Annotated in this window: 54 protein-coding genes, 1 tRNA gene and 2 pseudogenes (1 of these 57 cut by a window edge); 17 read left to right on the plus strand and 40 right to left on the minus strand. The window is 58.9% G+C overall.

Annotation, left to right across the window (positions count from 1 at the left end; translation table 11 throughout):
• The first annotated feature begins 18 nt into the window (after positions 1-18).
• Together ACQZ5N_RS22770 and ACQZ5N_RS22775 are read left to right on the plus strand one after the other, a co-directional pair.
• Positions 19-95 (plus strand) — tRNA-Met (locus ACQZ5N_RS22770).
• Between the two features lie 73 nt (positions 96-168).
• A complete protein-coding gene (locus ACQZ5N_RS22775) occupies positions 169-312 on the plus strand; it encodes a hypothetical protein (RefSeq protein WP_448734188.1) in 144 nt (47 codons plus the stop codon).
• 780 nt (positions 313-1,092) lie between these two features.
• Here ACQZ5N_RS22775 and ACQZ5N_RS22780 read toward each other — a convergent pair.
• Both ACQZ5N_RS22780 and ACQZ5N_RS22785 read right to left on the minus strand, forming a co-directional pair.
• Positions 1,093-1,899 (minus strand): annotated as a pseudogene (locus ACQZ5N_RS22780) (recombinase family protein); the annotation flags it as partial.
• A 151-nt stretch (positions 1,900-2,050) separates the two neighbouring features.
• Positions 2,051-2,848: a hypothetical protein gene (locus ACQZ5N_RS22785; protein WP_448734189.1), complete on the minus strand. Its 798-nt coding sequence runs from the start codon at positions 2,846-2,848 to the stop codon at positions 2,051-2,053.
• On the opposite strand from ACQZ5N_RS22785, the gene ACQZ5N_RS22790 reads away from it, so the two are divergent.
• Entirely contained in the window at positions 2,847-3,224 is a 378-nt protein-coding gene (locus ACQZ5N_RS22790; protein WP_448734190.1) for a hypothetical protein, read from the plus strand. The genes ACQZ5N_RS22785 and ACQZ5N_RS22790 overlap by 2 nt on opposite strands.
• Before the next feature lie 220 nt (positions 3,225-3,444).
• Here ACQZ5N_RS22790 and ACQZ5N_RS22795 read toward each other — a convergent pair whose 3' ends face one another.
• The 15 genes from ACQZ5N_RS22795 to ACQZ5N_RS22865 all read right to left on the minus strand — a co-directional run bounded on the left by ACQZ5N_RS22795 (position 3,445) and on the right by ACQZ5N_RS22865 (position 17,366).
• Entirely contained in the window at positions 3,445-4,701 is a 1,257-nt protein-coding gene (locus ACQZ5N_RS22795; protein WP_448734191.1) for an amidohydrolase family protein, read from the minus strand.
• A 195-nt stretch (positions 4,702-4,896) separates the two neighbouring features.
• Positions 4,897-5,397, minus strand: coding sequence for a GAF domain-containing protein (locus tag ACQZ5N_RS22800; protein ID WP_448734192.1), 501 nt, complete (start codon positions 5,395-5,397; stop codon positions 4,897-4,899).
• A gap of 15 nt (positions 5,398-5,412) precedes the next feature.
• Positions 5,413-6,357 (minus strand): branched-chain amino acid ABC transporter permease, encoded by a 945-nt coding sequence (locus ACQZ5N_RS22805; protein WP_448734193.1) that lies wholly within the window; start codon positions 6,355-6,357, stop codon positions 5,413-5,415.
• Positions 6,358-6,359: 2 nt separating this feature from the next.
• The gene (locus tag ACQZ5N_RS22810; RefSeq protein WP_448734194.1) at positions 6,360-7,220 is read right to left on the minus strand and encodes a branched-chain amino acid ABC transporter permease; all 861 of its coding nucleotides are present in this window, start codon (positions 7,218-7,220) and stop codon (positions 6,360-6,362) included.
• 13 nt (positions 7,221-7,233) lie between these two features.
• On the minus strand, positions 7,234-8,424 hold the full coding sequence (locus tag ACQZ5N_RS22815) for an ABC transporter substrate-binding protein (protein WP_448734195.1): 1,191 nt from the start codon (positions 8,422-8,424) through the stop codon (positions 7,234-7,236).
• A gap of 38 nt (positions 8,425-8,462) precedes the next feature.
• Positions 8,463-9,170, minus strand: a complete 708-nt coding sequence (locus ACQZ5N_RS22820; RefSeq protein WP_448734196.1) for an ABC transporter ATP-binding protein — start codon at positions 9,168-9,170, stop codon at positions 8,463-8,465.
• On the minus strand, positions 9,167-9,922 hold the full coding sequence (locus tag ACQZ5N_RS22825) for an ABC transporter ATP-binding protein (protein WP_448734197.1): 756 nt from the start codon (positions 9,920-9,922) through the stop codon (positions 9,167-9,169). The genes ACQZ5N_RS22820 and ACQZ5N_RS22825 overlap by 4 nt, the downstream gene beginning before the upstream one ends.
• A gap of 53 nt (positions 9,923-9,975) precedes the next feature.
• Positions 9,976-10,818: an ABC transporter permease gene (locus ACQZ5N_RS22830; RefSeq protein WP_236001024.1), complete on the minus strand. Its 843-nt coding sequence runs from the start codon at positions 10,816-10,818 to the stop codon at positions 9,976-9,978.
• A gap of 82 nt (positions 10,819-10,900) precedes the next feature.
• Entirely contained in the window at positions 10,901-11,929 is a 1,029-nt protein-coding gene (locus tag ACQZ5N_RS22835) for an ABC transporter substrate-binding protein (protein ID WP_448734198.1), read from the minus strand.
• Positions 11,930-11,996: 67 nt separating this feature from the next.
• Entirely contained in the window at positions 11,997-13,052 is a 1,056-nt protein-coding gene (locus tag ACQZ5N_RS22840; protein WP_448734199.1) for an ABC transporter ATP-binding protein, read from the minus strand.
• The gene (locus tag ACQZ5N_RS22845; protein ID WP_448734200.1) at positions 13,052-13,876 is read right to left on the minus strand and encodes an ABC transporter permease; all 825 of its coding nucleotides are present in this window, start codon (positions 13,874-13,876) and stop codon (positions 13,052-13,054) included. Before ACQZ5N_RS22845 ends, ACQZ5N_RS22840 begins: the two co-directional genes overlap by 1 nt.
• Positions 13,877-13,881: 5 nt before the next feature.
• The gene (locus ACQZ5N_RS22850; RefSeq protein WP_448734201.1) at positions 13,882-15,114 is read right to left on the minus strand and encodes an amidohydrolase family protein; all 1,233 of its coding nucleotides are present in this window, start codon (positions 15,112-15,114) and stop codon (positions 13,882-13,884) included.
• Between the two features lie 373 nt (positions 15,115-15,487).
• A complete protein-coding gene (locus ACQZ5N_RS22855) occupies positions 15,488-16,111 on the minus strand; it encodes a TetR/AcrR family transcriptional regulator (protein ID WP_196379799.1) in 624 nt (207 codons plus the stop codon).
• A 430-nt stretch (positions 16,112-16,541) separates the two neighbouring features.
• Positions 16,542-16,811: a hypothetical protein gene (locus ACQZ5N_RS22860; RefSeq protein ID WP_448734202.1), complete on the minus strand. Its 270-nt coding sequence runs from the start codon at positions 16,809-16,811 to the stop codon at positions 16,542-16,544.
• 219 nt (positions 16,812-17,030) lie between these two features.
• Complete coding sequence (locus ACQZ5N_RS22865) at positions 17,031-17,366, minus strand: hypothetical protein (RefSeq protein WP_448734203.1); 336 nt, start codon at positions 17,364-17,366, stop codon at positions 17,031-17,033.
• Between the two features lie 67 nt (positions 17,367-17,433).
• Here ACQZ5N_RS22865 and ACQZ5N_RS22870 point away from each other — a divergent pair, with 67 nt between their 5' ends.
• Both ACQZ5N_RS22870 and ACQZ5N_RS22875 read left to right on the plus strand, forming a co-directional pair.
• Positions 17,434-17,733 (plus strand): hypothetical protein, encoded by a 300-nt coding sequence (locus ACQZ5N_RS22870; RefSeq protein ID WP_448734204.1) that lies wholly within the window; start codon positions 17,434-17,436, stop codon positions 17,731-17,733.
• Positions 17,734-18,216: 483 nt separating this feature from the next.
• A complete protein-coding gene (locus ACQZ5N_RS22875; protein ID WP_448734205.1) occupies positions 18,217-18,900 on the plus strand; it encodes a hypothetical protein in 684 nt (227 codons plus the stop codon).
• Here the strand turns inward: ACQZ5N_RS22875 and ACQZ5N_RS22880 are convergent.
• The 10 genes from ACQZ5N_RS22880 to ACQZ5N_RS22925 all read right to left on the minus strand — a co-directional run bounded on the left by ACQZ5N_RS22880 (position 18,862) and on the right by ACQZ5N_RS22925 (position 29,855).
• The gene (locus ACQZ5N_RS22880) at positions 18,862-20,016 is read right to left on the minus strand and encodes an iron-containing alcohol dehydrogenase (RefSeq protein ID WP_448734206.1); all 1,155 of its coding nucleotides are present in this window, start codon (positions 20,014-20,016) and stop codon (positions 18,862-18,864) included. The genes ACQZ5N_RS22875 and ACQZ5N_RS22880 overlap by 39 nt on opposite strands.
• Before the next feature lie 12 nt (positions 20,017-20,028).
• Entirely contained in the window at positions 20,029-21,780 is a 1,752-nt protein-coding gene (locus ACQZ5N_RS22885) for a nitrilase-related carbon-nitrogen hydrolase (RefSeq protein ID WP_448734207.1), read from the minus strand.
• A gap of 27 nt (positions 21,781-21,807) precedes the next feature.
• Positions 21,808-22,503, minus strand: coding sequence for an urea ABC transporter ATP-binding subunit UrtE (gene urtE, locus ACQZ5N_RS22890; protein ID WP_020812776.1), 696 nt, complete (start codon positions 22,501-22,503; stop codon positions 21,808-21,810).
• Positions 22,503-23,252 (minus strand): urea ABC transporter ATP-binding protein UrtD, encoded by a 750-nt coding sequence (urtD, locus tag ACQZ5N_RS22895; RefSeq protein WP_448734208.1) that lies wholly within the window; start codon positions 23,250-23,252, stop codon positions 22,503-22,505. The genes urtE and urtD overlap by 1 nt, the downstream gene beginning before the upstream one ends.
• A gap of 1 nt (position 23,253) precedes the next feature.
• On the minus strand, positions 23,254-24,393 hold the full coding sequence (gene urtC, locus ACQZ5N_RS22900; protein ID WP_269832335.1) for an urea ABC transporter permease subunit UrtC: 1,140 nt from the start codon (positions 24,391-24,393) through the stop codon (positions 23,254-23,256).
• Position 24,394: 1 nt separating this feature from the next.
• The gene (gene urtB / locus ACQZ5N_RS22905; RefSeq protein WP_448734209.1) at positions 24,395-25,288 is read right to left on the minus strand and encodes an urea ABC transporter permease subunit UrtB; all 894 of its coding nucleotides are present in this window, start codon (positions 25,286-25,288) and stop codon (positions 24,395-24,397) included.
• 150 nt (positions 25,289-25,438) lie between these two features.
• The gene (locus ACQZ5N_RS22910; protein WP_448734210.1) at positions 25,439-26,689 is read right to left on the minus strand and encodes a transporter substrate-binding domain-containing protein; all 1,251 of its coding nucleotides are present in this window, start codon (positions 26,687-26,689) and stop codon (positions 25,439-25,441) included.
• A gap of 248 nt (positions 26,690-26,937) precedes the next feature.
• Positions 26,938-27,546 (minus strand): ANTAR domain-containing response regulator, encoded by a 609-nt coding sequence (locus ACQZ5N_RS22915; protein ID WP_059755232.1) that lies wholly within the window; start codon positions 27,544-27,546, stop codon positions 26,938-26,940.
• Between the two features lie 12 nt (positions 27,547-27,558).
• Entirely contained in the window at positions 27,559-28,710 is a 1,152-nt protein-coding gene (locus tag ACQZ5N_RS22920) for a transporter substrate-binding domain-containing protein (protein WP_020812770.1), read from the minus strand.
• Between the two features lie 182 nt (positions 28,711-28,892).
• The gene (locus ACQZ5N_RS22925) at positions 28,893-29,855 is read right to left on the minus strand and encodes a LysR family transcriptional regulator (RefSeq protein ID WP_004433115.1); all 963 of its coding nucleotides are present in this window, start codon (positions 29,853-29,855) and stop codon (positions 28,893-28,895) included.
• Between the two features lie 232 nt (positions 29,856-30,087).
• Between ACQZ5N_RS22925 and ACQZ5N_RS22930 the strand changes: the two genes are divergently transcribed.
• The 8 genes from ACQZ5N_RS22930 (at position 30,088) to ACQZ5N_RS22965 (ending at position 39,272) form a co-directional block, all read left to right on the plus strand.
• Positions 30,088-31,179, plus strand: a complete 1,092-nt coding sequence (locus ACQZ5N_RS22930; RefSeq protein ID WP_448734211.1) for an ABC transporter ATP-binding protein — start codon at positions 30,088-30,090, stop codon at positions 31,177-31,179.
• Between the two features lie 37 nt (positions 31,180-31,216).
• The gene (locus ACQZ5N_RS22935) at positions 31,217-31,948 is read left to right on the plus strand and encodes an HAD-IA family hydrolase (protein WP_059755226.1); all 732 of its coding nucleotides are present in this window, start codon (positions 31,217-31,219) and stop codon (positions 31,946-31,948) included.
• A gap of 19 nt (positions 31,949-31,967) precedes the next feature.
• Entirely contained in the window at positions 31,968-33,272 is a 1,305-nt protein-coding gene (locus tag ACQZ5N_RS22940) for an NAD(P)/FAD-dependent oxidoreductase (protein WP_448734212.1), read from the plus strand.
• A 62-nt stretch (positions 33,273-33,334) separates the two neighbouring features.
• Positions 33,335-34,375 carry an ABC transporter substrate-binding protein gene (locus ACQZ5N_RS22945; protein ID WP_448734213.1) on the plus strand — a complete coding sequence of 347 codons (1,041 nt, stop codon included), beginning with the start codon at positions 33,335-33,337 and terminating at the stop codon, positions 34,373-34,375.
• 24 nt (positions 34,376-34,399) lie between these two features.
• Entirely contained in the window at positions 34,400-35,272 is an 873-nt protein-coding gene (locus ACQZ5N_RS22950; protein WP_448734214.1) for an ABC transporter permease, read from the plus strand.
• A gap of 3 nt (positions 35,273-35,275) precedes the next feature.
• Positions 35,276-36,073 carry an ABC transporter permease gene (locus tag ACQZ5N_RS22955; RefSeq protein ID WP_448734215.1) on the plus strand — a complete coding sequence of 266 codons (798 nt, stop codon included), beginning with the start codon at positions 35,276-35,278 and terminating at the stop codon, positions 36,071-36,073.
• Complete coding sequence (locus ACQZ5N_RS22960) at positions 36,070-37,764, plus strand: GMC family oxidoreductase (protein WP_448734216.1); 1,695 nt, start codon at positions 36,070-36,072, stop codon at positions 37,762-37,764. The genes ACQZ5N_RS22955 and ACQZ5N_RS22960 overlap by 4 nt, the downstream gene beginning before the upstream one ends.
• Positions 37,765-37,781: 17 nt before the next feature.
• Complete coding sequence (locus ACQZ5N_RS22965) at positions 37,782-39,272, plus strand: aldehyde dehydrogenase family protein (RefSeq protein ID WP_448734217.1); 1,491 nt, start codon at positions 37,782-37,784, stop codon at positions 39,270-39,272.
• Between the two features lie 3 nt (positions 39,273-39,275).
• On the opposite strand, the gene ACQZ5N_RS22970 is transcribed toward ACQZ5N_RS22965, so the two are convergent.
• The 7 genes from ACQZ5N_RS22970 to ACQZ5N_RS23000 all read right to left on the minus strand — a co-directional run bounded on the left by ACQZ5N_RS22970 (position 39,276) and on the right by ACQZ5N_RS23000 (position 44,972).
• Positions 39,276-39,986 carry an anti-sigma factor gene (locus ACQZ5N_RS22970; RefSeq protein ID WP_448734218.1) on the minus strand — a complete coding sequence of 237 codons (711 nt, stop codon included), beginning with the start codon at positions 39,984-39,986 and terminating at the stop codon, positions 39,276-39,278.
• A complete protein-coding gene (locus tag ACQZ5N_RS22975; RefSeq protein ID WP_448734219.1) occupies positions 39,983-40,525 on the minus strand; it encodes a sigma-70 family RNA polymerase sigma factor in 543 nt (180 codons plus the stop codon). The genes ACQZ5N_RS22970 and ACQZ5N_RS22975 overlap by 4 nt, the downstream gene beginning before the upstream one ends.
• 140 nt (positions 40,526-40,665) lie before the next feature.
• On the minus strand, positions 40,666-41,094 hold the full coding sequence (locus ACQZ5N_RS22980; RefSeq protein WP_004433128.1) for a DUF2177 family protein: 429 nt from the start codon (positions 41,092-41,094) through the stop codon (positions 40,666-40,668).
• A 68-nt stretch (positions 41,095-41,162) separates the two neighbouring features.
• Positions 41,163-41,540: a DUF2147 domain-containing protein gene (locus tag ACQZ5N_RS22985; protein WP_269832346.1), complete on the minus strand. Its 378-nt coding sequence runs from the start codon at positions 41,538-41,540 to the stop codon at positions 41,163-41,165.
• 27 nt (positions 41,541-41,567) lie between these two features.
• Positions 41,568-42,800: a class I SAM-dependent methyltransferase gene (locus tag ACQZ5N_RS22990; RefSeq protein ID WP_448734220.1), complete on the minus strand. Its 1,233-nt coding sequence runs from the start codon at positions 42,798-42,800 to the stop codon at positions 41,568-41,570.
• Positions 42,787-43,605: a DUF1365 domain-containing protein gene (locus tag ACQZ5N_RS22995; RefSeq protein ID WP_448734221.1), complete on the minus strand. Its 819-nt coding sequence runs from the start codon at positions 43,603-43,605 to the stop codon at positions 42,787-42,789. The genes ACQZ5N_RS22990 and ACQZ5N_RS22995 overlap by 14 nt, the downstream gene beginning before the upstream one ends.
• A complete protein-coding gene (locus ACQZ5N_RS23000) occupies positions 43,602-44,972 on the minus strand; it encodes an NAD(P)/FAD-dependent oxidoreductase (RefSeq protein ID WP_448734222.1) in 1,371 nt (456 codons plus the stop codon). Before ACQZ5N_RS23000 ends, ACQZ5N_RS22995 begins: the two co-directional genes overlap by 4 nt.
• 192 nt (positions 44,973-45,164) lie before the next feature.
• Between ACQZ5N_RS23000 and ACQZ5N_RS23005 the strand changes: the two genes are divergently transcribed.
• From ACQZ5N_RS23005 to ACQZ5N_RS23020, 4 genes and pseudogenes are all read left to right on the plus strand, one after another.
• Entirely contained in the window at positions 45,165-45,953 is a 789-nt protein-coding gene (locus ACQZ5N_RS23005) for a DUF1295 domain-containing protein (RefSeq protein WP_448734223.1), read from the plus strand.
• Positions 45,950-46,975, plus strand: a complete 1,026-nt coding sequence (locus tag ACQZ5N_RS23010; RefSeq protein WP_448734224.1) for an SAM-dependent methyltransferase — start codon at positions 45,950-45,952, stop codon at positions 46,973-46,975. The genes ACQZ5N_RS23005 and ACQZ5N_RS23010 overlap by 4 nt, the downstream gene beginning before the upstream one ends.
• A 79-nt stretch (positions 46,976-47,054) precedes the next feature.
• Positions 47,055-47,459, plus strand: a pseudogene (locus ACQZ5N_RS23015) (DUF1612 domain-containing protein); the annotation flags it as partial.
• A 287-nt stretch (positions 47,460-47,746) separates the two neighbouring features.
• Complete coding sequence (locus ACQZ5N_RS23020) at positions 47,747-48,916, plus strand: ROK family transcriptional regulator (RefSeq protein ID WP_031234427.1); 1,170 nt, start codon at positions 47,747-47,749, stop codon at positions 48,914-48,916.
• Positions 48,917-49,015: 99 nt separating this feature from the next.
• Here ACQZ5N_RS23020 and ACQZ5N_RS23025 read toward each other — a convergent pair whose 3' ends face one another.
• The 6 genes from ACQZ5N_RS23025 to ACQZ5N_RS23050 all read right to left on the minus strand — a co-directional run.
• Positions 49,016-51,154: a beta-galactosidase gene (locus ACQZ5N_RS23025; protein ID WP_448734225.1), complete on the minus strand. Its 2,139-nt coding sequence runs from the start codon at positions 51,152-51,154 to the stop codon at positions 49,016-49,018.
• A 23-nt stretch (positions 51,155-51,177) separates the two neighbouring features.
• Positions 51,178-52,320 (minus strand): ABC transporter ATP-binding protein, encoded by a 1,143-nt coding sequence (locus tag ACQZ5N_RS23030; RefSeq protein ID WP_448734251.1) that lies wholly within the window; start codon positions 52,318-52,320, stop codon positions 51,178-51,180.
• 59 nt (positions 52,321-52,379) lie between these two features.
• The gene (locus ACQZ5N_RS23035) at positions 52,380-53,231 is read right to left on the minus strand and encodes a carbohydrate ABC transporter permease (protein WP_020812750.1); all 852 of its coding nucleotides are present in this window, start codon (positions 53,229-53,231) and stop codon (positions 52,380-52,382) included.
• A 3-nt stretch (positions 53,232-53,234) separates the two neighbouring features.
• Positions 53,235-54,116, minus strand: coding sequence for a carbohydrate ABC transporter permease (locus ACQZ5N_RS23040; RefSeq protein ID WP_031234425.1), 882 nt, complete (start codon positions 54,114-54,116; stop codon positions 53,235-53,237).
• A gap of 65 nt (positions 54,117-54,181) precedes the next feature.
• On the minus strand, positions 54,182-55,444 hold the full coding sequence (locus ACQZ5N_RS23045; RefSeq protein ID WP_448734226.1) for an ABC transporter substrate-binding protein: 1,263 nt from the start codon (positions 55,442-55,444) through the stop codon (positions 54,182-54,184).
• A gap of 352 nt (positions 55,445-55,796) precedes the next feature.
• On the minus strand, positions 55,797-56,221 hold the 3' portion of the coding sequence (locus ACQZ5N_RS23050) for a phosphoenolpyruvate hydrolase family protein (RefSeq protein ID WP_448734227.1). Its footprint extends 415 nt past the window's final position; the window shows 425 of its 840 coding nt (coding positions 416-840); its start codon lies beyond the right edge, outside the window; the stop codon is at positions 55,797-55,799.

Genomic DNA, 56,221 nt, shown 5'->3' on the forward strand with positions numbered 1-56,221 from the left:
CTATAATAAAACTATCAACGCGGGGTGGAGCAGCCCGGTAGCTCGTCAGGCTCATAACCTGAAGGCCGCAGGTTCAAATCCTGCCCCCGCAACCACCGAAACTTGAATATTTGACCATTCAAGTCGTTTAACAGAAAGCTCCTCCGCGTAAGCGTCGAGGAGCTTTTTTTGTTTCTGCGCAGTGTCCAGTTCGCCGGCGCGAAGCTTCTCCAGATAATCGTGCTGCTTCAGTGCCTCGAACTGCTTCTCGAGAATCGTTGCGGCTTCCATCGCAGCCAGGATGGAGGCGATGCGGCCGTGGACTTCGAGTGATGCCGGCTGGTGGCCGGGGGGTTTGCCGATCACCACCTTCTGGATGAACTGGCGCACGATGTTGATGAACGGCTGCTTCGTCTCGGTATCGGCGTGCTCACGCATATAATAGAATGCCGAGTTGATGATCAGCTCGACAGCTTCGGGACTGACTTCCGCCTTCAGCTTCCTGATCTTCTCCACGAAATCTTCCTCCGCCGGCGCCTGCTTCAGCCGCGCCTCGAGGCCAGCACGGCGTTCCTCAAGCGTGTCGAGCATATCGTCAAGGGCAGTCAGACGCGGGCGACCCTCAGCCGCACGGTCGCTGATCTGCTGGATGATCTGGCGCTGTTCCTGTTCCGCAGCTTTCAATTCCCCGGAAATGCGCTGGCGCTCGTCCGGTTCCTTCTTCATCGAGGCTGCAAGGTTCTGGCGCGCCTGTCCGGCGACATCGTCGAACACACCCATGCCGAAGAAGGCGGCGGGGAGGCAGGACAGCACCCGGTCCTCGAGGTTCTTGCGGAGGATGGTCTTCTGGTTGGAGCAGCAGGCGCCGTCGAGCCCGTCGATTGGCAGCTTGTTCTTGTGGTTGGAGCAGCCGTAGCGTTCCTTGGCCATGATGGCGTAGGATCCGCCGCACTCTGCGCATTCCAGCATACCGCTCAGCAGGTAGCTTGGCCGGTGTGTCCTGTTCAGCCGGTTGGTGGTTGTCCGGGAAAAGTTCTCGAGTGTCGTCAGTTGCCGTTCTTTTACGCGCGCCCAGAGTTCGTCGCTGATGATGCGCATGGACGGCACTTCCGTCACGACCCATTCGCTTTTGTCGTTGAGGCGCGCGGTGCGGCGTTCGGTCTCGGGGTTCTTGCGGTAGTTCTGCTTGTTCCAGACGATCCGGCCGACATAGAGCTCGTTGTGAAGAATGCCGGTCTGGCGTTTGCCATCACCGCGGATGGTGTCATCGCGCCAGTACTCTTCTTGCGGCGCCGGAACGCGCCGCGCATTGAGGCTCTGGGCGATTGCTGCCGGGCTGACCCCATTCGCATATTGTTCGAAGATCCAGCGCACGATCTCGGCCTGGGCAGGTTCGATCTCGCGCAGGCCCTTGATCCGGTCGCCGTTGGCATCGCGCTGCTGGCCGAGGCGGTAGCCATAAGAAAGGCGGGTGGTTGCGATGCCCTTGCGCGCCGCCGTCTTCATGCCTTCCCGGGTGCGGAAGCGGATCTGCTCGACCAGTTCATGGCTGAGCGTGGAGCGCATATGCAGCTCCATATGACTGATCTCCTGCCCGGCCTGGACCGTCCAGATCGCAGTGTCGTGGTAGCTGAGTTCCTTGAGGATTTTTGAACTGTGCTCGACATCGCGGGAGAGTCGATCGACGGTGACACAGAGGACGATATCGATGCGTTCTCGCTTCACATGTGCCAGCAGTTGCTGAATGCCGGGGCGAGAAGCAAACGAGGTTCCGCTGATTGCGGAGTCGGCATAGGTCTCGACCAGCTTCCAGCCCCTGTCGGCGACAAACGTCTTGCCGAGTTCGATCTGGGTCTCGATCGACACTTCGTTCTGGCGGTCGGTGGAGTAGCGGGCGTAGAACAATACAGTCTTGGTCATCGGGTCTCTCGTATCGAAATGAAATTAGGGACATGGTAACCGGCGGCGGGGTGCTTGAGAGCCCCGACACCATGCCGGGTCATCATGGCCGTCATGTATGGGGTGCCGGCGGCAATAATTGCCGCAATAAGGAGCCGCTCCTGGGCGCTGGTCAGTAACCCATCGTGGCGCGGTAGGCCGCGGCCGCATCGGTGTTGCCGCCAATCCAGCCATGCTGCTGAAGCTTGAGAAGGCTGTCGACGACGCCATCGCGCGCGCCGCACCACGTCCAGCCGGAGTCGACGGGGCGGATAATGAAGACTTCGGTGGCTGTCACCTTGATCCGCGTCGCGCCCGTCTCCGCCTTGACGGCTTCGCGAAACAGTCGGTCCAGTTCCTTGATCCGTTGCTTCTGTTCGGCCGTCAGGTGCGCCGGCTGGACGCGGGACGGGGTCTTCGACGGGATATGCGTCGCGGGGATGCGGTGGGTGAGGACGAACACACGGTGCACCTGTTTGCGCCGCCAGGGTGCCCGGTCGATATCGACCATCAGGCCGTTATTGGTCACGTCGCAAAACAGCTCGCCACTGATCGCGACGCGGTGGTTGTTCATAAACACGACGCAAGGGTGGCTTTGCTGGATGCCCGTGCGGGCTTTGAGGTATGCCGCAAGGGTCGGACGACCTTTGATGCCGTGCCATTCGCCTGCATAGCCCAGCAATCGCAAGGTGCTCTCGATCTCGTCGTCGTGCGTCTTCGTGATCGCGGGAGCGCGACGACGGTCTACCCAGCCAGCGCCATGACGGTTGAGGCGCACGGCATCCCGGACGCGGGACATCGGCTCACCCGTGATGGAGGCCATGGCTACTGTGCCGGAATGCAGCCGGCATTTGGTGTCGTTGTCGACATCGTGGAGGTGATGGGTTTTAACCGCAACGATGGCAGACGGATGCTGGATAATATTCGACATGGAATCTCCTTATAGTCGTGGATCGTCGTCGCTTGCGACGGCGATCCACGCGGAGAACTTCCTCGCGCATGCGGCCGGTGCAGATTCCGAGACCGGAATCGTCCTTGCACTCGATGTCCCGGGACGGCTGGATCGTGGCGCCGTCGACATGGAAAACCTGAACCATGGGCGCCTCCTTTCCGTTGCGGGCTGGCCTGTTGAACACTTGTCGGCGCCAATAGCGCACAAAGCCCAGCACTTCTCAAGTGTCCTTATCTGCCTGACTGTCGATGCCAGTTTGCCGAAAATTACCGGAATTCCCGAAATGGCACGGCTGGAATCATTGATCTGCGGGGAAGCGCCATCAGCGACCCAAACGGCGGTAAGTCATTGTTAGGCATAGAGTTATGAAGACTGTGGCTGATGTGCAACGCACTTGATGCGGTGACTGCTGGTAATGATCTGGCTCCGAGGCTGACGCATTGGCCGTGATCGAGAGCAAGGCAGACAGGAAAGTGATCGGCCTGCTGACTGCACAACACGCTCCGCGCAGATCGATCAGCGGCAGGTGCATCTCTCAAGTGAGAGACTCGCTAGAAGACCGTCTACCACAGGTTTCAAAATTTCGCTGCTATGCCGTTTGATCGCAGCCTGTTTTTAAAGAGCGTGCCGCCTTTCATAATAACATCAATGTTTTCGCCACGCCGAGTGAAGACAGAGCAATCCACGGTTGGATCGCCATCGACAACGAGAATGTCTGCAAGCGCGCCGGGTTTGATAACACCGATCCGGCCGCCCATCATCATCATCTCGGCATTGACGCTGGTGGCGGAGATAAGTGTATCGACCGTGTCTTCCACCTTTGCTCTCAGCGTAAATTCTTCACCCTGATAATCGTGCAGCTCGATACCAAGCAGGTCGGTTCCAAAGCCAATCTTCACGCCCGCTGTGCGTGCAATCGAGACGGCCTTCAGACCTTGATCCCTGACCTGCGAAATTTTGCGCATGCTGTTGACGGAGAAGCCGTATTTTTCGGCGAACTGCGTGAGAATATCGGAGGCGACGAGGGTGGGAACGAGATAGACATCTTCGCGGCTCATGCGGTCGGCGGTCGGCTCGTCGATCAGGTTGCCGTGTTCGATCGTGCGCACACCGGCGTTGATCGAAGCCATAATGGCGCGGGGCGTATAAGCATGCGCCATGACATAGGTATTCCAAGCGCGGGCCTCCTCGACAATGGCCTTCAATTCCTCGCCGGAATATTGGAGGTTTTCGATGGGGTCGGTGACCGACGCGGCGCCGCCCGACGCCATAACCTTGATGAAATGCGCGCCTTTCCGAAGTTCATCGCGGGCGGCCTCTCGAACCTGCGATATGCCGTCTGCGATCCGCGCGATCGAACTGCCGACGTTATTGTTGGTCTTTTCGCCCGGCCCGAGCAGGACGGATCGCATGTCGCCGTGGCCGCCGGTCTGGCTCAAGGCGAGGCCGGAAATGACAAGCCTCGGTCCGGCGATGAGCCCTTGCTCGACAGCTTGGACGAGGCCTGCATCCGCGCCGCCGCCGTCGCGAACGGTCGTGAAACCACGCTGCAGCATGCCCTCCATGATGTAGCGGGCTTGCGTGAAGACGAAGGAAGGCCAAAATTTGCCTGCACTCAGGTCGACGCTGTTGGCAATGACATGGACATGCGCATCGATAAGGCCCGGCGTCAGCGTCTTGCCGCCGCAATCGATGATCAGCGCTCCTTCCGGTATGGCCGGTGAAGGCGAGACGTCACGAATGACGCCATCGACCTCGAGAACTTGCAGACCGCCGATCAGCGCGGTCTGCACGCCATCGAATATGCGGGAGTTGGTGAACAGGGTAGCCATTGCGGGTCAGTTCTCCTGGAGTGATGGGGGAATGGCAGGATCAGCAGACGACGGGTCCCTGCCGGAAAAGCGCGACAGGCCGTTCGTGACGATCCGGGACGGTCGCCGCCTGTTTGAACATCCACCGCCAATCGCTCGGTATTCATCGTCGTTCTTGCGAATGAATTGGGTCGATGTAAGCCGGCGGCGTCCCGTTCAATAGAGTGTGCCGGCGACGACGGGTGCGACGATCCCGACAAGCATGCGCAGGTGGTCGCCGTCCTTTTTCTCGAAATAACCCACGTCTTGGTGCGACAGATTAGCCGAGCCGATGACCTTGCCATCCCAGACGACGGGAATATTGATCATGCTGTTGATGCCGAGGCCGAAGATGGCATCGTAGTCGGGAAAGTTCACTCGGATATCTTCGGCATTCTTCGAAATCAGGACATTGCCCTCACCGTACACAACCCGTCCCCAGACGGTATCCTCCCGCTTCTTGCGGCCCAGCGGCGGGTAGGCGACATTGTCGCTTGAGTGAAGGCGCTCAACGGCGCTACCGCCTTCGACAACGCGCAACAGTGTAAAGAGCTTGCGGCCGTATCGTTCCTGGATGATCTCATCCAGAACCTGCGCGCTTTCCGTAATATCGTTGCGAGACGTGGTGACCGAGACCAGGCGTGCGAGGTCGTCGAGGATCGGCGTCTTGGTTTTCATGGCGATATATTCCTTTTAGGATACTGTGCTTGGAGTACCGTCAGCCTTGACTGCGGAACGTGGTATGACGGGGTGATCCTGCGCTTCCGGGATGAGGCCGGTGACCCTGAATCGCAGGACGATGAGAAGCGTCGCGCTGAGGAACAGTTCACGCATCGCTGCGCCCTGCGGTGGCGTGATATAGGGTATGAAGGGAATGACGAAGCGCGTGCCTTCGAGGATCAGGATGATGAGCGCGGCGCCCACCACCGCGCCGCGATTGTTGCCGACGCCGCCGACGAGGAGCGAGAGCTTCACGTAAAGTGTCAGCAGCGGCACGAAAAGATCCGGTGAGATGAACGAGGTGTAGTGGGCGTAAAGACCGCCGGCCAAGCCGACAATGCCACTGCCAATGGCGAATGCCTGCACCTTGAAGACCTGCGCATTCTTGCCGGCGACGCTGACGACCACGTCGTCGTCGCGGACGGCGCGCAGCACGCGGCCGAATGGTGAATAGAGAATGCGCTGGCAGCAGACATAAAGGGCGACCAGCACCAGAACAACGATCCCGAGATAGATCAGGTTGAATTGCAGGAGGCTGACATCGGAACGGAACGGACCTGCGATGCCTGAAATTCCGTCAGTGCCGTTGGTCAGCCATATCTCGTTGGAAGCGATGATGCGGATGGTTTCGGCAAAGCCGAGGGTCACGATGGCAAGATAGTGATCCTTCAGCCGGCGGGTGACCATGGAAAGGCCGGCGCCGACCAAGGCGGCTGCGATCGTGCCGCAGAGGATGCCGGCCGGAATTGGCAGGCCGAGCGTCTTGGTCAGGATGGCGCTGGTATAGGCGCCAACGGCTGCCGAGCCAACGAGGCCGAGATTTACGAGCCCCGCCATGCCCCACATGACATTCAGGCCGAGCGCCATGACGGCATAGATGCCGGCCACGACGGAGATGCTGATAATGTAGATTTCCATGACTAGTGAGCCTCGCGACCGAGAAGCCCTTGCGGGCGGAGCGTCAGGATCAGGATGATCGCGACAAAGGCGATTGCCGACTTGTAGCTGGCCGGCAGCATGAGCAGCGACAGTTCCTCGGCGACGCCGACGAAAAGGGCGCCGGCGACGGCGCCGGGAATGCTGCCCAGCCCGCCGACCACCGCTGCGGCAAAGATCGGCAGCATGGCGCGCGAACCCGTCATGGGATCGATGGAGGAATCGAGGCCGAGCAGCATGCCGCCCAGGCCTGCCAGCCCCATGCCCATGAAGGATGCGATGCGCGCCACCACACGTGAATCGATCCCCTTGATGTCGGCCAACCGGGCGTTGTCGGCAACCGCGCGCATCGCCTTTCCCATGCGAGTGAAGGACAGGAAGCCGAAGACGAGCGCCATCGTGACAACCGACACGGCCAGGTTCTTGAGCTGTTGTGGCCCGAGATGGATGCCGAGCAGGGTAATGTCGCGTGCGAGAGGCAGGTCATAGCCGCGAAGATCGCTGCCGTAGAACAGACGGACGAGGTTCTCCAGCCCGATCGTTAGCGCCAGCGAGCCGATGGCGGTGGTGATGACGCCTGCGGCCCGGAACGGCTTGAGGATGAACTCGTCCGTCAGCAGGCCCACGAGCCCGCTGACCAGAAGCGCGATCATCATCGAGGGTATGACCGACAGGCCGAACTCGACATTAGCCACCCAACCCGCGAAGGCGCCCACGGTTGCGTGGGACGCGATTGCGAAATTGGGAAAACGAAGAACGGAATACATGGCCGTTAATCCGATGGCCGGTATGGCGAGAACACTTCCCGCCATGATTCCGTTTGCGATGAGTTGGAGAACATTCATCTCTTGCCCTCGGTCAGACGATCTTGATCAGTTGGATCTTACCGTCCTTGGCTTCGCTGTAACGGAAGCGGCAATCGATGATGTCGCCCTTTCCGTTGAAGTCGCAACTGCCGCTCGCGCCGTCATAATTGACGTCCTTGCCATCGCGTAGAAGCTTCAGACCATCGACTGCCGAATAGGTCTTGGCGCCGTTGCCTTGCGAGATCGACCGGACGGAATCGCGGATGTCCGGGCCTTCGGGCTTGCCGGCCTTCTGGATGGCGAGGAGGGCGAGACTGATCCAGTCCGTCGCCTGCGCCTCGTAGGAATCCGCCGAAGGGTTTTCGAGACGCTTCTGCGCCAGCGCATAGGCTTCGCTGCCGATGTCGCTTGACGGCTGGGCGGTCACGAGACCATCGGTCACTTCGGCGGGAATGCTCTCGGCCACCTTGGTGGTGTAGGCATAGGACTGCGTGAAGCGGCCGCCTTCATAGCCGGCGCGGTAGAGATCCTTCAGCAGAACCGTCAGGTCTGGCCCATAGCTGTTGAGATAGATGAAGTCCGGCTTGGCGGCGATGGCGCTGTCGATTTCCGAGCGATAGCTTGACTTCGACGGCTCGTATACCAGTCCGCCGACGAGTTGGGCGCCGTTCGATGCCAGGACGGAGGCAATCTGGTCCCGCATCGTCGCGGCGAACGGCGTCTGCACGGCTGCGTAGAATACATTCTTCGCACCGGTCGAGAGGATGTATTCGGCATGCTTCGTGGCTTGAAGCGCCGTGTTCGGCTGGGTACGGAAGATGTAACCCTGGTGGGGAAGTTGCGTGATCGAGTCGGCGCCAGAGACGGTCATCAGGCATGTCTTGCTCTCCCAGCAGACCGGCGCCACGGCCGAGGTGACGGCCGACGCCCAGGTGCCCATAACGACGGGAACGCGATCGACGCCAACCAGTTTCTGGGCGGCGCGTACCGCCGCTTCGGGGTTGGTCTGGTCGTCCTCGACAATAAGCTCGACGGAGCGGTTCAGCACGCCGCCGGCCTTATTGACCTCGTCAACCACCGCCTGCATGGCTTTCAGCATGCGCGGACCGTCCTGGGCGCCGGCACCGGTGAGCGGTGTCAGCACACCGAGCTTGATAGCCGTTTCGGCACGTAGGATTGCGGGCGCAAACAGGCTGCCAGCAACGATGGCGGATGATGCGGAAAGGAATTCTCTTCTGTTCATGGCATTCCCCTTTTTGTTCAGTTGGCAGAAGTGTTGGATCAACCCCCGAGGAACATCCGGTTGATGTCCTCGTTCGCAAGCAGGTCTTGGGATGGCCCCTCGATGCTGTTCTTTCCATCGACGAGGATGTAGGTGCGGTCGGATATTTCCATGGCCTCGCGGGCGTTCTGTTCCACCAGCGCGATGGCCTTGCCGGAATCTCGAAGCTTGCGGATTTCCTGGAAAAGCTCGTCGGCCGCGGCCGGAGAAAGACCGGCTGTCGGCTCGTCGAGCAGGATGAGGCTCGGGTCGACCATCAGCGCCATGCCGACGGCGAGCAGTTGCCGCTGGCCGCCGGAGAGCGTTCGTGCTAGTTGGCCCTTCTTCTTTGCGAGAACCGGAAAGTGCGCCATGACCTCAGTGGCGCGGGAGCGGAAATGCTTTGGCGCGATGTAGCCTCCCATCTCCAGGTTCTCATAGACCGTCATATTGCCGAAGACATTATGCTCCTGCGGTACAAAGGCGATGCCGTGGCCGGAGACGTCGTGGGGCTTGAGGCCGCTGATCGGTGCATCGTCATAGACGATGCGGCCTTCCGAAGGGCGCAGTAAACCTGCGATGGTTTTGAGAAGGGTCGACTTTCCCGCGCCGTTCGGGCCGACGATGCAGACGATTTCTCGTGATGACACATTGAAGTTGATGCCCTTGAGAATCTGGTCGCCTGCGGAATAGCCGGCTATGACATTTTCGACGGTCAAGACACTCATCTGCGGCTTCCCATGTAGGCGTTCTGGACTTCCTTATTGCCGGCCACGAAATCGAAGGTGCCCTCAATCATCTTCCTGCCGTCGGCCATGACGACGACGTGGTCACAAAGCCGCGAAATCAGGTCCATCTGGTGTTCGATTAGCACGATGGTCACGCCTTCTTTCGCGATGCTGACGAGGCGCTCGCCAATCTCCCTGACCAGCGAGGGATTGACGCCCGCCATTGGCTCGTCGAGCAGAAGCATGCTGGGATCACGCATCAGGGCGCGGCCGATTTCGAGCAGCTTCTTCTGGCCGCCGGAAAGGTCGGATGCCTTGTTGTCGATGACGTGCGACAGCTTGAGGCGCTCGGCGATCTTCAGCGCCTTGTCGAGTAGCTCCTTCTCCCGGCGGATGCTCGTCCTGCTACGCGTCAGCGCCTGCATCAGACCTTCACCCGGTTGGTCCGTTCCGTATAACAGGAGGCTCTCGAGCACGGTCAGTCGTGGAAAACCGCGGGCGATCTGGAAGGTGCGGACGAGACCCTTGCTGGATATCTGGTCGGGCCGCATCCTGTCGATCCGCTCGCCCTTGAAGTGGATTTCGCCGCTCGATACAGGTAGGACGCCGGATATGCAGTTGAAAAGGGTCGTCTTGCCGGCGCCGTTAGGCCCGATCATTCCAATGATACCGCCTTCATTGATTGTCAGGTCGACGCCGGCAAGAGCCTGAACCCCACCAAAATGTCGTGTTACTTCGATAATTTCGAGCATTTCAACCTCTATGAAAACAACGGGAACAGCAGGACGGGAACCTCGCGCACTGGTTAGTATTTCCGTTTTACGTAATATCCCGCAACGACCGTAATCGAGATCGTGACGGAGAGGAGGATGAAGGACAGCGCTGCACCAAAGGGCCAGTTTGCCTTGTTGAGAATTTCGCCGACGATCATCGGCGCCATCATGCGAAAAGACGGGCCACCAAGCAGAACAGGTGTCGCATAGGCATTCATGGTCAGAATGAAGGACAGGACGAAAGCCGCGAGGAGGCCGGGCACGATCTGGGGAAGCTTAACCAGAAGAAAGTTTTCCAGCGGGTTGGCGCCGAGGCTGGCCGCCGCATATTCGACGTTTTCGTCCAGCCCTTCCAGAACGCTTTGCAGTGTCAGCACGACATAAGGAAGGTTGACCGCAACGATGCCGACGAAAACGGCCAATGGCGTGTACATGATCTCGAGAGGTGTCGAAATAACGCCGAGCGAAAGCAGGGCGTAATTAAGCACGCCGCTTTGGCCGAAGGCCACCATCCAGCCGGCGGCCCGAACCGCGTTCGAGATGAACAGCGGCAGGATGATCATCATCAGCAGTACGGTCTTCATGCTGCCTTGCTTGCGCGAAATCCAGTTGGCCAGCGGCAGGCCCAGAACGAGACAAACGATAGTCACGCCGAATGACATGAAAATCGTCGTGCGCATTCCATTAAGATAATAGCTGTCCGCAAAGAAGGCGGCGAAGTTCGCCAGTGTGAAATCGCTCACCATAAACTGGCCCGGCACATAGCTGTTCATGCTGTAGCGCAAAAGATACAGCAATGGCAGCGCCATGAAGAGCAGCACGATGGCTGTCGCGGGCATGAGCATTCCCGCTGCGGAGAGATTGTTCTTCTGCATCACCCGGTTCCGGATCGAGGGTACTACTGGCGACAGCCGCCCGCGCCTGGCAACGCGGGTAGCTGCACATCATCTCTAGTTCTCAGGACTTGAAGTCTCTTTCCCACCAGCTCTGAAGGCCGGCATCGATCTTGGCCATGTAGTCCAGATCGGGGAGAACGAACTGCTGGTCAGCCTTGTAGCCGATGACGGCCGCCAGCGCGGGATCGAGCTTGACCGTGGAGTTTGGCGGCGCGTAGCCCATTTTGGCGGCAAAGGCCGCCTGCGGGCGCTCGTCAAGCATGGCGTTGAGATAGGCGAAGGCCGCCTCCTTGTTCGGGGCGTTCTTGGGAACGCCGACATCGGAAATGTAGAGCGCGAGACCTTCCCTGGGAATGGCGACATCGACGTCGATGCCGGCGTTCTTCCACATGAACCCACGGGCATTCCACATGATGCACATGACGACTTCTCCCGTTTTCAGGGCCTGCGCCATGGCTTCGTTGGTGGGATAGATTTTCACGCCCTGCTTCTTCAGCTCCAGTAGCTTTTCCTTGCCGGGCTCGACATTCGAGGGCCCACCGCCGGCGATCATGGCCGCGGATTCGATGGTGTTCTGATACTGGATGTCGATGACGCCGACGCGGCCAGCATATCTCTTGTCCCAGAGATCGGCATAAGAGGTCGGTGCCGGGTTCACTTCCTTTGGATTGTAGAGAATGACGCGACCCGTATACATGTGCGGGACGGAATAATTGGTGCGCAGAAACGGATGGACCTTGGCGAGATTTGGCACCTTGCTTTCATCGAGCTCCTCGAGAGCGCCGTTGACATACATTTCATAGGTGCCTTGCCGTGTCATGCAGGCGACGTCCATCGTCCCGCGCGGCAGGCGGCGTTCGGCAAGAATTTTGGACTTGCGAACGGTCTCGGCTGCCGGGTCAAATACGACTTGCAGGCCGCTGTCCTTGAGAACGGTATCGACGATGTTTGCCTGCTGAAGGTTCTGGTAGTCCCCGCCCCAGGTCCCGACGACGACGCGACCGCGAGCTTGCGCAAAGCTCGGCAGTGCGGACGACATAAGGGCACTGGCAGACAGTATTCCAAAGGTGCGGCGAGTGATGTTCGGCATTTTTGAGTTCCCCTTTTTTTGATTGAAATCTGATGCTCGATGTGGCCAGCGACGCGCCGGCTTCAGCTCAGAGTGGAACGACGTCCTTGGCTGCGATGCTCACGAAGACCGGGCTGTTCGCCTCGCTGGAGAGGCCCTCGAAGGCAAGTTCGCGCGGCGAGGTCACGGCCTTGAGCCGCGTGCCGCCGTCGAGTTCGATATCCGCCTCGATCATGCCCCCGAGAAATACGCATCGCTCGAGACGCCCGCGAAAGCAGTTCGGGCCCTGCGCCGTCGCTTCGCGCGTCAGGCGAATGGCTTCGGGTCGAACGAGGATTTCGGCTGCTCCGGCTCGCTGGAAAGCGGTTTGCAGCAGAACGCCATCAGCGGTTCTGAAGTCGCCGCCGTCGACGGCCGTTCCCTTCAGGAAGTTGGTTCGGCCGATAAAATCCGCGACGAACCGGTTGGCAGGCGCATTATAGAGGTCGCTGGCAGAACCGATCTGTTCGACCACGCCGGCCTGCATCAGCACAAGCCTGTCGCCCACCGACATCGCCTCTTCCTGATCATGCGTCACCATGATGGTGGTGATGCCGAGGGATTTTTGCAGGCTGCGCAGCTCCTCGCGGACCTGAAGGCGAAGCTTGGCATCGAGGTTCGACAGTGGTTCGTCGAGAAGCAGGATGTCGGGGCGTATTGCGAGCGCCCGCGCAATGGCCACGCGCTGTTGCTGCCCGCCCGAAAGCTGCTTCGGGAAACGTGCGGCCAGATGCGAAAGCTTGACGAGATCGAGCGCGTCTCCCACCCGCTTGCGGATTTCATTTTCCGCCACCTTTCGGCGGCGCAAGCCGAAGGCGACGTTTTCGAAGATCGAGAGGTGGGGAAAGAGCGCGTAGTTCTGGAAGACCAGCCCGATATTTCGGCGGTGCGGCGGCTCATGCGTCACGTCTCGCGCACCGATCTCGATGCGGCCGGCGTCAGGCTCGATGAAACCGGCCATCATGCGCAGGGTCGTCGTCTTGCCGCAGCCGGAGGGACCGAGAAAGATCAGGAACTCACCCTCGTCGATCTTAAGCGAAACATCGGAGACGGCGCGGAACGTGCCGTAGTTCTTCCCCAAGCCGGTAATATTGACGTTGGCCATCACACAATCCTGGAAATATTGACGAAACGATTTGATATGATCAGTGCGACCGCGACGAACGCCACCTGCAGTACCGAGACGGCTGCAATCGTCGGGTCGATTTTCCATTCGAGATACTGCATCATCGCCACGGGAAGCGTGACCTGACCGGGACTGGTGAGGAAAATCGACACTTCGAGATTGCCGAAACTGACCACGAAGGAGAATACGGCGGCCGCGAAGATGCCGGGCCGGATCAGGGGCAGCGTCACCCGCCATATGATCCCGGCCGGTGTATCACCGAGGCTCGCGGCGGCTTCTTCGATCGACAGATTGCCGCCTTCCAGCGATGCGACCAGTAGACGGATGCACCAGGGAATGGTGAGCAGGATATGGCCCATTACGAACACAGCCACGGAACCGGACAGCGGCAGGCCGGTGGCGATCTCGATCTCGACCACGGTGATATAGAGCGACGCGCCGATCACGATGGCTGGAACGGTCAGCGGCGACATCAGCAGTTGCAGGATCGCGGCCCGGCCCCGGAACGCTCGCCGCACGATGATGATGGCGGCGGGAATGGAGACGGCGAGCCCGGCGGCGGCGGCGAAGGCCGCCACCAGCATGCTGAGGACAAAGCCGTCGAGGAACTGCGGCTGGTGAAACGCCTCCTGATACCAATGAAGCGAATAGCCCTCCACCGGAAGCGAGAGGATTTCGTTTGAAATCACTGACAGCCAACACACCAGGATCAACGGTAGCAGCATCAATCCAAGAGCAACCAGATTGATGCTGCCGATCAGCCAGCGGCCCGTTTTTTCAGGAATGGTGTTTCCCTTGATCATCCGGGTCAGCCACCGAGAGTGTTCTTGTAGAACTGGCCGCCGCGAACGATTGCCGAAAGGTTTTCGTCGGGCTGTGCCAAAAGTTCGATATCCTGAAGCGGATCGCCGTTGACGACGATGAAGTCGGCATAGGCGCCTTCTGCGATGACGCCGATCTGGTTTTCCATCATGCAGAGTTTTGCGGAAACGCGGCTTGCCGAATAGAGAATGTCACGCGCTGGAAGAACCTTGCCGCGTATTGAGAACTCCATCGACTGGTACTTGTGCAACTGGCCGAGGAGGTCGGAGCCGAAGCCCATCGGCAGGCCGGCCTCGTGCATGATGCGAAGGGACTCCAGGCCTGCGACTCGCACCGTGTCGATCTTGGCCTGCGAGTCCGCGCCGAGACCGAAAGCGGCTCCTTCGAGCGCAAGCCCTTCATAGGCGACGAGCGTCGGGCAAGCGATCGCGCCGGCTTCGGCCGCCAGTTTCGCGGTTTCGGCGGTGATCAGGTTGCAATGTTCGAGTGACTTGACGCCACATTCCACCGCGCGCCGGATCGAGGCGTCGGAATAGGTGTGGGCAGCCACATACATGCCGTAGTTTTCCGCCTCCTCCACGATCGCAAGGATTTCTTCCCGGGAATATTGCAGGACGTGGATCGGGTCGTTGGGCGAGGACACGCCGCCATTGGCCATGATCTTGATGAAGTCTGCGCCGCCCTTGATCTCTTCGCGGGTGGCGCGGCGCACCTCGTCCACGCCGTCGGCGATCCGGCCGAGAGCGCCGAGGGAGGCGGCGTGCAATTCGCGCTTGTCATGGCGGCTGCGATAGTCGCAATGGCCGACCGTCTGGCTCAGCGCCTTTCCGCAGATGATCAGTCGCGGCCCGTCGATGAGCCCCTCTTCGACGGCCATCTTGAGGCCGAGATCGGCGCCGGCCAAGTCGCGGACGGTGGTGAAGCCGCGCATCAGCATGTCATGCATGATCTCGCGTGAGCGCAGGGCTATCAGGGACGAAGGCAGTTCGGCGTTCCTGGCAAGATCGACCAGCGTGGCGATGACATGGACATGCGCATCGATAAGGCCGGGCATCAGGGTGCGACCTTGGAGGTCGATACGCTCGGCGTCGGGGGCGTCGATCACTTCCGTCGAAACACGGGCGATCCGGTCTCCCTCGACGAGTATTTCGACGCCGTCCAGCAACGTGCCTTTGTCGACATCAAGGACTTTGCCACCGAAGAAAATGTAGCTGTTCATGAAATTCCCCATTGTGTTCCGCGAATGATAAAAACGGACGCGTCTGTTTGTAAATAGGGAAAATGCTTGTGTCTGCATTTTTGCGATGCAACATTCCTTATGCCTAATTAGTGAGCATATCGGGTTGCGATCAATAAACATCGCAAGTGCTTGGCGTCTTTGTATTTTTTATGTCGACATTGCGGGCGGGTGATGACTAAAGACGCAGATGCGCCTTCGGCGGCCCGAATTTCGTCTCATGGCAGGGGCTCACTTTTTCGAGTGGCGCTTTGTGTTGAGGCCATTGAGCGGGTTTATCGAAGCTCGATTATCTGGTCTCGGAGAACGGTTATTCGCTGATCGCGGTGCTCCCTTCCAATACGGCCACTAAAGCTCACTGGCTGTTTGTCGCAATCAGCATGGACTTCCACCGATCCAGCAGCTTGCGCTGCAGGTCGTGGTTGGAGTTGGAGCTGAAACTGCTGTGAAGTGCGATGCCGCGCAGCACACATAGGCTAAGTTGGATGAACTCGTCGGTTTCAGGCCGGTCTAGCGATACGCCCAGAAGCGTTGCGATTGCCTTATCCCTGCTCGCCGCCCAGCGGACCATGATTTCACGGATCCCGATGCCCAGTTCGTCATCGTTGCGTGATGCCAGCATGATTTCCAACGAGGCAACGTAATTGTCGGCTTGGAACAGTTTTTGCCACAGGAATTCCGTGACTTCGTCGGGACTTAGTTTGCGCCTCTCTTCAACGATGGAATGCCAGTCGTCTTCCCACGACGAGATAAGATATTGAAACGCAGCGATGATCAGGGCATTGCGACTGGGAAACTGGTGGGTCAGCGCCCCGCGTGACACCTTAGCCCTCAACGCGACGTCTTCCGTTGAAAAGCGACCATAGCCGACTTCATTCATGGCATCGAGCGCTGCTTGACAGAGCTTCTTCCGGGTTTCGTCGGAACGTTCTGCCTGGCTTCGCCTAGCCTTCGGAGCGGCTCTAACGTCCGCGATCATTGAAGCTCTCATCTCGTTCTGTTGTTTCAAGGGTAGTGATTTCTCCGCAAACGTCCCTTTTTACAATTAAGCGGTGCATTGGGAATTCAGAGGCTTTCGTACCCGTGCTATTGCGTTAAAACTTTTAGGATGAACATCGTCAAGCGTGAACTTGTCTCTCCGTCAGTTTGATAACAGACTGTTTTAAATGCTCTCGAAGCGAAGGAAGTGCCAGCTCGCTGGTTTTCCTTCGAGATTTGTTTCCGAAAGGATGGCAAATTGAAAGACTACCGGAGACGCCGCATTTCATCATTCGCCGGCTGAAAGAGCGCGAACGGTGACAACAAAAGTTTGCGTCAAAATCACGCGCGGTCCGAAATATTCGCTACGGTCAGCGGAAAGAAGAGCTTCGAGCATACCAATGGATGGCCGCCGTGATCGCAAGTAATGATTAAATCCTGCCCCCACAATCATTGATTGATTGCTTTGTCAGACAGCTACTTCGATCGAATGTCGGTACAGGTGGCTGCGCGCCTCCCGCAACTATTGAGACTTGAATATTTTGCCATTCAAGTCGTTTCATAGAAAGCCCCTCCGCGTAAGCGTCGAGGAGCTTTTTTTGTTTCTGCTCCGTGTCCAGCTCGCCGGCGCGCAGCTTCTCGAGATAGTCGTTCTGCGTCAGCGCCTCGAACTGCTTCTCCAGGATCGTGGCCGCTTCCATGTGCAACGCACTTGTTGAGCAGTGACCTGTCCGTCAACCGTGGATCGTGTGTCGGCCCCCCGCGTGCCCCGCGAAGGTGCTCGAAACATTCGATTCAGGATAAACGGCGTTTAACCGAGTAATGGGGGGAGGTGTCGTAGAGATTGCAAACGCCGTTAGGCGTTCCAGTGGCAGCGCAGGGTGAGCAGGCCGGGAACGTAGGCAGGTAGACGAAACCGCTCAGGCGCCCTCGTCGGCACCGTCAGGATAAAGCAGGTGGGGCTTGCGCCGGAACGGCCAATCGCCATCCCGGTACTTCTCAACAAGCCCATCGAAGACGGCGTGGGATTCATGCTCGTCGAAGCCCTGCTTGACCAGCATCCTGACCACCCGTTTTTTAAACTTTCCCAGCGTTTCCGTTGCTCCCTCGGCTGCCATGGCGGAGATCGCCATGAACAGCGCTGTGCGGGCCACATCGTCTCGTCCGGGGCGCTTGGCCTTTCTGTCGGCATCACGCAGCTTCTGCTGTCGCTCACGCTGTTTGTGGTTGCGGATCTCCTCGGACTTTGCTGGCATACACTCTTCCCCGTCAGGTCTCTGGCTACCGATGCCAGACCGTTGTCACTGCTGCAACGCCGTTTGCATGGAATCGGAAATCCCGGTTTATGAATCGTTTTATTGGGGTTCTGAATCAAATGAACGCAATTTGAGATCAATTGCGGACACGTTGAGACAGGTCGAGATAAGTCGGCGAGGGACAAACGGCGATCGTGAATCAAATGACCAGCGTTTGGAATCAAAAATATCGGACCTTGAATCAAATGAGCGCAATTTGTCTCGACGTGCGGGCACGTTGAAACGACCTGTGGGCAAGCTGACGGAAATCGCCGACGGCTTCCTGTCGCGCTTGCGCCTGCAGACCCATCTCCATTCCGGAATATGAGGCGGCGAACCGAAATCTTCCCGTTTGGTTCATCCGCGAAGTCGCATGTCATATGTCCCAGCCGTTCGCGCGGAATGCCATCTTCGGGTGGAAATCGAGCATCGCTCTCAGACGGCGAGACGCTGGCTTCGTGTTTACTTCGTCGCGTGTTTCCGTGACGACAAGACTACTTCGTGAAGGCCTTAAATGTGGGAGGTTGGCTATCCGGTTTCGGATTCTGGGTTTTGCATTGAAATAATATCCGTCAAATGTGAAGTAAAATTTTTTAAGAATTATCGTATATATATAAATATTAATTGATTAATACGTCGTCTTTATTTAAATATAATCGCTGAAAATCGCAAGGAAATAAAGATTATAATCGAATATATGCTATAGATATATTATATTTTAATTTGCATTACATATGAATTGGCGCAATCATATAGTCATCCGATGCGTTGTTCGTCGGATACATTGTAAGCGCGTCACACGGAGACTTCCATGCGCACCAGAAATACCAAGGCCACTGCGACCGCCGCCCTCTCCTATAACTATGAAGAAGAGGGGATCGGGCACACAACGCGCGATCTGCTCGAAAGCAGCGCGGCCCATATCTTCGACCTCGGGCGCCGCACCACCGAGCAGACTTTCGAGCTCGGCGACCACTTGAGCCGTGCTGCCGACCTGCTGGCCGACGGCCGGTTCGACAAATGGGTAAAGATGCGCTGCGGCCTCTCCGCGCGCAGCGGTCGCAATTATATGGCGGTGTTCCGCAACCTCGGCCATGTTCGCGACGAACTGGTCGATCTCTCGGTCGGGGCAACAGCGCTGTTCCATCTGAGTTCGGCAACGACCGACCAGATCACGGCGGCCATTGCCTTTGCCGAGGAGAACGGGCGCCTTCAGGTGGCCGACGTCAAGACCATTCTCGCCGGTGGCGAGGAGGGCGGTGACAAGGCCGAGAAGGACGATCAGTTCTGGGCCGGCGGTGTGGGCGGACTGAAAGTGGTGATTGCGGCCAAGATCCGCGATGGATTGAAAGCGTTCATCGAGCACGTCGTGACGATCTGCAAGGCGGTCGAGGCTGCACTCAGCAGAGTTATAGAAAGGATGGCTATAACTCATGTGACGTGTGTACTGGCCTGCTTACCAGGCAACCTCGTAGATACTGGCGGCATCCGATAGCGACATGGTACGCGGGTTGTTGACCAGCAGGCGGGTCTGCTCCATCGCACTTTCGGCGAGCAGAGGAATTCCCTCCTTTGGAATTCCGACGTGCCTCAGCCTTACGGGAAGATTAAGGCGCACTGGCAGCATCGTTAGTCCGTTGATGAAACCGGAGAGCCGTCCGTTCTGATCGGCAGGCTCAAGGTGAGGAAAGAGACACGGTGCCAGTTCCGCGTAGGCATCACCACACACCGTCGCGTTGAAGCGCAAGACGTGCGGCAGTACCAGACTGTTGGAAAGACCGTGGGGAACGCCGTAGCGGCCTCCGATCGGATAGGCGAGAGCATGAACAGCGGCGACAGGCGAATTAGCAAAGGCCTGCCCCGCCAACATTGCACCCAGCAGCATCGACTGTCTGGCGGCAAGGTCGGTTCCATCCTCGACGGCGATCGCGATATTCGCTCCGAGAAGCCTCAGGGCTTCTTTGGCAAGGGCACGGGAAACGGGATTGTTGTTTGCACTGGCGGACGTGAAAGCCTCGATGGCGTGGACCATTGCGTCAATTCCCGTCGCCGCGGTCACGGCGGGAGGAAGTCCGATGGTCAGGTTCGCGTCGAGAAACGCCACGTCTGGCAGAAGTACGGGTGATACTACGCCCTTTTTCTGGTGTTCGCCCGTGGTGATGATCGAAATCGGCGTGACTTCCGATCCGGTACCGGCCGTTGTCGGCACGAGCGCCAGCGGCAGACGCTCCCCCGTCACCTTGCCAACGCCGTAGATAGTGTCGAGCACTTCGCCGCTTTTGGCAATGAGCGCCACAAGCTTTGCGACATCGAGCGACGAGCCGCCGCCGATGCCCAGCACACCGGTTGCGCCAAACGTCACCGCCTGTGCCGCAGCCGTATGGATAATGGCTTCCGGTGGGTCAGCGACAACGCCGGTGAAGATCGATGTTTCGGCGCCGGCTTCTGTAAGACTGGCAAGCGCCGGCTGAACGAGCCCCGCCTTGACGACCCCATCGTCCGAAATCACCAGAACGCGCGGACCGAGCATGCTCCTCAGCTCCGAAAGCTTTGCGATACAGCCCGGTCCCGCAATGATCTGCGGGACGGTTGCGAATGTGAATGCGGACATCCTACCGACCTTTTACTGATGCCATTTGACGAGAGGCTGATAATGATGCGGCTGACGCATGACAACAAGGTCTTTTCGCCGGACGATGTTCGTTGGATAGGGCGTATCGAGATTGGTGGTGTTGACGGTCGCACCGGCAATCCCTTCCTCGTCCAGTATCACCGATTCCTGACGCGGAAAGGCAAAGGAGTCCGGCCCGAACACGGCACTCTTGCCCAGATATCCCCGTGGCTCATCAAGTACATTGGCGAAGGCGAAATAGACGTTGTTCTCGCCGCCGCGAACCCGCAGAGCGTGCCAATGAAAGGGGTCTGCTCCCTTCGGGATGGGATAGTTGTGCGGGATTTTTGTTCCCCCATGGCTGCCGGTAAAGGTACCGGCAATTGCTGAAGGGCAGGCCACCAGATCGCACCCCATAAGCGAGAGCGAACGAATGGCTTCCGGATATAGCGCGTCGTGGCCAATCGCCAGGCCCACTCGGCCGATGGCAAGATCGTATATTTTCCATTCGTCGCCGGCCGTCGCCCAGCTATCGGCCATGCCGAGATGCGTCTTGTGATAGCTGCCCACCAGCCCCTCGGGACCGGCGAGTACTGCTGTGTTATAGACTTTGTCTCCGTCCGCCTCGGCAAATCCGGCGACGAGATAGAAGCCGAGCTTCATTGCCAGGCGCACGAAGGCGGAGACCGTCGGGCCTGAAAGCGGTTCCGCCCGGGTGTGGGGAGCCTCAATCCCGGTCAGCGACAGTTCCGGGAAAACCAGAATGTCCGGCGCTGTCGTCGCCTTTGCTTCTGTGGCCAGTGCGGTGATGCGGGCGATGTTGTCTGCGATCACGGAGGAGGGGGCGAACTGGGCAACGGCCGCGCGCGATTTGCGCCCGCGCGGGATGGGCTGATAGCCATAGAGGCGGAAGTAGTCGCCCGGATTCCAGGTGAAGCTATTGGTCATCATGTTCATGTAAAGCTCGGGCCGGCGCGATTTGAAGACCGGTTCGCTCAAGACTTCGCGGCGGCGTGCGCGGGCAAGATCGACCTCGCCATAGGCGATCCCGTCGCCTGTATCGATGGATGCGGCAACCGTTCCGTCGGGCTCGATCAGGCAGCTTCCCCCGGAAAACTGCACGGTTCTCTCCAGCCCCCACCGGTTGCTTTCGATGAGATAGCAGGCGTTTTCAAAGGCACGGTTGATCCAGTAGGGCGCCGGCGCGCGTTCCTGCAGCCAGTTGGATATGTGGCAGATGATGTCCGCACCGGCCAGAGCCTCCAGCCGTGCCGTCTCGAAGAAGTGCAAATCCATGCAGACCAGCATCGAAATCCGGCCGATCTCCGTTTCGAAGACCTCATGGACGATATCGCCATTGGCGGCCCATTTGGGCTCGGCGATATAGGGATGCGACTTGCGATGCCGACCGATAACGCCATCGGGACCGATCAGAACGGCGGTGTTGTAATAGAGATCGCTCGCCGGTTCGACTTCCGGCATGCCGATGACGATATAGCAGCGGTGTCTGCTGGCAATGGCCTGAAAAACATCGGTTGTCGGTCCAGGAATGGCTTCCACGAAAGGCTTTACTTCGGCCCTGTCAAACCAGCAATAACCTGTCGTGCCCATTTCCGGCGTGACGATCAGGCGCGCACCTGCTTTTGCCGCTTCTTCGCAAAGGGCGGCCAGCCGCGCGATATTGCGCGCCTTTTCGAACATGGTCGGCTCGAACTGGATGGCGGCAGCGGTGTAGCTCTGTGTCGATGTCATGATGGTCCCCATTTTCTTTACCAAGGATTTCAGTCCGTTTCAGACAGCCATATGCCGATGAACAAGTGCATCGGAGAGCGTGTCGATGGCGCCCGCCGCGACCACGGTTCCCTTCTCCAGCATGGCGAACTGGTGAGATGCGTGCCGCGCAAATGCGACGTTTTGCTCAACGAGAATGATCGTCATGCCGATCTCGCGATTGAGCCGTATAATGATCTTTTCGATCTCCTCGACGATGGAGGGCTGAATACCTTCGTTTGGCTCATCGAGAAGCAGCACTTTCGGATCTGCGGCCAGCGCACGTGCGATGGCGAGTTGCTGTTGCTGGCCGCCCGAAAGCACGCCACCCGGTCGATCGAGATTGGCCATCAGATACGGAAAAAGTTCGGGCACCAGCGCTGGAATTTCGCGTTTGCGATCGGCACGCGCAAAAGCGCCCATCAGGATGTTTTCGCGGATGGTAAAATCGGGAATGATCTCCCTGCCCTGGGGGACATAGGCGATCCCCGCCCGTGCTCTCATATGCGTCGGGGCGGCGGCGATATCTTTTCCCTGCAGATGCATTTCACCCGTCACCCGGTCGGTCAGCGCCATCAGGGTTTTCAAAAGGGTCGTCTTGCCGGTGCCGTTGCGGCCGAGGATGCTCGTCACCTTGCCGGCCGGTACATCGAGGGTGATGCCGTGCAAGATGTGGCTGCGGCCGTAATAGCTGTGCACGTCTTTCAATGTCAGCATCAGGATATTCCTTTCGAGCCGAGATAGGCTTCACGGACTTTCTGATTGCGCTCTATATCCCCGACGCTTCCTTCGGCCAGAACCTCTCCCAGATGAAGGACGGTGATGCGCTCGGCGATTTCACGCACGAACCCCATATCGTGTTCGACGACGAGGATCGTATGTCGGCCCTTGAGATTGTTGATGATCTGCGCCGTCTTGTGGGTTTCGGCCTGGGTCATTCCCGCTGTTGGTTCATCCAGCAAAACAACCTTGGGGTCCTGCACGATGAGCATGCCCAGTTCCAGCCATTGCGTCTGGCCATGACTGAGATAGGCGGCTGTCGTCTGCTGTTCCGTTTCAAGCGCTGTGAGAGCAAGCACGTCATCGACGCGCCTCGCTTCCGCCCGCGAAAATCCGAAACGGAGATTTGCAAGCACCGATGGATTGCGGCAGTTGGCTACCTCCAGATTCTGCCGCACGGTGAGATCGCGAAAAATGCTCGGAATCTGGAATTTTCTGCCGATTCCGGCGCGTGCGATCTTATGTTCGGGCCAATTTGTGATGTCGGTGTCGTAGACGAAGACCTTGCCCTGCGTACTGCGCGTCTTGCCGCTGACCAGATCCATCAGGGTCGTCTTGCCGGCGCCGTTCGCGCCAAGCAACACACGCAACTCACCATCGCAGACGGTGATGCTGACATTGTTTACAGCTCTGAACCCGCCGAAATCGACACCGAGACCGTCGAGGGTCAATGCGATTGCACTCATATCACGATGCCTCGCTCTGTTGTTGCAATGATGAAGACGCCGCACCCGGTTTGAGCCTGCGGATAAGCTGTCGCAGCACATCATGCGCGACGCCGCCGAGACCACGCGGCATGAACAGGACGACCAGCACAAAGATGAGACCGATGATCGCTTTCCATGCTTCGACAAGCGCTTCGGTCTCGCTGACCTGAGCTTCGATCATGTTGATCAGGATCGCGCCGATGCAGGCGCCGAGCAGGGAGGAACGACCGCCGACGGCCGCCCAGACGACCATCGTCACCGAGAAAGACAAATCCATGAAGGTCGGAGAGGCGAACTCGGCGACGACGACGTAGAGCATGCCGGCAACGCCGGCGATGCCTGCCGAAAGAGCGAAGAAGAACACCTGGTAGAGCGAGACGTCGAAACCGAGATATCGGGCGCGAACATGATCGTCACGGATCGCTTGCAGGATCATGCCCGCGCGGGTTTCCACGACAAGACGGGCGGCGATGAGTGACAGCGACAGGCATACGGCGCACAGATAATAGGTCGCCCTGCTGTAGGGATCGAACTCTATGCCGCCGATCGTCAGCCAGCCAAGATCTGTCAGGCCGTTAAAACCGTTTGTCACCGGTTGAGCATCGACCACGACGAGACGTACGAGCAGAACAAGCGCCAGAGTGATGATCGAGACGAATACGCCGGAAATACGCTTGCGGAAAACCAGCATGCCGAGCGCGCCGGCGATCACCACGGGAAGCACGAGGCCGAGTATGAGACCGACAGACTGGCTTTGAAACGGAAGCCAGAGGAAAGAGCCTTTGTTGATACAGCACAGTTCCGTGGGTGCACCGGGTTCGGCGTTCCAGAGCATGAAATCAGGAACGGGCTTGTCGGAGCCCTGTTGCAGACTGGTCAGGCTCGACAGTTTAAGAGACATGGCGAGCATGTAGGCGCCGAGACCGAAAAACAGTCCCTGGCCAAGGTTGAGAATGCCGGCATATCCCCATGTCAGCGCGATGGCGACGCCCAGCATGCCGTAGACAAGATATTTTGAAATACGGTTCAGCCAGAATTCGTCGCCGAAAACGGGCGCCGCAAAAAGTAATGCTATGAAAATGACGTAGGCGGCGATCTGGAATTTTCGTTGGATACTCATGTCAGCGCCCCTTGAACGAAAACAGCCCGCTGGGCTTGACGAGAATGACGAGGATGACGACGCCGAAAACAACCGCGCGCGCCAGAATGTCGTTCGTGCCGATGGCCACCAGCGCATTGACCTCCCCCAATAACCCCGAAGACAGGATGGTGCCGAACAGGCTGCCGACGCCGCCCGTGACCACGACCATGAAGCCGTCAACGACCATCGTCGTGCCCATGTCCGGGAAAACGGTCTTAAAACCGGACATCATGACGCCGGCGACGCCCGCAAGACCGGACCCAAAGGCGAAAGTCATGGCGTTGACGCGTTTCACGTCGATACCGCAGGCTGCGGCCATTTTCGGATTGCGGATGATCGCGCGAACCTGCATGCCTGCCGTCGTCCGATAGAGAATGAACCACGTCACCAGCGTCAGCGCGGCGGTAACCGCGATGATGAAAGCGCGGTAAGCATTGATCTCCACGCCCGCCAGGCTGAAGGTACCCTGCAGATACGAAGGCACGCCGACGTTTTGCAGGCCGGCTCCAAGGCCTTCGATATGAATGCCGAAAAAGGACAGGCCGAATTCGAGCCTCACGGCCTGCTGCAGAAGGATGGCGATGCCCCAGGTAGCGAGAAGCGTATCCAGCAAACGACCATAAAGTCGCCGCACGACCAGCCGTTCGATCATCACGCCGAGCAACGCGGTCACGATGAACGCCAGCGGTATCGCGAGCAGCAGGCTTGTCTTGAGCCATATGCCGGAGAGGACGGCGACATAGGCGCCGATCATGACCATCTCGCCATGGGCCATGTTGATGACGCCCATGGCGCCGTAGGTTATGGCGAGACCGAGCGCCACCAGAAGAAGGATAGAGCCGAGACTGAGGCCGATAAAAAGAATGTCGAGCATGAAGCCACCGTTCGTGAGAAGGGCGGGTCGGGTTTTCCTGCTTCGTGCCAATCCGAAAGCGGATTGGCGTCGCGCAGAAGAAAGCGCAGATCCGCCTTGCCGAGACATGGTCCCGCCAGGCATGGCTGGCGGGACAATGCGGAGGATGGGTCAGCCCTTGAGTTTTGCTGCGTCGAGACCCTTGACGGTGCAGAACAGGTTGCTCTCCGTTTCGCCATAAGCCGAATAGGGAAGCGGCTTGATCGGTGCCGGATAGGCGTTGACCACCTTGCTCTGGCCGTCCGGCTGCCACTGTCCGATGCGTGGCGTCAGCCAGCAATGCAGGTTGTCGGGGTCGGTCGTCACCTTGCCGCCGGGCGCGTCATAGGTCTGGCCGCGAATGCCGGCCCGGATCGCGTCGGCTGACAGATCGCCGGACTTCTCAACTGCCTGCTTCCACAGAAACACCTGAAAATAGGCGGCCTCCAGCGAATGGTATGTCACGGCCTTGGGATCGTTGACGAAGGTTCTGAAACGGTCGATGAAGCTTTTGTTCGCCGGCGTTTCAATCGACATGAAATATGGGAAAGAGGTGTAGCTGCCTGCCGCGTATTCAGCCCCCATGGCCGCGATCTCGATTTCGGAAGTTACTGTCGCGCAGATTGGGATAACGTCCTGCGAAAGGCCCTGGTTCTTGAATTCGCGGTAAAAGGCGATGATCGAATCGCCGACCACGTTGGAAAGAACCACGTCCGCGCCCGATTCCTTGATCTTGCTGACCATCACGGCCCATTCCGAGTGGCCGAGTTCCAGATATTCGTCCGCTACCCATTCCGCGCCGGCTGCCTCGATCAGTTTTTTGGAAACCTTGGCCATCTCGCGCGGATAGACGTAGTTCGAGCCGACGATGAAGAACTTCTTCTTGCCCAGTTTCTCGACGATCCAGGGAATGTAGTTGGAGAGCTGCTGGTTCGGAACGGCGCCGGAATAGACGACGTTGCGCGAGCACTCGAAGCCTTCATAATGCGTCTGATAGAACAGCATCGCGCCGCGCCGTTCGAAGATCGGCAGCACGGCCTTGCGGCTGGCGGATGTGTGGCAGCCGAATACGGTTGAAATCTTGTCCTTGAGGATCAGCTTCGAAGCTTTCTCGCTGAAGATCTTTGGATCGGAGGCTCCGTCTTCAACGACAACCTCGACCGGACGGCCGAGAACGCCGCCGGACGCATTGATCTCTGCCACGGCCATCATGACACCGTTGGCCAGAAGTTTTTCGGCGACGGAAAGCCCACCCGTCTGGGAGTAGAGCGCACCGACCTTGATCGCGTCGGCTGCAAAGGCCCGGCTGCCCAGCGCGGGCAGGGCGAGTGCGGCGGAAGCGGTGGCTGCGGTTTTCAGAAATTCACGTCTGTTGAACACCATCTTGGTTCCCCTTTTTTGATTGGCGCACGCAGTGGCACTGCCCGGTTCAACAGCCAGGCTTTCATGCCGACAAAATGTTGGAAGGCTGACGACACTGTCAGCAGACAACAAAAAACCCGCTAGGCCTGTCACAGCCTGCGGGCACCTTTGCCATCACAGCATCACGGCCTCGCCGCGTGCAACAGCGGCACATGGCTTCGCAAAACGAAGGGATGTGCCGGAGGTGTTCCTTTGAAACACATGAAAAACTAATCATGTTTTTGGGGACGGCGCAAGAGCTGTTCGGCATTGATAATCGAATTGGCGATTTCATCGATCGGTACGCGCCGGGCCATCGCCTGCTCCCGCATTTCGCGATACGCCTCGTTTTCGCTGGTGCCGCGATTGGCCATCAAAATCGCCTTGGCGCGGGCGAGCTTCTGGTCTCCCAATACCTTGCGTTTATATTTGCGCGCTTCTTTCACGAGCTTTTGGCGCTCCAGCCACAGGCTGCGGGCGATGGCGAGATTGGTCAGCAGACCGAACGGCTTGATCGGTCTCTCGACAATGGCGAGCGCTCCGCTTTCCAGAACGATCTGCAACGTCGAGGGATTTTCGTAACCGACGATGGCAAGCATGGTCGGAGCGGGGTTTGGAAAACACTTCAGCAAACGTTCTATTTCCGGTCGCGCCTCGTCTTCCATGGCAAGAAAGACGACGTCTGTGCCATGCGGTAATTCGGCAGGCACCGGCCAGAGGCAACTAACCGTGCAGCCGATACGGCGCAGGTGATCGACGAGGAACTCTCCCTCCGATGTCCGGGGATGAATGACCAGGACCTTGAGATCCCGCAAATCTCTGAGAAGGGCGAATGACATCGTCGCTCCTTCTCAGACCCGGACGCGATGCGGGAAAGTTTGCGTCAGATCCGGTCGATATTCGCGCATGAACGGATCGGGCGCCACCCGCAGTGACGGATCATAGACAATATCGTAGCCGCCCTGCGCATTCACCTTTGCCACTCTTGGCCACAGATGCGTGTGGTTTGTCAGCCGGTCTATCTTCACCGCGCCCTGTGGAGCATCGTATTCGACCTCATAGAGTGCCGGCAGAAGCTGCTCAAGCCCGTCGCCGCCGGCAAGCTTTAAAGCCGCCGCATAGAGATATACCTGAAAATAAGCCGCTTCGGCTGGCGCAGTTGGCAGCATCTGCTGGCCGTACCGTTGTTGATACGCCGAAACGAAGGCGCGGGCGCGGGGGGTGTCGAGAGAAGCGAAAAAGGGAGCAGCGGTTATGTGCCCTTCCGCCACCTCCGGGCGCATGCGTATCACGTCGGCCTCGCTTGTCGATTGACTGGCGATCGGCATCTTCTGTGCGTTGAAGCCCGCTTCCTTGAACGCCGTGTAGAAAGGAATGATACCGTTGCCAACGATCGTTGAATAAATAACGTCCGGCTGCGCTGCGCGAATGTGTCGGATTATCTTGGCGACGTCCTCGTCTTTGAGGTTCAGCGGAACATATATCTCGTCCAAGACCTGTCCCCCCACCTGAAGAAAAAGGTCGCTGATCGTCCGGTTCGATTCATAAGGATAGACGTAATTCGACCCCACAAGAAAAACCCGCTTTCCATAGTGCTTGGTGAGGAAATCGACCAATTGGACGGAGTTCTGATTGGGAGCTGCACCTGTGTAGATGCAATGCCTGGAGTATTCGAACCCTTCGTACAAAGTCGGGTAAAACAGCAAAGCATCACGGGCCTCAATGACGGGAAGAGCGGCTTTGCGGGTGCTCGACATGTGGCAGCCGAAAACGACCCGGACCCGATCTTCGTCGCAAAGTTTGACCGCAAGCTCCTTATAGAGACTGGGAGTTGATTGCGGATCGTAGGCCACGGGCTCTATCTCTCGGCCGAGCACGCCACCGGCTGCGTTGATTTCATCGATCGCCAGCAAGGTAGCAGCTCTCTGGGTTGTTTCCACGGCTCCGGTCACTCCTGTTTCGGAGAACAGCACACCGACCCGCCAGCTTTCTGAATGCATCATCGCCCACCAAAAAAATAAAAAGCCCCCGCCCGTTTCCGGTCGAGAGCTACCCTGCTCATGGAATATCAGCGGCTCATTTTGAGCCTGCCAGTCAATGATGTCAGTTTCTTTATCTGGTGACAATAGCGGAACGACGGGCCGTTATGGCTATTTCGGTTCGAGCGTGTTCAAAATTTCAGTTTTTAGTTGATGGTATCGCTTCCTACGCAGCCGATGTTCAGGGATGGATAAAGCGCGCTCACCGCATCGACATCCGCCTTTAATTCACGGATCATCCATTCCTTGACCTGCGTGACGATTGGTCGGGCGGGTTTGGTTCGCAGCCGGATAAGATGGCAGCGCCGGCCGGTGACCATCAAGTGTTCGCTTGCTGGAACCAGTGTCCGCGTCCGTAACCAATGGGCGACGACGTTGAGCCAGCCAAGCGCCACGCCCTGGCCCAGGAGAGCAGCCTGCACGACGATGGCGTAATCGGAGAAGATCATCGAATTCTGCGGGTCGCTACCGCTGGCCGGTGTGAACAGCGTCGACCAGTTGGGCTGCGCATCGCTTAAATTGATGGTCGTATCCGGCACGCGATCAATATCGTTGCCGGAAATGGCATGGCTTTCCCTGTAACCCGGACTGCAGATCGGCAGCAGGATTTCGGGCATGACGAAAGCTGCCTCGTGATGCCTGTCCGGTCCATCGACGAAGCGCATCCCAAGATCGACGTCGTTGACCGGCCCCGACAGGGCGCCCATCATGAGCTGAAACCGAAGATCGACATTGGGAAATTCCCTTTTGAATTCTGCCATTCTCGGCATCATCCAGTGCGTGGTGAAGCCGGTCGAGACGGAAAGGGACACGGTTTCGATACCGGTTCGGCGATCCTCGATTTCCCGCAGGGCGCTTTCTATTCCGGCGAAGCCTCTGGCGATCGCATCGAACAGCAGCTGGCCGGGTTCCGTCAGCATCACGCCACCGGGCTGCCGAAGAAACAATGTCGTATCAAGATGTTCCTCCAGCCGGGACATCATGCGGCTCACAGCCGCCGGCGTCACGTTCAATTCGTCTGCTGCCCTCGAAAAACTGCCGCAGCGTGCAGCCGCCTCGAAAGTAAAGAGGCCATTCATGGAGGGCAGGGAACGGCGAAGGAATGTCATTACATTTTGTAACATCGCATAGATTTTTTTTCAATTGCTTATCCGCCTTTTGTTTGGTCTCTTTGCTGTCAACGAAGGCGAGAGACCTTCCATGAATTGAGGGGAACGCGACAGATTGGTTTCAGGCCGGCGCTGGGCGTCACAGGCTGAAAATCTGCTCTTCGTTCCGCAAAAACGCGCTGCCATACGTCGGAGCACCACCGAACGTACTGGGATTTTTTAGTGGAATCATATGATTGAGCAGCCAAATACAGAGCGGGTAGGCGTTTCCATCAAAGAGGCGGTCAAGTGCTACGGAACGTTTCGTGCGCTGGACGATGTCAATCTCGATGTCGCTCCCGGCGAATTCGTTTCCATTCTCGGGCCTTCGGGGTCAGGCAAGACCACGTTGCTGGGAATTCTCGGCGGCTTTGTCCAGCCGACATCGGGGTCAATTTGGTTAGGCGATCGGGATATTACATTTGAGCCGCCGCATAAGCGGGATATCGGTATCGTCTTTCAGAACTACGCGTTGTTTCCGCATATGAGTGTAGGCGAAAACATTACCTTTCCGCTACGGGCGCGGCGGCTACCGAAGGCGAGCTGGCCGGCGAAACTCAAGGCCGCGCTCGAGATGGTCGAACTCACCGGCTATGAGAACAGGCGTATCCACGAATTGTCGGGCGGCCAACGTCAGCGCGTGGCGCTGGCGCGCGCCATGATCTTCGAGCCGGGCCTCATTCTCATGGACGAGCCGCTTTCGGCGCTCGACAAGCAGCTGCGCGAGACCATGCAGATCGAACTCAAACGGCTGCATAAGCGGCTCGGCGCCACGATCGTCTATGTGACGCATGATCAGCGCGAGGCGCTGACGATGAGCGACCGCGTGGCGATCATGCACAGGGGACGTCTGGTGCAGGTCGATACGCCGGAGCGTCTGCATGACCGTCCCGTCAACGCCTTCGTCGCCCGTTTCATCGGCGAGGCGACCCTGCTTGCGGTTCGGCGCGAAAGCGAAACGGCGGTGCGGCTGGGAGACCGGCTGCTGCACACGGCGCATCGCGTGCCGGAAGGCGAAAACCTGCATCTCGTGGTTCATTCGGAAAAACTCGTGGTGGTGGATGGTGCTCAAGCCGATGGCGGCAACAGGCTGACAGGCACCGTCACGGATACGCTTTATCAGGGTGAAAGCATTCGGGTTTTCGTGCGGCTGGACAGCGGCGACGATCTGAGTTTCCGGCTTCCCAGCAACCATGCCGGCCGCGCGCTCATGAAGTCGCCGGGTGAGGCGATTGCGCTTTCACTTCACCCCGAAGACACGGTGATCGTTCCCGAAGCGGGTTGAGACATTCCATTCCATGCAGTCAACAAGGATAAAGACTATGCAGCTTACGCAATTCAAGGTCATGACCTTCGATGTGGTCGGCACTTTGATCGATTTCGAAACGGGTGTGCTCAATGCGGTGCGTGCGCTCGGCGGTGAAAAGGCGGCGAGGGCCACCGACGACGAGATTTTCGAACCTTACAAGCGCGGCCGCGACAAGTTCTATGGACGGTCTTCCTTCGCCATGAAAGACGTCTATCTTTCTCTCGCCAACGAACTCGGTTTCAACAATGATGACGCCACGGCGGAAGCCTTCCAGCTTGCCGTGCTGCGCTGGCCGGCCTTCGCAGATTCCGTGGAAGCGCTCGCCCGCCTGCGCAAGAACTTCCGTCTTGTCGCCATGACGAATGCCGACCGTACGGCATTTTCCGCCTATTCCGATACGCTTGGCAATCCGTTTCACGACAGCGTCACCTGCGATGAGGCCGGGTGTGCCAAGCCCAATCCGCAGTTTTTCGCCTTCAACAAGGGGCGTCAGTCGGCTTTCGGTTTCAAGCAGTCGGAAATCCTGCATGTCGCCCAGAGCCAGCATCACGATATCGGCGTGGCCCGCGAACTTGGCTACACGACCTGCTGGATCGAGCGTCGCCAGGGCCAGCAGGGGTTCGGCGGCACGCCGGCTCCGAAGGTGGTGACCAGGCCCGACTTCCACTTCTCCTCGCTCAAGCAACTGGCCGATGCGGTGGACGCGGAGCTTGCCGCCGGCGTCAAGACGGCAACGGCAGCCTGAAAGCGAGAGAGCCGGACCGATGGCCGCACGCCCACCTTTTCCTGATATTCACTCCCTCTGGCAGGAGACGGCTTCCAGCCGTCCTGCCTTCGACCGGCTCTCGGGCGATCGTCGGTTCGATGTCGCGATCATCGGCGGCGGCTATACGGGCCTTTCCGCGGCGCGCTATCTGGCCCGCCGCGGCCTGTCTCCGGTGGTGCTGGACGCAAGCCGGATCGGGTGGGGCGCGAGCGGCCGCAATGGTGGCGTGGTGTCGGGCAAGTTCCGCCTTTCCTTCTCCGACATCGCCGCCCGCTACGGGCTGGAGACGGCGCGGCGCATGCATGATCTCGGTATCGAGGCCATCGATCATGTCGGCGAACTGGTAGACGATTATGCAATCGCCGCTGCCGATTATCGCCCAACCGGTTCGCTGCGCTGTGCCCACAATCAACTGTCGCTCGATGGCCTGAAAAAAGAAGTTGAGTGGCTGCGTGGATCGCTTGGCGACCACGCCTGCACCATCCTCTCACCGGAGGAAATGGAGGCGGAGACGGGCTCCCGCGATTTCGTCGGTGGCATGCTCAATACCCATGGCGGCGTCATCCACCCCTTGAATTTCGTTTTGGGCATGGCGGCCGGATTGAGTTCCGCAGGCATCGCGATCCACGAGAAGACGCCGGTGGCGGCATTCAGGCGAGATGGCGCCAGCGTCGTTCTTGAAACGCCTGACGGTGTCGTTTCGGCCCGGCAGGTGGTAATCGCCACCAATTCCTATTCCGATCTGACGCTGGCCACGTCGGCGGTCCGCAAGTCCATCATTCCCTTCCGCTCCGCGATGATTGCGACCGAGCCGCTGACCGGCAGACCGGGTGCTTCCCTCCTGTCGCAGGGACGCAGCTATACCGAGACGCGGCGCATGATGCGTTGGTTCCGCAAGGCTGGAGACCGTGTGATGTATGGCGGGCGCGGCGCCTTCGGCAAGGCGGATTCCGAAAGCGCGTTTGCGGCACTGCACAAGGCCATGGTGCGGCAGTTTCCAGAACTCGCAGCCGTATCTGTCACCCATCGTTGGTCCGGCCTCGTGGCCATGACGATGGACAGCATTCCACATCTGGGCCGGCTGGACGACCGGGTCGTCTATGCAGTCGGCTATAATGGAACCGGGGTGGCCATGGCCTCCAACATGGGCCGCTACGTTGCGGCCATGGTTGCCGGGCAAAGCCCCGATCTCGGGCTCCTGACCGCGGAGCCGCTCAAACCCGTGCCTTTTTATCCCATCAGGGAGCCAGCCGTCCGGCTCGTCGCCGGCTGGTATCAGTTCCTCGATGCAATCGGGCGCTAAGACCCGACAGTCGCATGCCAACAGGGGCGACAGCGCCTCGCCATAAAAGAGGAGAACGACGAATGAAATACAGATTTTCCATGCTCGTGCTTTCCGCATCCGCCGCCGTCTTTTCGGCTGGCCTGGCGTCGGCGGAACAGGTCACCTTCGTTTCACAGGGCGGCGCCTATCAGGAGGCGCAGACCAAGGCGATCCTCGATCCCGTCGCCAAGCTGCTCGGCATCACTGTCAATCAGGACAGCGCGCCCGATGCCTGGCCGGTGATCAAGACGCAGTCCGCATCCGGCAAGATCGTCTGGGACGTCATCGACACGCCGGCGAAGGATTGCATACGCGGCGGGGAACAGGGAATGATCGAGAAACTCGATTTTTCCAAAATACCCAATGCGGAAAAGATGCCGGCCGAATACAAGAGCCCCTATTCGGTCGCCTATGAATTCTACTCGAGCGTGCTAGCCTACAACAAGGACAAGTTCGGCGGCAACCCGCCCAAGAGCTGGGCGGATTTCTGGGATGTGAAGAAATTTCCGGGCACGCGGGCGCTTCGTAACCATCCCCTGGCGACACTGGAGGCCGCTTTGCTCGCAGATGGCGTGCCAGTGGACAAACTTTATCCGCTCGATGTCGACAGGGCCTTCAAGAAGCTCGAAGAGATCAAACCCTATGTCACGGTGTGGTGGACCTCCGGCGCCCAGTCGGCGCAGCTTCTGGCCGATGGTGAAGTCGACATGGAGATGGCCTGGAACGGCCGCGTTGCTGCGGTGGTGAAGGAGGGCGCGCCGATCGGTTATTCGTTTAATGAAGGGTTCCTTCAGTATACGTCGCTCTGCATTCTCAGGGGCGCGCCGAACCTCGAAACGGCTGTCAAGTTCGTCAATGCGGCGCTGACCCCTGAAATCCAGGCGAATTTCCCGGCCTATATCGATTACGGTCCAGGCAATCCTGAAGCGTACAAGACCGGCAAGATTTCGCCGGAACGCGCTGCCGAAATGCCGAGTTCGCCGAACAATGCCGCACTTCAGGTTCTGGTGTCGGACGAGTGGTGGAGTTCACCGGCCGGCGAGGAGGCGCAAAAACGCTGGGCGCAGTTCATCCAGAAATAATCATCGGCCTGTGGAGGGTCACTGATGGCACAGTCGAAACGAAATCCGTCTGCGCTGCATGAGCAGCGTGAGCAACGGCTCATGCTGATGCTGCTGGCGCCAGCGCTTGCGGTCATCGTCGTTCTGCTGGTCCTGCCGCTTCTGTGGCTGGGCTGGCAGTCGATCCGGCAGGATGGCGGCTTTACGCTCGCTCACTATCAGCGGTTCCTGACGGATTCCGTCTACTGGATGACCTTCCTTCAGACCTTCCGCATTGCGACGGTTGTCACGCTGATGACCGTCCTCCTCGGCTATCCCGTCGCCTATGTGGCGGCGGGCCTGCCCCAGCGCTGGAGCGTGCTTGTTCTCGCCATGGTGCTGCTGCCTTTCTGGACATCCGTTCTGGTGCGCGCCTATGCCTGGCTCATCCTGCTGCAGCGCAACGGTATCATCAATTCGGCGCTGACGGGATCGGGCCTGATCGATGCGCCACTCCGGCTGGTCAACAACGAATTCGGCACGGTCATGGCGACGATCCACATCCTGCTGCCCTTCATGGTGCTGCCGCTCTATGCGACAATGAAGAAAATACCCACGGAACTGACCATGGCCGGCGCCAGCCTCGGCGGCTCACCCATGCATGTATTCTGGCGGGTTTTCCTGCCGCTGTCGCTGCCGGGCATGATCGCCGGCATGGTGCTGGTCTTCGTGCTCACCCTTGGTTTTTATATCACGCCGGAACTGCTGGGCGGCGGGCGCACCTACATGGTCTCCATGCTCGTTTCGCGCAACATCGAGGTTTATAACGAATGGGGCGCGGCCTCGTCGATCAGCGTCGTCCTGCTTGTCTGCGTTTTTCTGGTTTTCCGGTTGGCGAGCCTCATCATTCCGTTCGAACGCATCATGGGAACGAGGTGACGCATGAACCTGTCGAAAATCCTTCTCTACGGCTTTGTAGCCCTCGTTCTCGCCTGGCTGATGATCCCCATCCTGATCATCCTGCCAATGTCCTTTTCCGGCGCGCGCTTCCTTGCTTTCCCGCCGCCATCCTGGTCGCTGCGCTGGTATGAGGCTTATCTCGGCAGCGCCGCCTGGATGCAGGCAACGCGTGTAACCCTGATCGTCGCCGTCTCCAGCGCCGTCATCGCCACCATTTTCGGCACTGCGGCGGCCTATGCGCTCAATCTCACGCAATCGCGGCTGGTACGCAGCCTGCAGGCGTTGCTGCTTCTGCCGCTGATCGTGCCGATCGTCATCACCGCCGTCGGCGTCTTTCTGGTTTACGCGCAGATCGGGCTTCTTGCCTCGCTGACCGGGCTGATCCTCGCCAATGTCATGCTGGGCCTGCCCTATGTCGTCACCTCGGTCCTGGTCGGGCTGCGCAAGTTCGACCACACGCAGGAGATGGTGTCGCGTAGCCTCGGCATGAACCGTTGGCGGACCTTCTTCATCGTCACCCTGCCGCAAATCCGCCCGAGCGTCATTTCCGGTCTGCTCTTCGCCTTCATCTCCGCCATCGACGAAACCGTGGTTTCGCTTTTCATTTCCGGCGGCGAATATCAGACGCTTACCAAGCGCATGTTCACAGCGCTGCGCGACGAGATCGATCCGACCATCGCCTCTATCAGCTCCCTGCTGACGGCGATCTCGTTCATCCTGCTGATGCTGGCGGCGATCAATGCCCGCAACACCGAATATTCGCAGGGACGGGCGACATGATCGTCGATCACCTGATCCTCGGCGGTGGATCGGCGGGCTGCGTGCTGGCCGCACGCCTTTCCGCAGATCCGCTGCGGACAGTCGTTCTGGTCGAGGCCGGGCGCAATATTTCGGCGGACGATATCCCGGATGAGGTGCGCAGCCGTTATCCCGGCCGTGCCTATCTCGATACGCGCAATATCTGGTCGCAGCTCACGGCGTTGATGGGCCATGCCCGTTCCAACGCGGCGCCCCGTCCACCGCGTCGCTACGAGCAGGCGCGGCTTCTGGGCGGAGGCTCGGCGATCAATGCGCTGATGGCCAATCGGGGTGCGCCGGCCGACTATGCCGAGTGGCAGGCGCTTGGGGCGGACGGCTGGGGCTGGGACGATTGCCTGCCCTATTTTCTGAAGATCGAAGCCGACAGGGATTTCTTCGGCCCGCTTCACGGCACGACCGGACCGCTGACGATCCGGCGTATATCCGACGACAGGATTTCACCCTTCGTCGGCCGAGTCATGAAAACGCTCGACCGCCGCGGCTATCCGACAAGGCCGGACCAGAACGGGCCTTGGGAAGACGGCGTCTTTCGCGGCGCCATCGCCGTCAGCGATAGCGGGGAGCGCTTGCCGACCTCGCTTGCCTATCTGACGCCGGACGTGCGCAAACGCCCGAATCTCAGGATCATCACCGAAAGCGTGGCGGATCGCATTCTGTTCGATGGCCGCCGTGCTACGGGTGCGAGATTGGCGGGTGCTACGGCGGAGACGATCCATGCGGCGGAAGTGATCGTCTCGGCCGGCGCCATTCACACGCCCGCATTGCTGATGCGCTCCGGTATCGGCCCCGTCGGTGACATCGCCGCCGTGGGGGGCAATGTCGTGGCTGGCCGCAGCGGCGTCGGGCGCAATCTGATGGAGCATCCTTCGATCGCCGTCGCTGCCTATCTGCCGCCGCAGATGCGGGTGCGTGACAGGGGAGAACACCACGAACAGGCGATCTGGCGTTTCTCGTCCGGCCTCGAAGGCGCGCCGCAGGGTGACATGCATGCCGCCATCCTGTCGCGATCCGGCTGGCACTCCATTGGTCTGCGTCTGGGCAGCCTGTTCTTCTGGGTCAACAAGTCCTATTCGCGCGGCTTTGTGAAGCTTGCTTCGCTTGATCCCCATGTCGAGCCCGAGGTCGACTTCAGAATGCTGAGCGACGAGCGTGATCTGGCGCGGCTGAAGCTTGCGCTGCGCGTGGGCGCTGAAGCCCTATCCGATCCTTTCATGACGGGGCACAGCGGCACTGTTTTTCCATCGAGCTATTCGCCCCGGGTGGCGAAGGTCGCTGTACCGGGGACATGGAACGCGTTGCAGCGGGGTCTTTTCTCGGGTCTTCTGGATGTGGCGGGCCCGCTGCGCCCGGCATTGGTGCATTCGGCGATAACACTCGGCACGACCATGCGGGGGCTGCTTGAGGACGACGATGCGTTGACGGAATTCGTCCGCCGCCATGCGGGCGGCACATGGCATCCGTCGGGAACGTGCCGCATGGGATCGGCTGACGATCCCATGGCGGTGACGTCGTCCACGGGCCGCGTGCACGGCGTGGAAGGATTGAGGGTCTGCGACGCATCGTTGATGCCGTCGATCCCTTGCGCCAATACCAACATTCCCACAATCATGATCGCGGAGCGGGTCGCCGACTTCATCCTGGCCGGCCGCTGAGATCATTGGAGACGAATATGGACAATTATCTCAAATTCTATATCGACGGCGCCTGGGTCGATCCTCTCGGCGGCCAGCGTCTATCCGTCGTCGACCCCGCCACCGAAGAGCCTTTCGCGGAGATAGCCATGGGATCGGCGGCGGATGCCGAGCGCGCCATCGCCGCCGCGCGCCGCGCCTTTGCTACCTTTTCGCGGACGACGCGGGAAGAGCGCCTCGGCCTGCTTGAGCGCATTCTTGAGATATTGAAACGTCGGCAGAACGAGATCGGCGACGTGATCTCTCATGAGATGGGCGCTCCACGAAAAATGTCGCGGGATGAGCAGGCGGGTATCGGCGTGGCGCATTTCGAGCAGACGATCCGCGCCATGCGTGATTTTCCGTTCGAATACATGCAGGGTACGACCCGCATCGTCCATGAACCGATCGGTGTCGTCGGCATGATCACGCCGTGGAACTGGCCGATCAACCAGATCGCTTGCAAAGTCGCCCCGGCGCTTGCCACCGGCTGCACCATGGTGCTGAAACCCTCGGAAATCGCGCCCCTCAACGCCATACTTTTCGCCGAAATCCTGCACGAGGCCGGTGTTCCCAAGGGCGTGTTCAACCTTGTCAATGGTGACGGCCCGACCGTGGGTGCGGTACTGGCGAGCCATCCCGATATCGACATGGTTTCCTTCACCGGCTCGACACGCGCCGGCATTTCGGTCGCACAGGCAGCGGCCCCGACGGTGAAGCGCGTGCATCAGGAGCTGGGCGGCAAATCGCCCAATATAGTGCTCCGAAGCGCTGATCTTAACGCCGCCGTGCGCGCCGGGGTGATCAGGTGCTTTGCCAATTCCGGCCAGTCCTGCAATGCGCCGACCCGTCTTCTCGTCCCTGCGGAGCAAATGGACCGGGTGATTGGCATCGCCCGTGCGGCGGCGGAATCGGTCCGTGTCGGTGCACCCGGCGATGCCGAAACGGATATCGGGCCGGTTGCCAGCAAAACGCAATTCGACAAGATCCAGAGCCTCATCCGCAAGGGAATGGAGGAAGGGGCGGAGCTCGTTGCCGGCGGGCTCGATCGGCCAGCGCATCTGAACAGCGGCTATTATATACGGCCGACAGTCTTTGCGCGCGTTACGAACGACATGACGATCGCGCGTGAAGAGATTTTCGGGCCTGTGCTTGCCATTCTCGCTTATGGCAGCGAGGACGAGGCGGCGGATATCGCCAACGACACGCCCTATGGGCTGGCATCCTATATTCAGGGCGCACCCGAGGAGGCGCGTGCCTTCGCACGACGGCTCAGAACCGGCATAGTGCGTCTCAACAGCTCCGCCTGGGATGGGGCCGCCCCCTTCGGCGGCTACAAGCAATCGGGCAACGGTCGGGAATATGGCAAGTTCGGTCTGCACGAGTTCACCGAAATCAAGGGCATCGTCGGCTTCGGAGACAGACCGTTACGGCCCATCTCGTATCGTGACGCGTTCATCGGGACTCGCCTCGAAATCGGGAAGCGTTGACCTTCATCCCCATCGCGCCGTGCCGACGGCGATAACAGGGCCGGTTGCCTGACCAGTCGGCGAGCCGCCGAAAGGTTCGACACTGATCGCGAAGGTGGTGCCTTCGGTGATGCTGTTGCGCATGTCTGCGGGGATTATAAGATCGCCATTCGTGCCGGGCTGGAAGACGCCGAGCGAGCGGGTCTTGCCGCCTTCCATCACCAGCCACAGTTCCAGCGATTTTTCGTCGGTCTTGCCGGTTGCGACAGGCACAATGCGCATCCGTCCGGATTCCGCGTCGTAGGAGGCGAGGAGATTAACCTGGCTGTCGGTCGTTGCAAGTTCGGCTACCAGCGGGGTGGCGCCCTGCCATTTTTCGGGGAAGGCGGCGTAAACGATGGCGGCCACGGCGGTTGCGCTGGTGGCAACCGAGATCCAGCGCCAGAAGGACGCGGAATTCCAGAGGCTGCCATTGGTATTGACGGCCCTGCCGCCGAACAGGCGTTCTTCGATACGCGCAAGAACAGTGGCGCTCGGTGCCTGCTCCTGGTAATCGGCATTGAAGTCGGAAAATTCCGCCTCCCAACGCTGCACCAGCTGTGCGAATGCCTCATCGTCCTGCATGCGTCGTTCCAGTTCACGGCGCTTTTCGAGCGGCAGGACGCCCAGAACATATTCACCGGCGAGGATGTCGTCGCGCGAATGCTTGCCGCCGCTCTGTTCGCCCGTCGTCATCGCTGCATACACTCTCTGAGTTTGAGAAGACTGCGTCGCAGCCAGGTTCTGACCGTGTTGAGCGGCACGCGCAATTCTTCGGCGAGTTCGAGATAGCTCAAGCCCTCGACATAGGCCCGACGCACCGCCTGTGCGTGTACGGTCTCAAGCTCGCGCATGCAGTCTTCGATCCTGCGGCCTTCATCGGCGAGAACGATCTGCTGCTCAGGATCGCGGGCGCTCTCGTCGGCAAGATCGTAGGCTTCCTCGATGTCGTCGGTTATGGGCTTGCGCGCGCGGATCGTGTCTATTGCATGGTTGCGGGCAATGGCGGCAAGCCATGTGGCGGGTTTGCCGGCGCTGGCGGCAAATGTTCGGGCCCGCTGCCAGACCTTGATATAGATTTCCTGCAGCGCCTCCTCGGCTTCCGCTCTGTCACGCAGGATTTTCAGGCAGATCGCGAAAAGCTTCGGGCTGGTTGCCTGATAAAGCGAGACGAATGCTGAACGATCACCCATGCCGACGCGGTTGATAAGGCCTGCGATCTCTGTGCCCTGCATTCGAACCTTCCTTGCTGCGCCTCCTTTATAGGGTCGTCTTTCGCAGGAAGACAAGAGATGCGTGCTCATGCTGCGAACCTGGAAACGACTGGGTCGCAGGGTTATCGCACTTAAGTGGCCGGTAAGAGTGGATGTCGTCATCATAGGCCTGTCGGATTTTCCAGCGGGCCGATCAGCCGCACCGTGATGAGATAGCCGATTGTAGCAGCTGCCGCGGAGACGAAGGTTCCCCATAGAAGATCGGCGACGGTCAGGGTCGTGGACCAGCTTTTCAACGTCGCCTGATTGGTCAGGTCGTAAGTGGCATAGGCCATGAAGCCGACCACTGCGCCATAAAGCAGCGCGGTCGTCCATTCCCCCGTCTGAAAGGCCGGGCGAACTGCAAGAAAGGTCAGGCCGGCGGCATAGATGAGGTAAAAGACGACCGCCGGAGCAAGCCGGAAGTTTTCTGCCAGAAGATCGCCGATGGCCGGGCGGTAAAGACGCGACGCCATCGTGCTCAACCAGATGAAATCAATCACCAGAAAGGCGACGAGGGTAAAAAGGTAGGCTGCGAAATAGGTTTTCATTGGTGGTTTCCTTTGCAGGGCCTCGATAACGAAGCGACGATATGGGTCGAAGCAACGTGGAGATGTGGCTAGTCGATCCTTGTCCAGTTTATGCCCTTGCACAGCAGACCGGCGACGATACAGCCTTTCGTGGTCATGCCGTTGCCGTTTATTGTCACTGTTATCCTGTAGGATTTATCCCGCTGGGGGTCGAAAGCGGTGCCGGAATAGCTGCCTGCCTCTGTCTGCTTTATGTCCATAATCAGCCGGTCCCCGGCCTTTTCCTTCGGAGTGCCCGGCTTGATCCAGGTGTTTGTGGCACAGATATTTTCACCGCAGGGCGCGATCAGTACTTTCGCCTTGCCGTCTCCGCGCGCCCAGTTGCCGTCGATATCGGCCGCCGTCGCGTTGGACGCGACCAGCAGTGGCCATAGGACGGAAGCAACCGTCAATCCGTTGATCATCATTGTCTCTCTCCGCAGTTTGGTCCCGCCTTATCTGTGTTCGATCGTATAGAAGCCGACGTTTATGCTCCCCTCGGCAAAGCCTGCCTCGCAATAGCAAAGGTAATAATCCCAAAGCCGTCGAAAGCGGTCATCGAAGCCGAGCAGGGAAATCGTCTGCCACCGCGCATGAAAACGCTGGCGCCATTCGGCGAGCGTGAGCGCGTAGGACTGGCCGAAAAGTTCCCTATCGGTGAGCTTCAGGCCGGTTTTGCCGACCGCCTTTTCGAGCGCGGCATTTGAGGGCAGAAAGCCGCCGGGAAAGACGTATTTCTGGATGAAATCCGCCTTACGCCGATATGTATCGAAGCGGCTTTCTTCAATCGAAATGATTTGCAGCACCGCACTGCCGCCCGGTTTCAGGCATCTTTTCAGCGTTTCGAAATAGCTTGGCCAATAGGCCTCGCCGACTGCTTCGAACATCTCGACGGAGACAATCCTGTCGAATTGGCCGTTCAGGTCGCGGTAATCCTGCAGCCTCAGATCGATGCGGTCTGTGCTGTCGGCTTTTTCCGCCGCATTTTTTGCCCATTTTAACTGGGAGGGGGAGAGAGTGATGCCGGTGACGTTGGCTTTGGCCTGCGTAGCAAGGTGAATGGCGAGTGCGCCCCAGCCGCAGCCGATCTCCAATATGTTTTCGCCGCCGCTCAATTTCAGTTTATCGACGATACGTTCCAGTTTTTTCAGTTGGGCGGCTTCGAGCGTAGACGCCGTGTCGTCGAAAATCGCCGACGAATACAGCATAGAGGGATCAAGCCACTGCCGGTAAAACTCGTTGCCGAGATCATAATGCGCTTCGATATTGCGGCGGCTGCCGCGTCTGGTATTGGCATTCAACCCGTGCGTAGTGCGGTTGAGAAGGCGCATCGGCAGGCTGCCGCGCATTGACCTTGCGAACGCCTCGCGATTTTGGGCCGCAAAGCGGATCAGCGCCGTCAGATCTGGTGTGGTCCAGTCGCCTTCGATGAAACCCTCGGCAAAGCCGATGTCGCCGTTCAGCAGCATCCGCCGGATCGCGCGCCAGCTATGCAGGACAAGGATTGCCTCGCTGCCATTCGTTGCGCCGGATTTTTCAATGAAGCCGCCGCCGGGAAGAATGATATGTAATCTTCCCCTGTCGATATTACTCAACAGCCGGTTGATAAGCCACATGCCTGGGCTGATGCGGTCGTTCAGGCGCGTATTCTTCGCCGATAATTCCGTGAGATTGTCAAACGGGGTCATGAATTTTGGCCTCGATTTGCGACGATGAAGGATGACGGAAGGAGACTGGACCGGCAGGCGGCAGCGGCCGTTTTCTGAGCTGCACGCCTTTCAGCCAAATTTTCAGGGCCTCCCAATGAATGCCCAGAATGACCTTGAGCGTCAGGAGGGGAATTGCGAAGAAAGCTTTCAGAAGCGCACCGTCCGTCAATTCGACACGCCGGGCCAGATGCCGCGCCGTCAGGACTAGGCTGTCATTGTCGAAAGTATCGATGACGATTTTCAGCCTGTCGCCGGGCGGGGCGACGCGGAAAACATAGTGGAGATCCATGTCCATGAATGGAGAGACATAAAAGGCCTTGTCGCATCGCTGGACGATCTCGGTCGATTTGCCGGCTTCCACCGGGATCAGGTATGAGTGTCTCTCGCCAAACGTGTTGTCCACCTCCCAGAGGATAGCTTTAAGCGACAAGTCGCGCCCGTAGCAGAAGAAGACACTGAGTGGGTTGAAGGCCCAGCCGAGTACGCGCGGCATGGTGAGCAGACGTATCGGCCCTCCGTCCACTGCCATGCCTGCCGCCGTCATGGCTGCCTCGATCTGCTGGCGCAGCCCGATGGCGCTGCGGTTGCCGCGGTCCCTGCTGTGAAACGAGAACAGGTTGAACCGGTCTACGGAGAAAAATCGCAATTTCCGGTCGAGCACGTTCAACTCATCGAGGTCGAGGAGCAGCGAATAAATCCGGTAGGCGAGCTTATGGGTTTTCGGCTTGAAACGCGCATGCGTTACATGGCCGGGAAAAAGCGCCGAGGTGAGGGGAGACGTCATGCCATCGCCTCCATGATTTCCGTGTCTGTCGCAATCGTCGCCAAATCCAGACGGATGATCCGGTTGTTGTCGTCAGCAACCTTCCATGGACGGGATACGCCGCCAAGATCTTCGGCGACGGCAAGGCCGGCCTGAAGACCATCTTCATGAAAACCGGATCCGAAATAAGCGCCGCAGAACCAGGTGTTTCGCAGACCCTGCAAGGCCCATAGCTCCTGACGCATCTGTTCGGTGCCAGCGTCAAAAACCGGATGGTGATAGGTTTCCTCGGCGATGATTTTTCCTTGATCCGGTTCCCGCGCCGGATTCAGCGTTACGAAAATGTCCGGGATTTCGCCCAGCGGCTGAAGCCTGTTCATCCAGTAGGTAATGCTCGGCAGGCTCGTTTTAATGCGCGTGTCGGCCACATAGTTCCAGCTTGACCAGGCAGCGCGGCGGCGCGGCATGAAACGGCTGTCGGTGTGAAGCACGGCGCGGTTTTGGGTGTAGGCAAACGCGCCAAGAATGCGCCGTTCGGCGCGTGTTGCGTCCGCGAGAATGTCGAGCGCCTGATCCGCATGGGTTGCGATCACCACGTCATCGAAGCGCATGGCTTTGCCGTCCGCAGTGGTGATTTCGACGCCGTCCGGCAGGCGGTGGATGCGCTTAACCGGCGTCGAGAGGAGAATTCGATCCGCAAACGACGCCGTGATGCGTTTCACATATTCGCGCGAGCCACCGTCGACTGTGCGCCACACCGGTCGATTGCGCAGCAACAACAGGCCGTGATTGCGGCAGAATTTGATGAAATGCGCCGCCGGATAACGGCCGACCTCCATGGCCGGCGTGGACCAGATGGCCGCAGCCATGGGGTAAAGATGATCGTCGCGGAACGCTGAACCATACCGGTTGCGGGAGAGATATTCGTCGAGAGACAGATCGCCCATCAAATGCAGGTCGCGTGGGGCATTGCGGTAAAAGCGCAAAAGGTCCGCAAGCATCGCCCAGAAACGTGGCCTCAGGATGTTGGACTTCTGGGCCAGCAGGCCAGGGCCCGTTCCGCCGGAATATTCGAAGCCGCCATCATTCAGAGAAACGGCGAAAGACATGTTCGAAGCTGCAGTCGCCACGCCCAGTTGCTGGAAAAGCGCAGTGAGATTGGGATAGGTCTGCTCGTTATAGACAATGAATCCGGTATCGACATGGACTTGTCCATGGTCCGTGCTGAACGTCACCGTATTGGTGTGGCCTCCGATGCGGTCAGCCGCTTCGAAAACCGTGACATCGTGCCGTTGCGACAAAAGCCAGGCCGCCGACAAACCGGAAATTCCCGTTCCGACCACGGCGATGCGGCGGCTTTGTTCTTTTTTCGCTTCGGTGTCGACCATTTTTCCTCGCTATAGCACTGCCAATCCAGTCTTGGGGACTGCGACATGTACGAGGAGGCCGCCCGATCAGTTTCACCGGCGCATCGATTTTTTGAAATTTTGTCCGGCGCCTGAAACTATTTTGCGGGTCCGCTCGTATTTGCCATCACGAAACCCGACCTCAAACCATTCAAAATGGCGAGCGAATTAGTGATGTTTTCTGTAGTCCTGACGCTTGCCATTCTCATGTCGCTTCTGATGGCGGGCGCTTGGGTGTTGCAGAGAGCAACCGGTTCAAGCGGCTGGATCGACACGGTCTGGGCTGCGAGTGTCGGGCTTGGCGGAATTTTTGCGGTTGTTTTCACCGACGGAGACGGCTGGCGGCGCGTTGCTACACTTTTCCTGGTCGTTGTCTGGTCCCTGCGGCTTGCCGGCCATATCGGCATGCGCACGCAAGGAGGCGGGGAAGATCCCCGTTATGCAAAGCTTATGGAGCAATGGGGGAGCGCTGCCGCCCTGCGGCTGTTCATCTTCCTGCAGATACAGGCAATCGCCGCTTTCGTGCTTGTTCTTGCGGTCTATCTTGCGGCAAGCAACACCCATGTGTTTCCGCGTATGGTTGACGTTATCGCCATGGTGGTTGCCCTTGGCGCGCTGGCAGGCGAAGCGCTCTCCGACGCCCAGCTCTGGAAATTCAGAAAGACCGCAGCGGCAAAAAACAGTGTCTGCGAAACCGGGCTGTGGCGTTATTCCCGCCATCCCAACTATTTTTTCGAATGGCTTTTCTGGTGCGGTTTTCCGCTGCTGGCCATTCAGGGGCAGGCCTTGTCATGGGTATCGCTCGCCGCACCGGCGATGATGTACTGGCTGCTTGTCCATGTCTCCGGCATTCCGCCGCTTGAAGACCATATGCTCCAATCGCGCGGGGAAAAATTCCGCGCCCTTCAACAACGCGTCAACGCCTTTTTTCCGGGGCCGCGCAAGAACGAGGACAGGCCATGAACATGCTCGCACTCGCCATCAACGCCGCCGAGCGCGCGCCGCTCAGCGACAGCGTGACGCTCGCCGGAATAGATATGCTCTGCGCACGGACGAAGCGGCGGCTTGCCGCCATTACAGCGGATGCGGAAGAGGCTTTCGCGGCGGATATGGTGAAGTTTCCCGTCGCCAGCCATACCGACGATGCAAACAAACAGCATTATGAAGTGCCAGCGGCATTTTTTGCGCTCATTCTGGGAGAGCAGCGCAAATATTCCTGCTGTTATTATGACGATGCCACGACCACGCTGGACGAAGCTGAAAATGTTGCTTTGGCCAAGACCTCAGCCCATGCCGGCCTTGAGGACGGCATGGATATTCTGGAACTCGGCTGCGGATGGGGTTCGTTATCCCTCTATATGGCCGGCCGTTTCCCAAATGCGCGCATTATGTCAGTCTCGAACTCCGTGTCGCAGCGCGAACATATAATCGGTCGTGCCCGAGAACGGGGGTTTTCAAACCTTTCTGTAGTGACGGCCGATATGAATGATTTCACGACGGGCGATCGATTCGACCGTGTCGTATCGGTGGAAATGTTCGAGCATATGTCGAATTGGCGCGTGTTGTTCGAGCGTGTTCACTCGTGGCTGAAGCCGGACGGCAGGTTTTTCATGCATGTGTTTAACCACCGCGACCGATCCTATCGTTTCGACCACAACAATCCTGCCGACTGGATCGCCCGGCACTTCTTCACCGGCGGCATCATGCCGGCCTTCGACCTTCCCCATCGCTTTAGTCAGCTTTTCGCCGTCGAGCGGGAATGGCGCTGGTCAGGGTCGCACTATCGTCGGACAGCGCTCGATTGGCTCGAAAATTTCGACGAAAAAATTGACCGTATCCGGCCCATTCTGCAGCAAACCTATGGTGCCGACGCCCGGCTATGGGAAAGGCGATGGCGATTGTTCTTCCTGGCGACCGCCGGGCTTTTCGGGCACGAGGGCGGTGACGTGTGGGGTGTGGGGCACTACTTTTTTAAGAGGGTTTAGTGTTAGCGCCACACAATCGGCGTCGGCACGTTCTAAAAACTGCGCTCGAAACGTTTGCCAAAACGAACGTTTGCATTCCCGGCAGTCGGAAAACCTACTGAGCGTGCTGCAGGCGGTCGTCGCCTTCGATGGCTAGAACGCGCTGTGCTCCCATGGCTGGGCCGGTTGCTCTTAGTTTCAATCTTGCGGCAAGCCGGCATCGCCACCGGCGCCGCATCCTGCGGCCACCAATCTCGGCCTGAAAACCATTCCCGTCGATCGACGCCGATATCGTAATGGGGAGATCCGGTTGCTGGTGGTTGCCACGGCCTGATAGTGGCCGCCAAGATCGGTATCAAGGGACACGACAGACTGATGCTGGCGCGAAAATGATGGAACGCAAATTGTGGGGAAGCCGCACCTCTTTGAATTTGCTGGATCTGGTTAACCTGGCGATGGCGAAGCGTTGGTGTCGGCCGGGATGGTGGCCAAGGGTTACGATGTGGTCTCAGGTGGTGAAGCGTCAGCGCTCGGTGTATCAACGAACGGGAGGCGGAGCGGGTTAAAATGGATGATCCTCATCTACGGGTTACTGACGAAGCCTATGTTAAACTTTTTAGAAAAAGTGCTGGCGGACATCATATGTCTAAATAGCTCTTTGACACTCCTTTGCGGAGGGGAAACCGGAATACTGAAGTGGCTCACCAGCCGGAAGGGGCATATTGAGCGCTATTTGGTTGACGCATCTCCATCTACGCTTCAAACGTGGTTTTGATAGCTGCAAGAGAGGCGTTGCGAGTGAAGATAGATCAGCGAACGACACGGGCGATGAACCGGCGTCTGATCCTTAATCTGGTCAGACGAGAGGGGCCGCTGAGCCGCGCTGAAATTGCTGTCGCCACCGGTTTGAGCCCGGCGGCCGTGACCTTTGTCACGACCGATCTGCTATCAGAGGGGTACCTGATCGAGGGTAATGCAACGGCTGGGGCGGCGGGTCGCCGCCCGGTCCCTCTGGAGATCAATTACGCCGGCCACCTCGCCATTGGAATAAAAATGAATGTCGGATCGCTGGAATGCGTTCTGACGGATCTTTCAACCGCGCCGCTTTCGTCTGTCACCGTCGATTTTGACGATCCGGCGCCGGCGACCGTGCTTGATGCCGCTGAACGCGCGGTGCGACGGCTGAAACAATCGACACCTGAAAAGGCGGGAGAAATCACCGGGATCGGTTTTTCCATGCCGGGTTCGATAGATGCTGAAAACGGCATATGCATCAAGAGCCACCGTTTCTTCTGGGAAAACGTGCCCTTTGCTAAAATGCTGCGAGAGCGGGTCAATGTTCCGGTCTGGATGGAGGACGACACGCGTGCCTTCGCGTTGGCCCAGCATCTTTTTGGGCTTGGCCGTCAACACAGGGTCTTTGCCGCGCTTGCCATCGGTGTCGGCATCGGCTGCGCGACGGTGGTGGAGGGCACCGTCCATCGCGGAGCCCATGGCCAGGCCGGCAAGCTGGGTCATGCCCGCCACAGGCTTCAAGGCCCGCTTTGCGAATGCGGACGCCACGGTTGCCTGCAGGCATTTTATTCGGAGAACGCGATTGTTGAGCGTTGGCGAAAGGAAAAAGGTCTGGATGCGGCGGATCGTTTTGCAATGACGGCGGCAGCATTCGCGGGTGACCCCATTGCGCGCGAAATCCTAAGGGAGGCCGGTGAGGCCATCGGCCAGCACCTTGGAACGATGATCGACATTGTCGATCCGGAGATCATTATCGTCGGCGGCGAGGCCGTCACCTTCGGGAATTTTCTGTTTGAGCCTATGCGCCGGGCGCTTGAGGTTTACTGTTTCACCACGCCGCCGCCGATCGTCCCGGATGAGCGTGACAATTTCTGGAGTTCCGGCGCCGCAGCACTGGCGACCCAGGGCATCTTCGATTTCGAGGTGCTGAACGGCTCGGCTCCCTAGATTGCCGCCGAGCAGAAACAAGAAAGCGGCGAGATCATCTCTCCGCCGCTTTCAAGCGGAGGTCATGGGGCCGATGCGACCTCAATTATACAGACTTGATCAAACGAGTTCGATAACGCGGCAACCATAAGGCTCCAGTGTTTCGCCTGCAGTCATTTGCCTGCCGGAGAGAAGATCTTTGCCTTGCGGAAGAGGGTCGATCTTTTGCTCCGTTTCGAGCGTATTGATGACGAAGAGCAGTTTGCGATCCGCTGCCTGCCGCATCGCCACTTCGATGCCGGCGGGCAGATCGGCCACCAGCGGCGCAACACCGGCATCCGCCAGAACTACCTCTTCAAGGATGGCAGCCAGCGCTTCCGTGAGATAGGTTGCGACGTAGACGACGCGACCCTTGCCAACCTTGCGGGATGTGATCGCCGCCCGCCCCTTGGTGAAGCGGTTTGCCCAGGTTCCGATCACCTCGACATCGTCGCCGGTTTCCACCAGTTCATAAAGATGTTCGGCCTCGATCAGGCGGCCGCCGATCTCGAGCGTGTATTTGCGGTCTGCGGAGGAGGACGGCGGCAGATCGGGACGCACATAGAGGCCAGCTTCCGGCGCGGAGCGCTGGAACAGACCCTCGCCGCCAGTAGCGGTGATGCGGCCGAATTCCTCGACCCGGACGCCGGTGAGCTTTGCCAACGCGCCGCCGGGCGCCTGCTCGCGGATGATGTGGTTGTTGACGTCACGGGTGCCCGTCATCGCGCCGACAATGACGGTGCCGCCGTTCGATGCGAAGGCTTCGAGCTTCTGCGTCCATTTCTGGTTCCACATCACCCAATGCGGTACATAGAGAACCTTGAGGTGGGTTAGGTCGTCCTCAGGATGAATGAAGCCGCAGGAAATGCCGCGTTTGTAGCAGTGTCGGTGCAACAAGGTTGCGTCCTCCAGTGGCGAGGGCAGGCCGATCGGATAGGTCTTGTGGGCTTCCTGATTGTCGAAATCGGCACCGGCGATGCCGACATCGATGCGAACGGAGGTGCCGAGCAGCCTGTCCTTGATTTTCCGGATGTCGGAAGCGAAATGGCGGGCTTCCTCATAGCGGCGGCGGGGCACATCGTCATGGTCGATGATGCCCATCCAGTAAATCTCGGCCCCGAAATGCGCCGGACGCCAACGGAAGAACATCAGGCCATCAGCACCTCGGGCAACGGACGAAAGCGCCATGCGCCGCATCTCGCCCGGTTCGGGCGCCATGGTGGTGAAGGAGGGCTGGCTGCCGAGGCCGGAGGCCTGCTCCGGAACGATGAAGTTGCCGGAATAGCTGCGGCAGACGTCCAGCTGCAGCGCCTGCGTCGCGGCATGGCCGCCGGTGCGGCGGAACTCGTCATAGAGCATCGGGTAGATGTCGAAACCGATGAAATCGAGGTCCTGGCCGAACTGGCCCCGGAAGTCGATGTCGGTGAGGTTGCCGAGATTATGGAAGATGAACCAGTCTGCATTGGTCGCGCGCAATATGTCGACCTGATCGCGCTGGAAGGCTGCGGTCGCCGCCGCCAGGAAGCGGTGATAGTCCTGCACATGGCCGGGGCTTAGATAGGACGGCGCCATCGGGAAGGGCAGCACGATCTGATCGAAATTATCATAGGCGGTGGCCCAGAAATGGCCGCCCCAGGCGAAGTTCAACGCGTCGATGGTTTCATATTTGTGCCGCAGGAAATTGCGGAAGGCGAGGGCGGCGGAATCCGAGAAGGATTCCGAAACCGTGGTATTGAGTTCATTGTCCGTCTGCCAGCCGATGACATAGGGATTGTCCCTATAGTGCTCGGCCATCGCCGTGGTGATGCGGCGGCTATGGTGCCGCAGGACCGGGCTGGTCGTATCGCCATGCTGGCGCGAGCCGTGGCTTGCGCGGCGGCCATTGCGGTCGACGCGCAGCACTTCCGGATAGTTCTGCGTCAGCCAGCGCGGCGGGGTCGCTGTCGGTGTGCAGAGAATGGTGTTGATGCCCGCCTTGCCCAAAAGGTCGATGGCGCGGTCGAAGAGGTCGAAGTCGAACTTGCCTTCGTATGGCTCCCAGATATGCCAGGCGAATTCACCCATGCGCACGGTGTTGAAGCCGATCGCCTTCATGCGATCGGCGTCGCGCTGCCAGTAGCTTTCGTCGACATGCTCGGGATAATGCGGCACGCCGAGCATAAAATCGTCAAGGTTAAGGGTGCGCCAGACCGACAGGGGCGCGGGTTTCGACCGTTTCATGCTATAAAAAACTCCGATTTTGATCAGGTTCGGGTGGCGGATTTCCGAGGCGTCAGGGTCTTTCCGTCAGGGCCGAACAAATAGGTGTCATTGAGGTCGAAACCGATGCGGACGGTTTCGCCGTTGGCGAAGGCAACGACATCGCCAAGCTGCACCGTGACATTGCGGGTGCCGGTATCCGACCCGGTGGTGACCACGGGGTCGGCATCGACGTGAAGGATGGTTTCGCGTCCAAGATGCTCGATAAGGCGGATGCGGGCATCGAAGGCGACCTCGGCGGAACCGTTCGCATCGATGTTCAGGCGCTCGGGACGCACGCCGATGGCAATATCCTCGCCGCCCCTGAGACCCAAGGCTTCATGGGCCTTCACCTGAAGATCTGGCAGTCCGGGAACCGTAACCGTCACACCGATCTCGCTCACTGAGGCAACCTTGCCTTCGAAGAAATTCATGCGTGGCGCACCGAGAAAACCGGCGACGAAACGATTGACCGGATTGGCGTAAAGTTCCAGCGGTGAGCCTACCTGTTCGATCGCGCCCCTGTTGAGCACGACGATACGGCTTGCCATGGTCATGGCTTCGACCTGATCGTGGGTCACGTAGATCATCGTCGAGCCAAGCTCGGCGTGAAGTGTGGACAGCTCCACGCGCATCTGGGTGCGGAGCGCCGCATCGAGATTGGAGAGCGGCTCGTCAAACAGGAAGACCTCGGGCGAACGGGTGATGGCGCGTCCGATCGCCACGCGCTGGCGCTGGCCGCCGGAAAGCTGTTTCGGTCTTTTGTCGAGCTGTTCGGTGATCCTGAGGATTTCGGCGGCGCGTTTCACGGCGGCATCGATTTCCGCCTTGGGGCGTTTCGCCATTTTCAGGCCGAAGCCCATGTTTTCGGCGACGGTCATATGCGGGTAGAGCGCATAGGATTGGAAGACCATGGCGATACCGCGCTCGCCGGGCTCTTCCTTTGTGACATCGCGATCATTGATGATGAGCTTGCCCGAGCTTATGGTCTCAAGGCCCGCGATGGTCTTGAGCAGGGTGGACTTGCCGCAACCGGACGGGCCGACCATCACGATGAACTCGCCCTTTTCGATGGTGAGGTTGATGTTCTTCAGCGCGTGGAAGCCGCTATAGTGCTTCTCGACATTGAGAAGTTCGACGCTTTTCATGCCGATCTTGTCCTTGTTGGTCGTCGTTTCGGAGGAGGGCAGGGGTTGGGCAGCGGAGGTCATCCCTTTACCGCCCCCATGGTCAGGCCTGAGACGAAGTGTTTCTGCATGAGGAAGAACATGACGACCGGCGGCACGGCGACGAAGATCGTGGCGGCCGATACGATGTTCCAGGCCGAGACCCATTCGCCCTTGAGATTGGAGAGACCTGCGGTGACGGGTTTAACGGCGTCGCTCTGGGTCAGCACCAACGCCCAGAAATAGTCGTTCCAGATGAAGGTGAAGGCCAGAATGGCAAGGGCGGCAAGGGCGGGACGCACCAGCGGGATGACGATGTGGATCAGCGTCTGCCAGGGCGATGCGCCTTCGGCTCTCGCCGCCTGGAACAGTTCGTCCGGCAGGGCGGCGATGAAGTTGCGCATGAAGAGCGTGGCAAAGCCCGTCTGGAACGCCACATGGAAAAGGATAAGCGCGAAGAAGGTGTCGTAAAGGCCGGCCGAGACCATCAGGTCGCGGATCGGGATCATCATGATCTGCTGCGGCAGGAAGTTGCCGCCGACGAAGATGGCGAAAATCACCATCGAGCCTCGGAAACGGTAACGCGACAGCACGAAGCCGGTGAGGGTCGACAGGATCAGCACCGCGATCACGGAGGGAATGGTGATGATCAGGCTGTTGGTGAAGTAGCGCAGCATTTTCGTCTGTTCGAAGACCGCGACATAATTCTCGGTCAGGCTGAATTTTGTCGGCCAGCCCCAGTAGTTGCCAGACATCACATCATCGAAGGACCGGAAGGAGGTCATGATGACGGCAAAGAGCGGCAGCAGCCAGAGGATGAGGATCGCCAGAACGCCGGCCATATAACCGAGACGGGCGAGTTTCTTGTTTTCGGGAATGGGGCGCGGATACATGGCTCAGCTCCTCTTCTCGGATTTGATCAGCCCGTGCAGATACCAGGCGATGAAGACGGACATGATGAGGAACAGGATGGTGGCGATCGCTGCGCCATAACCGAAGCGATAGGAGAAGAGCGACTGGTCGTACATTTGATAGGCGAGCACCGTGGAGGAGCCGAAAGGGCCGCCTGCCGTCATCACTGAGATCGCATCGAAGGAGCGCAACGCGCCGACGATGGTGATGGCGACGGCGATAAAGGCCACCTGGCTCAGCTGTGGCAGCACGATATGGCGAAGCATCGGCCATCCCTTGGCGCCATCGACTCGACCGGCGCCGATCAGTTCCTCATCGAGATTGTTGAGACCTGCGAGGAACAGGACCATGCAGAAAGCGATCTGAGGCCATAATGCTGCGCCGACCACGGCGAATGTCACCAGGTTCTCGTCCGAAAGAAGTGCGGGGGCTTCTGCGCCGAAGGCGTGATATATGATGGCAAGCAGGCCGAAGGTGGGATCGTAGAACCAGCCGAATATCACGCCCACGGTCACGGTGGCGAGGACAAGCGGCATGAAGAACAGCGACTTCATGAAGCGCATGCCGGCGATCTTCTGGTTGACGAGAAGCGCGATTGCAAGGCCCGCCGGCGGCGCCAGCAGGAACATCACCAGCCAGATGGTATTGTTTTTAAGCGATACGTAAAATTGCGGATCGTCGAACAGCTCCCGGTAGTTGCCGAAGCCGATCCAGGTTCTCGGTCCCATGCCGTCCCAGTCGAAGAACGAGATCCAGAAGGTCTCGAGCGACGAGGCGATGATGATGACGAGGAAGAGTAAGAGACCCGGTGCAAGCAGCAACGCGGGTGTCAGCCAGTTTCGTCGGCTGCGCCACCAGAGAGACATGGGCATATCCTGTTGGAAGTGAATGGCAGGCGAACTTATCCGCCTACCTTTGACCTTACTGGCGATCAGCCGTGAATACGCTGACGGGCACGTTCGATCTGCTGAAGAATATTGTCGCGCCGTTCGGGTTTGACCATGAATTCCTGGAAACCCTTCAGCCCGGCCTGGGCGAGATCGGGATCACTGTCGCGATCGTAATATTGCGCCGTGGCCTTGACCTTCTTCAATTCCGCGACCGCCATCTGCAGGATAGGATCATTGCCGATCGTGCAATCGCTGCGTGCCGGAACGTTGCCTTCCGGGGAAAGATAGGCGCTGAGATTTTCCGGCTTGTAGAAATAGGCCAGGAATTCGCGTGCCGCATCCTTGTTCTTCGATCCCGAAGGCAGGTGGATGGAGTCGACTGAGAAATCCTCATATTGCTCCATGCCCGCCTTAATGGTGGGGAAGGGCGCAAAGCGCACATGCTGCAGGTCTTCCGCCGGGAAGGCGTATTTGATGAAGTTACCGAGATCCATCATCGCGGCCTTTTTCTGTACCAGCGCGGCCGCTGCGGGATCCCAGGCATAGGAGGTGCCGTTCGGCGTGAAGAAGTCAGCCTTGATGAGCGCTTCCCAATTATCGAAGACCTCCTTGAGAGAGGCATCGGTGTATTTCACCTTCCCCGCCATCAGGTCCATGTGATGATCGAGACCGTTGATGCGCAGGTTCATGTGGTCGAACCAGCCGCCGCAGGGCCACTGATCCTTGGTGCCCATGCTCATCGGCACGATGCCCGCCTTCTTGGACTGTTCGGCAAGTGTGAAGAAGTCGTCGAAGGTTTTTGGAACCGTCAGCCCATGCTGGTCGAACGTGTCCTGGCGATAGAACAGTCCCCAGAGAATGCCGCCCGTGGGCAGGCCGTATTGCTTGCCGCCGACGGTGACCGAACCCAGCGTGCCGCCGAGAACATCGGCATAGTTTTCTTTCTGGACGAGATCGGAAATATCGTCGAACAGTCCCTTATCCACGAAGGAGCGCATGCGGCTGCCGGAAAACCAGAAGCAGATGTCGGGCGGGCTGGCGACGAGATAATTGCGGATCGCGGTCTTATGGGCCTCGTGGTCCATATTGTTGACGGTGACCGTCAAACCGGCCGCCTTGCCGAAGTCCGCGGCAATCTTTTCAAGCGCTGCACGCTGGTCAGCGTTTCCGCGATTGGAAATGATCGTCAACTGTCTGTTCTGCGCGATCACGGGCGAGGACAAAGTGGCCGAAGCGAGTGCGATGCCCGTGCCCTGCAGGAAGCGGCGCCGGGTGGGCCGCAGGATATGCGCGTCATTGATCATGTGTAAAGCTCCTCCGCCAGCTCCCTATTACTGACGGACAAACGAAAAACATGAAGGCGTGATCGAGTCAAGTGAATATTAATTTAATAAATAAATTAACGTGAAGCGTAGATGGATTGTCTAGTTTCGACTTTTTTATCGGCAGCGATTGTGGTGACGCGACCGGGGGGACATGGCTAGTGGATGGGCGATGCGGTCGAAATCGAAGCAATCATGCCGTGGAGGTGCTCGACGAACGGCTTCTGCTTGTCATGATCGACCGCCCCACCACTCCCAAATAACAGTTTCATCTGAAGCAGCTTGTCAAATCGGGCCGAAAATTCTCAAGGATTTTTCGGGCGCCAACGTAGTTTTACGACGCTTCATTGCGGAGAGTATTGAAGGCCTCGATCTGTGCCTTGATCGCCGTTTCCGTCGGCAGTCGCTCCATGGAACTTGCCCCATAAAACCCGTCGCATCTCTTGCATTGCGACAGCACATAGGCTGCGTCGTCCGGCATGGCGATAGGGCCTCCGTGGCACAATACGATCACATCCTGCCGCACGGAGCGTGCCGCATCCGACCATGTGTCGATGCGCTCCACGCACTGATCCAGGGTAAGCGCGGTTTCCGCCCCGATAGCTCCGCCGGTCGTCAGGCCGAGGTGGCAAACGACAATATCGGCGCCTGCTTCGGTCATGGCAATAGCGTCCTCCGCACTGAAGACATAGGGTGTCGTCAACATGTCTTTTGCATGCGCGCGCGCGATAATCTCGACCTCGAGATGGAACCCCATGC

The sequence above is a fragment of the Agrobacterium sp. 22-221-1 genome, assembly GCF_053522445.1.

Coding starts and splice junctions, on each gene's coding strand:
- ACQZ5N_RS23010 (WP_448734224.1), top strand. CDS start 45,950: ATGAACATGCTCGCACTCGCCATCAACGCCGCCGAGCGCGCGCCGCTC.
- ACQZ5N_RS22810 (WP_448734194.1), bottom strand. CDS start 7,220: ATGAATGTTCTCCAACTCATCGCAAACGGAATCATGGCGGGAAGTGTT.
- ACQZ5N_RS22815 (WP_448734195.1), bottom strand. CDS start 8,424: ATGAACAGAAGAGAATTCCTTTCCGCATCATCCGCCATCGTTGCTGGC.
- ACQZ5N_RS22795 (WP_448734191.1), bottom strand. CDS start 4,701: ATGGCTACCCTGTTCACCAACTCCCGCATATTCGATGGCGTGCAGACC.
- ACQZ5N_RS22875 (WP_448734205.1), top strand. CDS start 18,217: ATGCGCACCAGAAATACCAAGGCCACTGCGACCGCCGCCCTCTCCTAT.
- urtD (WP_448734208.1), bottom strand. CDS start 23,252: ATGAGTGCAATCGCATTGACCCTCGACGGTCTCGGTGTCGATTTCGGC.
- ACQZ5N_RS22980 (WP_004433128.1), bottom strand. CDS start 41,094: ATGAAAACCTATTTCGCAGCCTACCTTTTTACCCTCGTCGCCTTTCTG.
- ACQZ5N_RS22820 (WP_448734196.1), bottom strand. CDS start 9,170: ATGAGTGTCTTGACCGTCGAAAATGTCATAGCCGGCTATTCCGCAGGC.
- ACQZ5N_RS22910 (WP_448734210.1), bottom strand. CDS start 26,689: ATGGTGTTCAACAGACGTGAATTTCTGAAAACCGCAGCCACCGCTTCC.
- ACQZ5N_RS22860 (WP_448734202.1), bottom strand. CDS start 16,811: ATGGAAGCGGCCACGATCCTGGAGAAGCAGTTCGAGGCGCTGACGCAG.
- ACQZ5N_RS22785 (WP_448734189.1), bottom strand. CDS start 2,848: ATGTCGAATATTATCCAGCATCCGTCTGCCATCGTTGCGGTTAAAACC.
- ACQZ5N_RS22850 (WP_448734201.1), bottom strand. CDS start 15,114: ATGAACAGCTACATTTTCTTCGGTGGCAAAGTCCTTGATGTCGACAAA.
- ACQZ5N_RS22940 (WP_448734212.1), top strand. CDS start 31,968: ATGGCCGCACGCCCACCTTTTCCTGATATTCACTCCCTCTGGCAGGAG.
- ACQZ5N_RS22880 (WP_448734206.1), bottom strand. CDS start 20,016: ATGTCCGCATTCACATTCGCAACCGTCCCGCAGATCATTGCGGGACCG.
- ACQZ5N_RS22870 (WP_448734204.1), top strand. CDS start 17,434: ATGGAATCGGAAATCCCGGTTTATGAATCGTTTTATTGGGGTTCTGAA.
- ACQZ5N_RS22925 (WP_004433115.1), bottom strand. CDS start 29,855: ATGACATTCCTTCGCCGTTCCCTGCCCTCCATGAATGGCCTCTTTACT.
- ACQZ5N_RS22985 (WP_269832346.1), bottom strand. CDS start 41,540: ATGATGATCAACGGATTGACGGTTGCTTCCGTCCTATGGCCACTGCTG.
- ACQZ5N_RS22930 (WP_448734211.1), top strand. CDS start 30,088: ATGATTGAGCAGCCAAATACAGAGCGGGTAGGCGTTTCCATCAAAGAG.
- ACQZ5N_RS22830 (WP_236001024.1), bottom strand. CDS start 10,818: ATGCAGAAGAACAATCTCTCCGCAGCGGGAATGCTCATGCCCGCGACA.
- ACQZ5N_RS22970 (WP_448734218.1), bottom strand. CDS start 39,986: ATGACGACGGGCGAACAGAGCGGCGGCAAGCATTCGCGCGACGACATC.
- ACQZ5N_RS22920 (WP_020812770.1), bottom strand. CDS start 28,710: ATGATGCATTCAGAAAGCTGGCGGGTCGGTGTGCTGTTCTCCGAAACA.
- ACQZ5N_RS23005 (WP_448734223.1), top strand. CDS start 45,165: ATGTTTTCTGTAGTCCTGACGCTTGCCATTCTCATGTCGCTTCTGATG.
- ACQZ5N_RS22960 (WP_448734216.1), top strand. CDS start 36,070: ATGATCGTCGATCACCTGATCCTCGGCGGTGGATCGGCGGGCTGCGTG.
- ACQZ5N_RS22945 (WP_448734213.1), top strand. CDS start 33,335: ATGAAATACAGATTTTCCATGCTCGTGCTTTCCGCATCCGCCGCCGTC.
- ACQZ5N_RS23035 (WP_020812750.1), bottom strand. CDS start 53,231: ATGTATCCGCGCCCCATTCCCGAAAACAAGAAACTCGCCCGTCTCGGT.
- urtE (WP_020812776.1), bottom strand. CDS start 22,503: ATGCTGACATTGAAAGACGTGCACAGCTATTACGGCCGCAGCCACATC.
- ACQZ5N_RS22805 (WP_448734193.1), bottom strand. CDS start 6,357: ATGGAAATCTACATTATCAGCATCTCCGTCGTGGCCGGCATCTATGCC.
- ACQZ5N_RS22855 (WP_196379799.1), bottom strand. CDS start 16,111: ATGATCGCGGACGTTAGAGCCGCTCCGAAGGCTAGGCGAAGCCAGGCA.
- ACQZ5N_RS23030 (WP_448734251.1), bottom strand. CDS start 52,320: ATGAAAAGCGTCGAACTTCTCAATGTCGAGAAGCACTATAGCGGCTTC.
- ACQZ5N_RS22990 (WP_448734220.1), bottom strand. CDS start 42,800: ATGACCCCGTTTGACAATCTCACGGAATTATCGGCGAAGAATACGCGC.
- ACQZ5N_RS22790 (WP_448734190.1), top strand. CDS start 2,847: ATGGAATCTCCTTATAGTCGTGGATCGTCGTCGCTTGCGACGGCGATC.
- ACQZ5N_RS22845 (WP_448734200.1), bottom strand. CDS start 13,876: ATGATCAAGGGAAACACCATTCCTGAAAAAACGGGCCGCTGGCTGATC.
- ACQZ5N_RS23025 (WP_448734225.1), bottom strand. CDS start 51,154: ATGAAACGGTCGAAACCCGCGCCCCTGTCGGTCTGGCGCACCCTTAAC.
- ACQZ5N_RS22800 (WP_448734192.1), bottom strand. CDS start 5,397: ATGAAAACCAAGACGCCGATCCTCGACGACCTCGCACGCCTGGTCTCG.
- ACQZ5N_RS22915 (WP_059755232.1), bottom strand. CDS start 27,546: ATGTCATTCGCCCTTCTCAGAGATTTGCGGGATCTCAAGGTCCTGGTC.
- ACQZ5N_RS22955 (WP_448734215.1), top strand. CDS start 35,276: ATGAACCTGTCGAAAATCCTTCTCTACGGCTTTGTAGCCCTCGTTCTC.
- ACQZ5N_RS22950 (WP_448734214.1), top strand. CDS start 34,400: ATGGCACAGTCGAAACGAAATCCGTCTGCGCTGCATGAGCAGCGTGAG.
- ACQZ5N_RS22825 (WP_448734197.1), bottom strand. CDS start 9,922: ATGCTCGAAATTATCGAAGTAACACGACATTTTGGTGGGGTTCAGGCT.
- urtC (WP_269832335.1), bottom strand. CDS start 24,393: ATGAGTATCCAACGAAAATTCCAGATCGCCGCCTACGTCATTTTCATA.
- ACQZ5N_RS22885 (WP_448734207.1), bottom strand. CDS start 21,780: ATGGGGACCATCATGACATCGACACAGAGCTACACCGCTGCCGCCATC.
- ACQZ5N_RS22840 (WP_448734199.1), bottom strand. CDS start 13,052: ATGGCCAACGTCAATATTACCGGCTTGGGGAAGAACTACGGCACGTTC.
- ACQZ5N_RS23000 (WP_448734222.1), bottom strand. CDS start 44,972: ATGGTCGACACCGAAGCGAAAAAAGAACAAAGCCGCCGCATCGCCGTG.
- ACQZ5N_RS22975 (WP_448734219.1), bottom strand. CDS start 40,525: ATGCAGGGCACAGAGATCGCAGGCCTTATCAACCGCGTCGGCATGGGT.
- ACQZ5N_RS23040 (WP_031234425.1), bottom strand. CDS start 54,116: ATGTCTCTCTGGTGGCGCAGCCGACGAAACTGGCTGACACCCGCGTTG.
- ACQZ5N_RS22995 (WP_448734221.1), bottom strand. CDS start 43,605: ATGACGTCTCCCCTCACCTCGGCGCTTTTTCCCGGCCATGTAACGCAT.
- ACQZ5N_RS22835 (WP_448734198.1), bottom strand. CDS start 11,929: ATGCCGAACATCACTCGCCGCACCTTTGGAATACTGTCTGCCAGTGCC.
- ACQZ5N_RS22935 (WP_059755226.1), top strand. CDS start 31,217: ATGCAGCTTACGCAATTCAAGGTCATGACCTTCGATGTGGTCGGCACT.
- ACQZ5N_RS22965 (WP_448734217.1), top strand. CDS start 37,782: ATGGACAATTATCTCAAATTCTATATCGACGGCGCCTGGGTCGATCCT.
- ACQZ5N_RS23045 (WP_448734226.1), bottom strand. CDS start 55,444: ATGATCAATGACGCGCATATCCTGCGGCCCACCCGGCGCCGCTTCCTG.
- urtB (WP_448734209.1), bottom strand. CDS start 25,288: ATGCTCGACATTCTTTTTATCGGCCTCAGTCTCGGCTCTATCCTTCTT.
- ACQZ5N_RS22865 (WP_448734203.1), bottom strand. CDS start 17,366: ATGCCAGCAAAGTCCGAGGAGATCCGCAACCACAAACAGCGTGAGCGA.